Source organism: Collinsella sp. CLA-ER-H10 (genome assembly GCF_040092475.1).
Classification (GTDB): domain Bacteria; phylum Actinomycetota; class Coriobacteriia; order Coriobacteriales; family Coriobacteriaceae; genus Collinsella.
The window spans coordinates 1-57,671 of the sequence record NZ_JBBNLM010000010.1; the positions used below are offsets into that span (position 1 = coordinate 1).

A 57,671-nucleotide genomic window follows, 5' to 3' on the forward strand; every position below is an offset into this window, starting at 1 on the left:
ATGGCCTATTTCAGACTGTAATGGGCACTCTGCAACCTAAGTGAGTAGACTTTTAGCACTTTGGCGACCAGGAAGTTTTGTAACAAGCTATCTACCTGCGGTTTTGAAAAGCAGGATGACCGGCCTGCTCGGGATGTTCAAAAAAGTCTACTCACTTGCCGCGCAAAGCTCCTGCATGAGAAAAAAATGGGGTTTTCAACAGGGCTTCGCCCAGCTCTTGGCAAGCTTTTGGCCAGTTGGGGAGGGCTGTTGAAAACTTTGCAGTCCGTTCGGCGCCATTTTTGGTGCGTTCGCGCCAATGCGTGACTGACTGGGTTGAAATTCGTGTTTTCCTGTGCCTATGAAGGATCTACTTTGTGACATATCGGCTTTTAGGTACTGGCGTTTGCCTCCTCAAGTCCGCGCTTTGTGTCCGCCGCTTCCACGACCGGAAGAAGACCGGCAGCGATATGATCTCGCCCGCAACCCGACGGCTGCGGTCGCGCTCGGTTTTCCGTTGTATACATTGGTTCGGACGAGAAACAAACGGACTTGTCCAGCCAGCATTAGGCAGCGGCTGTTTCTTGGTGAGCTTCCCAGGGAATCCGTGCTGGAAACGGAGCATGGGTTTTTGATTACGTCTCCTCTACTGACGGCATTCATCATGTCGCGGCACCTGACGGATCTCCAGCTTCTTTTGGTATTGGCGGAGATGTATGGCTTGTTTGCGGTGTGCGCTCTGCCGGCGGCACTTGAGGCGGAGCTTTCGCGTGCAATTGATTCGGGCGCGATTTCGACAACGTTCGGTTGGGTGCGCTGCCCGTCCGAGGACGGCACCGCCTCAAATTTATGGCGTCGAGACGCTTTGGTTTTGGGCGGAGACCTTGACCGTTTTTGTTCAGATGTTTGCGGGGTGCGTTACGGCAATAGATTTATGGCGGTATCGCAACTCGTTCCATTGGGTGCCGCGTCGCCTTTTGAGGTCGAGGCGTATTTGCTACTTGCACTGCCGCGATCCCTGGGAGGCGAAGGTTTTTGCGACATAGAGCTTAATGTTGAAGTGATGCTAGGCACAAGTGCTCGAGCGATTGTGGGAAAGTCCCGTGTATATATCGACCTACTTCTTTCTTCACCGGACGGTAGGCGACAGGTGGCCATTGAATGTCAGGGAAAGGCCTCGCACGGACGCGCAGGGGATGGCTTGCGTGACGCTGACCGCATGACGGCCCTTCAGGCCATGGGCTACGATGTGCTTCTCCTGACACACAGACAGATATCGGATGAGGATAGATTCCGCGCGATCGTTAAGGCCATATGCAGGATGCTCGATGCTGAATATCGTGATAAAAGCTCGGATGAGCAAAGGGCTGAGATATTACTCCGGTCTGAACTATTCATTGACTGGACAAAATTGGGAGTAATCGACGGAAAGATGCCCGTTAGACACAAAATGGCTCGATCGTGGACGGCTGCGAATCTAAGTGAGTAGACTTTTGTCACTTTGGCGACTAGGTCGTTTTGAAACAAGGCATTTACCTGCGGCTTTATAAAGTGATATGGATGGTCTGCTCGGCAAGTTCCAAAAAGTCTACTCACTTAGTTTTTGACGAGAAACCTATGCCGAAGGCGGTCCTATTTCAGGTAGTTAACAAGTTTGTGAGGCACGAAAAAGGCCCGAACCAATACGGTCCGGGCCTCATTGAGCTAGAGGTTATGTCTCAGGCGTTTGGCTTAGCCAAAGTAGCGCTTGAGCAGGCCGGCGAAAGCCTTGCCGTGGCGGGCCTCGTCGCGAGCCATCTCGTGCACGGTGTCGTGGATGGCATCAAGGCCAGCGGCCTTGGCACGCTTGGCAAGATCGGTCTTGCCGGCGGTGGCACCGTTCTCGGCCTCAACGCGCATCTCGAGGTTCTTCTTGGTGGAGTCGGTCACGACCTCGCCCAGGAGCTCAGCGAACTTGGCAGCGTGCTCGGCCTCCTCGTGGGCAGCCTTCTCCCAGTACAGGCCGATCTCGGGATAGCCCTCGCGATGAGCGACGCGCGCCATGGCCAGGTACATACCGACCTCGGAGCACTCGCCCTCAAAGTTGGCGCGCAGGTCGGCAACGATGTCCTCGGAGACGCCCTCCATCTTGGCGACGCCCACGACGTGCTCGGCAGCCCACTCGAGCTGACCCTCCTCCTGCTTCAGGAAGCGAGAACCGGGAACGCCGCACTGGGGGCACTTGAAGTCCTCGGGCAGCTGGTCGCCGTCGAACTCTTCCACATAACCGCAAACGGGGCAAACAAACTTCATGATTCGATCCTTTCGATCGATGGCGATTGTGCGCTCGTCCGGTCCCGTAAGGGCCCTCTCCGGACGTGCGTCTTGACGAGTTCTATTATCCATAAATGCAACCAAATGTGAAGCCTATTAGGAATGATTTTTAATAAAACAATTTCGAGATATGAAGATGTTGATTGATTAACGATTGGGAGGCCGTCTGCGATCTTTGCTGAGTACAATCGGGCGAGCAAATGTTGACCTATCAACAAATGAAGGAGTTTCCTTTATGCATCTAGCCCGTCGTGCCTGGTGCCGAACATATCAGACGGTTTTTCGCATTGCATTGCCGATCCTGCCCTATACCGAGCCGCGCATTTTAGAGCATGCCGAGGATGTGCCCGCGGTGCTTCAAAAGCGCTCGATCCAGAAGGTCCTTATCGTGACGGATCCCGGCATTGCCCGTCTGGGGCTCACGGCACCGCTCGAGGCGGCGCTCGCATCCAGGGGGATTGGCGTTACGGTCTATGCCGAAACGCGTACAAACCCTACGGTTTCAAACGTGGAGGAAGCGGCGTCCCTGTATCGAGAGAGTGCCTGCCGGGCCATTATCGGCTTTGGCGGAGGATCAGCCATGGACTGCGCCAAGGGCGTAGGCGCACGCATTGCGCAGCCAAACAAGCCCATCAACAAGATGCGCGGCCTGCTGCGGATTCATCGTCGCCTGCCGCTGCTCATCGCCGTCCCCACCACGGCAGACACGGGAAGCGAGGTCACACTTGCGGCGGTAATTACCGATGACGAGACGCACTACAAGTACCCCATTAACGACTTTGTGCTTATTCCGCGCTTTGCGGTGCACGACCCCGAGTTTACGCGCGGTCTGCCCGCCTCCATTACGGGGCAGACGGGTATGGACGCCCTGACGCATGCCGTCGAGGCCTTTATCGGGCGAAGCACCACGCCCTATACGCGCAAGATGGCACGACAGGCGGTGCAGCTCATCCACGACAATTTGCTCGAGGCCTATGAGCATGGCGACGACATGCGTGCGCGTCGCAATATGCTTTCGGCGGCGTATAAGGCGGGAGTTGCCTTTACGCGCTCCTATGTTGGATACGTTCATGCCATCGCGCACAGTCTAGGCGGCCGATACGGAATTCCGCACGGTTTGGCCAACGCGATCATCCTGCCGCACATGCTTCGCGCTTATGGTGACGCCGCCGCCCCCAAGCTTGCCGATCTTGCTCGCATGGCGGGCATTGCGCCGGCTACCGCGCAGGACAGTCTTGCGGCCGAGGCCTTTATCGATTGGGTCGACCGCATGAACGAGGCCCTGGGAATCCCCAAATATGTCTCGGGTATTCGCCGCTCCGATATTCCGCAAATGGCGGCCCATGCCGATGCCGAGGCCAATCCCCTGTACCCCGTTCCACTTTTGATGGACCGCTCGGAGCTCGAGCATATGTACGAGGTCGTCGCGGGTGGTATGTTTGAGGACGAGAACTAGGAGGGTGCCATGAACACCGAGGAAATTGCGCGCATCGTCGGCGATCAGCGCGCCTACTTTAAGACGCACGCCACGTTTGATGTCGATGCTCGACGTCGCGCACTCGTGAGTTTACGCGATGCGGTGCGGGCCCACGAGGCCGATATCGCTCATGCGCTCAAGACCGATTTGGGAAAGTCGCATGACGAGGCCTATATGTGCGAGATTGGCACATCGCTTTCCGAGATTCGACATCAGATTGCGCATGTGGCCCGATGGAGTCGTCCGCGCCTGCGTCCGTGCGGCCTCGCTAACGCCGTGAGCGTGTGCAAAACGCAAACCGTGCCCTATGGCGTCACGCTCATCATGGCGCCCTGGAACTATCCGTTTTTGCTGACGCTCGAGCCGCTCGCTGGCGCCCTTGCCGCGGGCAATACCGTGGTCATCAAGCCGAGCGCCTATGCTCCGGCATCGAGCGCGGTGCTCAGGCAAATCTGTGAAGAGGCATTTGATCCGCGCCTGGTGACGGTTGTCGAGGGCGGGCGCGCCGAGAACGAAGCGCTGCTCGATGAGCACTGGGACAAGATCTTCTTTACCGGTAGCGTTCCGGTTGGCAAGCTCGTCATGGAGCGCGCAAGTAAAAACCTTACGCCCGTGACGCTTGAGCTGGGCGGAAAGAGTCCCTGCATCGTGGATGCGACGGCAAACTTGAAGGTCGCGGCACGGCGCATCGCCTTTGGTAAATGGCTCAACGTGGGGCAGACCTGCGTGGCGCCCGACTACCTGCTGGTCGATACGCGCGTGCACGACGAGCTGCTGGGCCTCATCAAGGAAGAGGTCCGCCGTATGTTTGGCGAGCATCCGCTCGATAACGAGGATTACGGGCATATCGTCAACGCCAAGCATTTTGCGCGCGTGCGCGGGCTGATCGATCCCGATAAGGTCGTGCTTGGAGGTGCCGCGCGCGAGGCTTCGCTCAAGATTGAGCCGACAATTTTGGACGGCGTGACCCCCGATGACGCCGTGATGCAGGAGGAGATCTTCGGTCCCATCTTGCCGGTGCTGACGTTTGAGAGCCTAGACGAGGCCGAAGCGTTTATTACGGATCGTCCGACGCCGCTGGCCCTGTATATCTTTAGTCAGGATCGCGCAGTTCAGCAGCGCTTCGTGCGTTACGTGCCCTTTGGCGGTGGCTGTGTCAACGACACCATCATGCACTTGGCTACGAGCCATATGGGCTTTGGCGGCATGGGCGCGAGCGGTATGGGGCAGTACCATGGCCGCGAGAGCTTCGATACGTTTAGCCACAAGAAGAGCATCGTGAACAAGGCAACTTGGCTGGACGTGCCGTTTCGGTATGCGCCCTACGCAAGCTGGAAGCACAAGTTCGTGCGCATGTTTGTGCATTAGAAAAGGGCGCAGGTAATACGAACAAGTGTTCCTATTACCTGCATTTTGCGTTAGACTACTGTTATGGAGCACGGATGGGCCAACTCCCTTTAGAAGGGATTTGGTATGAACGTAAGCGATGTTATTTCGTTATTGGCGTTGTTGATTGCGGCTATCGAACTCGGTCTGTTTATCGGCCGAATGAAATAGCCGCCCCCGCGTAAGCGAAGACGGCCACTTCTCACGATGAAAACGTGTATCGGAGTTGGCAAGACCCGCGGCAACGGGTACCATCCGTGTTCCTATCTTATCTGCAAGCGTTCTGTCGCGCAAGCGTTGAGGCAAACGATTGAAGGACGCAGGCAGGATGTATTTGTGTCCGCACGGGACCGTAGACTTCTCAATAAGGTTACACACCGGTTTATCCGGCCGTTAGAGGAGCTGCTATGTACGAGCCTTCGCGTGTTCTTCTGTCATTTCACATTGCAGGATTTCAGTATGCCGATGGCGCCTTGGTCTTGGGCGATCTTAAAGCGGGCGATAAGCTGGCGCTGTGTGCCGAGCGCGATAATCCCCATGACCCTGAGGCGGTTGCGATCTATTACGGCAACACCAAGCTTGGCTATGTTCCGGGAAACGAGGTCGGCCCACTGTCCTTGATGATGTATTACGGCCACGAGGACGTATTTGAGGCTCGCGTGCAACAGGTTGCTCCCGAGCGCAGCCCGTGGCACCAGGTACGCGTTGGCCTCTATGTGGTGGATGCTCGCTAGTCGGCAAGGGAGGCGGCCATGTTTGATGACGACGACCTATTCAATCTGACAGACGATTCGTTTGAGTGGGATCTGCTACTCGATGACGATGAGTTGGAGCAGGACCGTAGGAAACGGCAGGACAAGAAAACTCAGGGTGACGCTTCGAAAAAGCGAGACAAGCGCCGCCGCGGACTGTTCGGTGGGCTCTTTGGCTAACCGCCGCATCGCTGTGTCTGTATACTTAGCACCAGTTTGACGCGTTGCGAAATGAGGACATAGACGATGATGTGGTTTACCGCCGACCTGCACCTGGGCGATACGAATATCTTGCACGAAATGGATCGGCCGTTTGATTCGGTCGAGGAGATGAACCGCAAGGTCATCGATGCCGTCAATGAGTGCGTGGCGGCGGACGACCGTCTCTATATTCTGGGTGACTTTACTTATCGTTTGCCCCTGGCGGAGGCGGTGCGCCTGCGCGAACGCATCGAATGCCAGAACGTAACGCTCATCCGTGGTAACCATGACGGCGACTGGGAAGATCCCGACACCCCGCAGATTTGGGAAGACGTGCACGATTACCTGGAGATTGCTCCCGGCTATGCCAAGGGCCATCGTCTGGTGATGAGCCATTACCCCATGCTCAGCTGGAATGGTAAGGCGCGTGGCGCCATCATGCTACACGGGCATATCCACAGCAGAGGAGACCGCACCAACGCACGCAACCGCGATCGCGAGCGCCCCATTTACCGCTACGATGTGGGCCTCGACGCCAACGAGTACAAGCCCGTAAGCCGCGACCAGATTCTTAGCTTCTTTGGGCTATAGGGCGCCAGAACCACCACAATAGGGATAGGCGCCTTTGTGGTGGTTCTGGCGCCGTTGCCATTATGGCGGCGGCGCCTTTTTTGTCCGTGCGGCGCGGTAGAGTGTAGGCGGTTGAAATTTGCGTCCATCGAGGAGCTGCTATGAATGAGATCAAGTGCCCGCATTGTGGCGAAGTCTTTAAGGTCGATGCATCCGGCTATGCGGATATCGTCAAGCAGGTGCGCGATGCCGAGTTTTCGCGCGACTTGGATGAGCGTGTGAAGGCAGTCCAGCGCGAGGGCGAGCAGGCGCTGGAGCTTGAGCGCTCGCGTTCGACGGCTGCTTTGCAGGAGGCAGAGTCTCAGCGCAACGCTCAGCTCGTTGAGCAGAAGAACGCTGCGGCTCAGCAACTGGCACAAGAGGTTGCCAAGCGCGATGCTGAGCTTGCCGAGCTGCGCGCTAAGCTCGAGGGCGCTGCCGCAGAGCGCGAGAGTGCAAGCCAGCGCGCGGCGGTAGAGGCACGAGCCAATGCTCAAAAGGAAAATGCCGAACTCCAGCGTGAGATTGATAGCCTGCGTGCGCAGCTTGGGCGCAAAGATGACGAAGCAAAGCTTGCCGAGTCGGCGGCGCGCAACGCTGCTCAAAACGATTTAGCTGCGCGCGACGCTCAGATTGCTGAGCTGCAGGCCAGGCTCGCCGCGGCGGACAAAGCCCAGGAGATGGCGCTTGCCGCTGCCGCGGCAGAGTCGCAGCGTGAGCTCGATGCCGCTCGCAGCGAGGCCGAGCGCGCGCTTACTGACTATCGCGCGAAGGCGCAGGAGAAGTTTTCCGCCGCAAAGGCTCAGTCCGAGCAAGAGGCCGAGGGCCTGCGTGCCCAGCTGCGCGAGCAGGAACTGATGGCAAAAATGAACCTGTCAGAGGCGGTCGCCGCGGCGGAGCGAGAGCGCGATGAGGCACGTGCCAAACTGACGAGCGAGCTGGCAGTGCGCGATTCTCGCGAGGAACAGGCCAAGGCGGCACACGAGCTCGAGCTTGCGCAGGCCAAGCGTGCGAGCGATGACCTGATTCGCTACAAGGATGAAGAGATCGAGCGCCTTAAGGACATGAAGGTCCGCCTGTCCACCAAGATGGTGGGCGAGTCGCTCGAGCAGCACTGCGAGACCGAGTTTAACCGTCTGCGCATGACGGCGTTTCCTAACGCGTACTTCGAGAAGGATAACGATGCGTCCGAGGGCACCAAGGGCGACTTTATCTTCCGCGAGTGCGACGCAAGCGGTAACGAGGTCATTTCGATTATGTTCGAGATGAAAAACGAGAACGACGAGACCGCGACCAAACATAAAAACGAGGACTTCTTTAAGAAACTCGATCACGATCGTCGCCAGAAAGGCTGTGAGTACGCGGTGCTCTGCACGTTGCTCGAACCCGAGAGCGAGCTTTACAACGCCGGCATCGTGGACGTGAGCTATCGCTACGAGAAGATGTACGTGATTCGCCCACAGTTCTTTATTCCCATGATCACGCTTCTTCGCAACGCCGCCATGGGTTCGCTGCGCTATAAGCAGGAGCTGGCGGAGTACAAACAGCAGAATATCGACGTCACGAACTTCGAAGCCAAGATGGAAAAGTTCAAGAATGATTTCGGTCGCAACTACGAGATCGCGAGCCGAAAGTTCCAAACGGCGATTGATGAGATCGACAAGACGATTAGCCATCTGCAGAAAACCAAGGAGGCGTTGCTGTCCTCCGAGAACAATCTGCGCCTAGCCAACAAGAAGGCCGACGATCTTACCATTCGCAAGCTCACGTGGGGCAACAAGACCATGAAAGCAGCGTTTGACGAGGCACGCGGGGCTGCGACAGAGACAAACGATGAGCCAGCCGAGGCGGATTCGTATGAGGTCGAGGATGCCGAGTAAGGCATAGCGTATAGTGCAAAAGTGGGGCCGCTGGCGATATTGCCAGCGGCCCCGTTTCGTTCCGGTAAGTTCGGCTAGACTTCGAGCAGGTCCTCGATAAAGCCGACACGGTAGTTTTTGAAGATGACCTCGCCGCCGTCTTGCGTGGCGTCCAGGTCGACATCGCCCATGATGCCAAAGTCGTGGTCGCCATCCTCGTCGGCAAAGATCTGGTGCACGTGCCATACGTGCGCGGTCTTCTCGTCGGACTCGTCAATGGAAAACATCGCGGCGCTGCGGGCATCTCCGTCGGTGAGGATCTCCTCGTGCTGCTCATGGTAGGCATCGAGCGCCTTTTGCCAGCGGATTTCGCTCATGCCCCAGTCGTCGTCGAGCTCGCCCAGGTCGCGAACGTGCTCGCGAGCGGCAAGGGTCACGCGGCGGAAGAGCGCGTTGCGCACCAACAGCGTGCAGCCGCGGCGGTCCGCCACGACCTCGTCGATGCCCTGCGGCGGCGCGGCGTCGAGGGCTGCCGGGTTGCCGGCGTTCTCCCACTCGTCCACCAGGCTCGAGTCCACCGAGCGCACCACAAAGCCCAGCCACGAGATAATGTCGCGCAGGCGCTCGTCGCGCTTCTCGATGGGCACGGTGCGGTCGAGTGAACGGTAGGCCTCGGCTAGGTAGCGCAGCAGAATGCCCTCGGAGCGGGCGATGCCGAGCTTTTGAATGTAGCCCTTAAAATCGCTCGCGCCTTCCAGCATATCGCGCAGGACGCTCTTGGGAGAGAGCTGATAGTCGTTTGCCCAGGGCACTTCCTGGCAGTACTTGTCAAAGGCGCCGTCGAGCAAATCCTCGAGCGGCTTTTCGTACGTGACGTCTTGAATGCGCTCCAAGCGCTCCTCATACTCGACGCCGTCAGCCTTCATTTCGGCCATCGCGCGGTCGCGCGCGGCGCGCTCCTGTGCGCGCAGCACCTGCTTGGGGTCCTCGAGCGTTGCCTCGACCATCGAGATTAGATCCATGGTATAGGTCTCGCTCTCGGGATCGAGCAGCTCCAACGCGGCAAGCAAGAACGGCGAGAGTGGCTGATCGAGCGCGAAGTCCTCGGGCAGATCGACCGTCAGCGCATAGTCGATGTCCGGTGCGGCGTCAGCCGGGGCGTCGGGTGCGGGCGGCACCTCGGTGCGAACGACAACGCCGGAATCGATGAGCGTGGCGAAGATTTCGTCGGCGCGAACCTCGAGCTTGGCCTTTTCTTCGGGGGTCTGCAGGCTCGTCTCGATGAGGTCGTGTACGCGGGCGCGGGCATCGCCGCCCTGTTCGACCACGCTAATCACCATGGAGTGCGTGATGCGCAGGCGCGGCTTAAGCGTCTCGGGCTGCGTCTCAATCAGGCGCTCAAAGGTCTGCTTGTTCCAGGTGACAAAACCCTCGGGGGCTTTTTTCTTTTTAATCTTACGGAGTTTTTTGGGGTCGTCGCCCGCCTTGGCCATGAGCTTGGCGTTCTCGATCTCGTGCTCCGGGGCCTCGGCGATTACCATGCCCTCGGTATCGAAGCCCGAGCGGCCGGCGCGACCGGCAATCTGATGGAACTCACGGGCGCGCAGGCGACGCATCTTGTAGCCGTCGAACTTGGTGAGCGCGGTGAGCACCACGGTGTGGATGGGTACGTTGATGCCGACGCCGAGCGTATCGGTGCCGCAGATGACGGGCAGCAGGCCCTGCTGCGCCAAGCGTTCGACCAGGAGGCGATAGCGCGGCAACATGCCAGCATGGTGCACGCCGACGCCGCATCCAAGCAGGCGTTTGAGAATCTTACCAAAGGCCGTCGAGAAGCTCGTTCCCTTTGCTGCTTCTTTGATGGCCTCGCGTTGCTCCTTGCTGGCGATGCCAAAATTGGCGAGCGACTGTGCCGTCGCAAGGGCGGCATCCTGGCTAAAGTGCACGATATAGAGCGGGGCCTCGCCGCGGCGCATGGCGAGCTCGACGGTGCCCTCGAGGGAGGTCGTCACGTAGTCGTAGCTCAGCGGCACGGGGCGTGGGGCATCGACGACCAAGTCGCAGGTAGCGCCGGTGTGTTCCTCGAGCGAGGCGGCGATGGCAGTGACATCGCCGAGCGTGGCGCTCATGAGCATGAATTGCGTGTGAGGCAGGGTGAGCAGTGGCACCTGCCAGGCCCAGCCGCGGTCGGGGTCGGCAAAATAGTGGAACTCGTCCATGGCGACGCAGCCCACGTCGGCGCCCTCGCCCTCGCGCAGTGCATCGTTGGCAAGGATTTCTGCCGTGCAGCAGATGACGGGCGCCTTGGTGTTGATATGCGTGTCGCCGGTGATCATGCCGACGTTATCGCGGCCGAGCACCTGCACAAGGTCGAAAAACTTTTCGCTGACCAGAGCCTTGATGGGGGCCGTGTAATAACAGCGCTTGCCCTGCGCCATGCCCATAAAGAGCATGCCCAGCGCGACGAGCGATTTACCCGATCCGGTCGGTGTTCCCAAAATGACGTGGTCGCCGGCAGCCAGGTCCATGAGGGCCTCTTCTTGGTGGTCCCACAGCTCAATGCCACGGTCGCTCGTCCATTCAAAGAAGCGTTCGAAGGCCTGATCGGGCGTGAGCCATGGTTCGGGCTCGCTGCCGTCCTCGGGCTCCCACCAGGTGGGGGAGAGCGCGCCGAGTGAGCCGAACTCGGCTTCGGTTCCCGTGCCGCCCGAGAACGAGCTGGCGGCCCCGGCGCCGGAGACGGTGCTGGCAGCGGTATCTGTCGTGGTCTGTGCCATGTGGTTGCTTTCTCTCGCGATTGTCCGCCAACTATTATGGCGTAGCGGCGGCGCGGGGTGCCAGTGCGCGAGAAAATGCAGGAAATGGGCGTTCTGCCCAGCCGTTTGGTGCGGTTGCCAGCTAAGTGAGTAGGCTTTTTGCAATATCGCGAGCACATGGCTTTTGCGCAAGGGCTCTACCTGCGGTTTTATGTTTCGCTATGCGGGCTGTGCTTGGCTATTGCAAAAAAGTCTACTCACTTAGGCTTGAGGGCCGTTCGCTAGCGCCTATTTGCGTATGTTTGCCGACGCCGCGACCATCAGAAGCCCCTAGGACTCTTGCGGCAGGCGCTTCTTGCCCTTGCGGGCACGGTTTCTGAAGTTCTCGACGGCCTCTTCCATGCCGAGAGGCACGTAGGTGAGCTCATCGAGGTTTTCGGGCAGGTAGCAGGCAAGGCTTTGCTCCTGCGCGCGGCCCGCCGCGAGCTGCTCTTCGATGGGTTCCGCGCCGGGCGTAGCGCAAATGCCATAGACGGCGGCGCCCATCTCGCGCGTGCGGCATTCATATTCGGTCTCGGGATGCTCGGGATGGTCGCGGCGGACGTCGTCACTTACCCAAAGCGTATCGTAGCCGGCTGTGGCAAACTGTCCCAGGGCGTAATCGCGCAACGGTTTGCTGTCGGTTCGCAGCGTTACGGTGGCGCCGGCTGCAAAGAGCGGGCGATAGAGCATCAGATGGTCGACATGGACGAGGCGCTTTTTGGCGTACTTGGCCTTGGGCTGCGGCGTGGGAAAGTTGATGGTGATGACATCGAGCTCGCCTGCGGCAAACAGCTGCGGCAGCGATGCGGCGCCTCGGGGCAGGACGAGTGCGTTGGTCAGTTCCTGCTCGCAGATTTTCTGTGCGGCATAGGCGATGCAGATGGGCTCCTGGTCCATACCGATAAAGAGGGTGTTTGGCTCGTGGACCGCGCGCTCTACAAGGTACGTTCCCTTGCCACAGCCAAGATCCAGGTGAAGGTGTTCAAAGGGCTTGCTGCCTGCGGGCGCACAGGCCTTGCGCCAATCTCCGGCATAAGCCTCGGGGTTTGTCTCAATCGCATCGGCGTAGCGTTCCAGGCGCTCCTCGAGCACAAAGTTCTTAGGCGTGCGAACGTGGATGGCTCCCATGAGGCTCCTTGGTCATAAGTATGGAACGCATAGCTGCACGTTCCGTCAATGGATTGAAAAAGGGCGGGCATAGTTTGCCCGAAAGACGCGGTGCGGCTCGACGGCGAGTCGTCGGTGCCTACAGGCGCTTGAGAATCACATAGCGGTTGAGATCGCCGCTGCGACCGTCAGCATGGAAGCGCTCAAGCTCGCGCACGGGGACCTCGCCGCTCTTGTAGAACGTACGGACGCCGCGCACCAGGTCGGTGATCTGCTGATCGTCAAAGTGATGGCAATAACGGTAGGCGTGACGGTCGTTTTGCCAGCCAATGAGGTGGTCGCCGGCTTCAAACTGCGCGGAATCGTAACCCTCAAACGGCGGGGTGAGCTCGGCGCGGGCTTCGGCGCGAACGGCCTTGCGCGCCATGCGCTCGTCGTTCATAAACTCCCAAAAACTGATAGCGATGATGCCGCCCGGGCGCGTCTGGCGCACCAGGGCGTCGAGCACGCGTACACGATACTCGCATGACGGCACGTGGTGCATAAAGCCAAAGCAGACCGAGATGTCGGCGAGCGGTGCGTCGAAAAGGACATCGGGCGTCTCGGCGGGATTGAGCTTCATGAGGGCATCGAGCGCGTCGAGTTCCTGGAAGTGCAGGTTGGGAATGCGCAGGGCGTGGCCATGTGCATCGATAGCCAAATCTTGACACGAGTCGACACCATAGAACTCAAACGGGCAGCTGGCGTCTGCCGAGGGGTTTGCGCCGTCGACGCCCTTGGCGGCAAGTGCGCCGCCGGCGGCAAAGTTCTCGAATCGCATATTGCCGCAGGCAAGATCGAAGACGCGGACGGGATGCTCGATCGTGGCGACGTCGAGCTGTTCGAGCGCGATGTCCATGGTGCGCACCCAGCCGGGCCACGGGGCTTGGCGCGTATCGGAAAAGGAGGCGGAGTGCTCGCGATAGAACGTGTTATTGAGCTGGATGAGCGATGAGGCGAAATCGCGGTTCACGGCGCGGAACTCCCTCCGTTGGCGGTGCGGAATAAACAGTACGACCATACTACCGTTAACGCCGCAACGGGGACAACCAAGCTACGGGTCATTGCTTTGTTTGGACACATTTCCGCAGCTCATATGCACCCGCAACCGCCGGTTGTCAAAAATCTCACTAGAATAGGTGGCATGCTTTTGGCGGTGGCGGATAGATTTTTAACTGTGCAAGGCGCCTTAAGAACAAAAACGGTCCGGCGGCACGGCTGGCATCACATAGGAGGAACCATGAATGTAGAAACTGCGCAGCGGCTCGCCGACCTTCGCCGCAGCAAGGGCTTTAGCCAAGAAGGGCTGGCGCGAAAGCTGGGGCTGTCGCGCCAGGCGGTCAGTAAATGGGAGCGTGCGGAGAGCTCGCCCGATACCGAGAACCTGATCTCGCTCGCCAAGCTCTATGGTGTGAGTCTGGACGAGCTGCTCAATCCGAGCGATGAGATTGAGGACGATATCGAGTTTGAGAACGAGGACCGCGCTCGTCAGCGCGAGGCCGAGGCGGCAGAGCGCGCCCGCACCCATGAGGCGGCGGCGCGCGCCACCGAGGCGGCAACGCAGGCAAGTGACGCGGCAGCCAAGGCGGCGCAGGCGGCAAGCTGGAGTGCGCAGGCCGCCAATGCCGCTACGGCACAGGCGACGAGTGGCGGCGCAGTTGGCCCGACTCCGGTGAAGGGCCCGTTCCAGTCGTTCCCGTATTGGGCCGTGTGCTGGCTGCTGTTCTTTTTACTGATGTTCCTGTTTGGTGCCTGCCCCTTTGCTGCGCTGATCTTCTTCACGATTCCCATCTATCACTGGGTGGCGCGTGCACTCGATGGTGATTGGGCGCGTGGGGATATTCAGGTTGGTCCGGCACCGGTGGCGGTCAGGGCCCAGGGGAAGGATACTTCTGCGGAACCTGATGCTGACGTGGCTACCGCGGCCACCGCTGAGCCATGTGCCAAAGAAGGTGACGAATGATGAAGCTTTCGCATGAATCCAAGCTGCGCCTGGGCGTCGGCATCGGAGCGTTTGTACTGATTATCGGGCTTGTTTTTGGCGTTTCGCGGACTTTGATTCATTTTGATGGCCCGTGGGATCTCGACGATGTTATACCCGGCTTGTCCGGTATGGACGATGTGGTTGATGACGACGATTTTATGAACGATGGCGGTAACTATTCCGCTCGGCCTCAGCAGCTTTCGTGTACGACCTTTGATGCCGATGAGTTTCGCTACCTCGATTTCGATATCGATGCGGCTACGGTGGACGTCAAGGTTATTGATGGTAACAAGGCTCGCGTTATCGAGCGGGGACGCGTTGCCAATGGTATGGATGCCTCCAAGGCCGCGACGCAGAACATCGCATCCGTCGAGGACTCGACGCTCAAGGTTTCCCAGTTTGGAAGTGATGACGGTAAGGCAATCGATCGCTCAGTTACGGTCGAGCTGCCGCGCCGTGTTGCCGAACATCTGAAGGGAGTCAACGCGCACGTGGGCTCGGGTGATCTGCAGATTGCCGGTGTCACCTGTGATGGTTTCGACCTTTTCCTGGGTGCGGGAGATGTAGAGTTTGCGGGCAGCGTGAGTGATGCGCTCAGTGCTGAGGTCGGTTCGGGCGATGTGACGTTCGAGCTCTACCAGGCCCCCGCGAAGTCGATGGACGTGAGTGTGGGCTCGGGTGACGTGGAGATGACGGTTCCGAACTCGACGGGCTTTAAGGCGAGCCTCACCTTGGGAAGCGGCGACTTCGAGAGCGATTTCCTTCCGCTTGACTACGACGGCGAGACCATTTTGGATCTTGAATTCGATAACGGCGATAAGTCTGCCACGTATCGTTTTGAGGTCGGTTCGGGCGACATGTCGTTTGATTCGGAGTGACAGCGGTTTCGGAGATCGGTACATATAGGCATGCTCTTTGATGGAGGCGCCGGAGCCGTGACGGGCTCCGGCGCCTTTGCCTTTACAATGGGGTCATGGAACAGATTATCTTGAACATACTCGAGGCTCTGCGTTGCGGCGAGACCGTAGACGACAAGGTTCTCGTCAAACTGATACATGCCGAGGCGCGCCGTGAGGGTGCCGATAAGCGCGATCTGGCCAAGCGCCGTCTGCTGCCGTTCTACCAGCGGGTTAAACGTGAGGATCCGGCTCGTTGGGATGGATGGAATGTCGATGCCGAGCTGGAGCGTCAGCTGCTACAGGTGCTGCGCATGAAGCCACGCCGCACGGCTTCGGGCGTGGCGACCATTACCGTCATCACCAAGCCCTGGCCCTGTTCGGGCGATTGCCTGTTTTGCCCCAACGATCTGCGCATGCCCAAGAGTTATCTGCACGCCGAGCCGGCGTGCGCCCGTGCGGAGCAAAATTGCTTTGACCCGTATCTGCAGGTGAGCGCTCGTCTGACCGCGCTTTCGCAGATGGGGCATGCGACCGACAAGATCGAGCTTATCGTGCTCGGCGGTACTTGGAGCGACTACCCGGAAGGCTATCAGACCTGGTTTATGTCGGAGCTCTTCCGCGCGCTCAATGACGATGCCGTGGCCGGTGTGGCGGCTAACCCCATGCTGGCCCGTCCGGGCATCAGCCGTGTCGAGGCGGGGCGCCTGCTCGACGATGCTCCTGCCGATGCGCTGCCGCCGGCGGTGGCGGAGCGACGTGAGCGCTATCGGGCTGCCGGCATTGCGACCGACGAGTGTGAGCTTGCGGCAGGTATTGCTGGCGAACAGGAGCGTGTGGATGCTGCCGTGGGCGGCTATAACCGCGCGGTGCGTCGTCTGTACGGCCCCGGTACGCCGTGGGGCGAGGTTGCCAAGTGGCAGACGGCAACGATGGAGGAGCTCGAGCGTCAGCAGCGCATCAACGAGACGGCGAAGCATCGCGTGGTGGGGCTCGTTATCGAGACGCGCCCCGATGCCGTAACGCCGCAGGCCCTCACGCTCATCCGCCGCCTGGGTTGCACCAAGATTCAGATGGGTATCCAGAGCCTCGACCAGCACCTGCTCGATATCAACGAGCGTCGCATTTCGGTGGCTCAGATCGAGCGGGCGTTTTCGCTTGCGCGCCTGTTTGGCTTTAAGATCCACGCGCACTTTATGCTCAACTTGCTGGGCGCCACGCCCGAGGGGGACAAGCTCGACTACGAGCGCTTTATGACCGAGGGGGCCTTTATGCCCGACGAGGCCAAGGTCTATCCGTGTGCGCTCATCGAGGGCTCGCGTTTGGTGGGCTGCTACGAGCGTGGCGAGTGGCGTCCCTATACCGAGGAGGAGTTGCTCGACGTATTGGCCGACGACATCGTGGTGACGCCGGCGTTCTGTCGTATTAGCCGTATGATCCGTGACTTTAGCTCCGACGACATCATGGTGGGCAACAAGAAGCCCAACCTGCGCCAGCTCGTTGAGAACCGCCTGGCTGCTCGGGGTGACGGTGCGACAGTGCGTGAGATTCGCTATCGCGAGATCAGCACGGCGGGCGCCGACTTGGATGAGCTATCTCTTGATGAGGAAGTGGCGTACGAGACGCCGGTGACTTACGAGCGCTTTTTGCAGTGGGTGACGCCGCAGGGCAAGATTGCGGGCTTTTTGCGGTTGTCGCTGCCCGACCATTCGTTTGTTGCCGCGCATGCGGACGAGTTGCCGACGACGCCGGACGAGGCGATGATTCGCGAGGTACACGTGTATGGCATGGCGGCACGCGTGGGGGATCAAGGCCAGGCGGCGCAGCATCACGGGTTGGGGCGTTTGCTCGTAGAGCGTGCGTGCGAGATTGCCCGGGATGCGGGTTATGCGCGCATCAACGTGATCAGCGCGATTGGCACACGCGAGTACTATCGCCATCTTGGGTTTTATGACCATGGCCTTTATCTGCAAAAGGAGCTCTAGATGAACAAGCCGAGTGTTCCTGCCGGTGTCGTTGCCGGCGTTGCCCTGGGAGCCGCGGCGCTTGGTGCGGCCGCTGTCGCTGTTCGTGCTGCCTGTCTGCAGGTTGCGCGAACCCGCAATGGGTTGGCGCGTGTGAAGCGCGTGCACGACGAGGGCGGCGATGAGATTCGCGTGCTCGTGCAGGGCGGCGTCTACCAAAGCGCAAGCTACGTTGGCGAGCGTTGGGCGGAGCCCGTCTTTGCGTACTATCGTGCGTTTGACGACGTGTTTGAGTCCGAGGATGCGATGCGTGACGCTTGTGGTCACGGTATCGACCGCATGCTTATGCTGGGCGGTGGCGGGTTTGCTTATCCTAAGTTCGCCCTGATGTCGCACGAGGGCTTGCGCATGGACGTCATCGAGTATGACGGAGAGATTACGCGCCTGGCGCGCCGTTGGTTTTACCTGGATGAGCTGGAGCGCGCGGCGGGCGATCGCCTGCGGGTGATAATCGCTGAGGCTCGCTCGTATCTGGGTGTGACGAGCGTGGGCCATCGTCGCTACGACGTGGTCGTGAGCGATTGCTTTGGCGGTGCCGAGCCCGTGCGCGAGCTGGCGACGGTTGAGGCGTTGCGTTTGGTGCGAGGCAGCCTGAACCCCGGGGGTATCTACGCGGCCAATATCGTGAGCGCAAACGAGGGGAGCGACGTGACGTTCCTGCGCGACTGCGCTGCCACGGCGCTCGAGGTATTCGCCCACGCCTGGGTGGTCCCATGTGGCGATGCGGAGTTCGGCGGCGAGGAGAACTACCTGCTCATTGCCAGCGACGGTGACTACGCCTTTGCCGAAGCCGTGCCCTTCGACGCCGACTTCCTCGGCACCGTCCTTCACGACAAGTAAGTCTCCCCGTCCCAAAAAGACTGGTCTTAGGCGTGGTCGCGCCAGCCGAGAACGCGCTGCTTCATGCCTTCGATGTCGAGCACGCCTTCGGCAAAGCCTTTGCGCACGAGCTCTTCTGGAACGAATTCGTCGTACCGATCAAAGTAAGGCACCTCGCCGGGATAGACGAGGTCGATGGGGTCGAAGTCTTTCTCGGCTTCGGCGGCGAGCACTTCAAAGAACGTCTCCTCGTCGGCCTTCATCTTAAACTGCATAAAGTACGGGCGTGACGGGTCGAGTCCGCGAAGGCCCAACTCAGCGGCGCATTTGATTTTAAGCATGCGCTCGAGTGCTAGGAAGGCGTAGCTGCCTAACCAGGGGAAGAGCACCCAGGTGTCGCCACCCAGGTTGATGAGCGGCTTAGTTCCCGCGCCCGAAATCTCGGCGGTATGACGAGCTTGTGCCAAGCGAGCCCGTGCGTTACCCATGAGGTACGGATATGTCGCGTGCTCGTTGAGCGTCTTGCGCATGCGCTCGAGTACGTGTGTATTGATGTCACCGGGGCAGTCGCCAAAGTAGGCTGGCACACGACCCTTGACCTGCGTGGCGAAGACGGTGTGGCGCTTCCAGTCCACTTCCTCGACAATCCAGCAGTGTCCGGCGATGGCGATGCGCTCACCGGGCGGTGGCGGGTTGACGATCGTGCCCAATTCGGCCGACTCGCTACGAACGGTGAACTCCTCGTTTTCCTGGAACACGGCGTAGAACTTAAAGTTGTTGATGATGCGCTCGCCCGCGAGACCCACGATGAGCCCGCCGCCTTTGGTGACCTGGATGTGGTCGATCTTAATGAGGTGACGCAGCAGCACGCGATAGTCATCGGCCGAGATACGATGGAAATAGCTCAGTGTGAGCACGCGCTGGGCAAGTTCGGCCGGCGTGAGCTCTCCGGTGCTGGCGAGGGTCGACATGGTCTGGTGATAGAGCAGACTGTAGGGGAGTCGATCGAGCTCAGGCGGCTCGACCCACTTTTCCTCGCGATAGAGCTGTACGAGCGCGATGCCCTGCAGGAGCTTCCACGGAATGGTCTCGGGCATCATCGTGCGCGGCTCGGGCTCTTCCTCGCGCATGACGAACCACATCTCGGGTGGAAGATCGCGGCGTCCCGTGCGGCCCATACGCTGCAAAAAGGAGCTGACGGTAAACGGCGCATCGATCTGAAACGCACGTTCCAGACGGCCGATATCGATACCGAGCTCCAGCGTAGAGGTGGTGACGGTTGTCTGCGCCTGCTCCTCGTCGCGCATGAGCTCCTCGGCCGTCTCGCGCAGCGATGCCGAAAGGTTGCCGTGATGGATTAGAAAGCGGTCGGGCTCGTGTCGACTTTCGCAGTAGCTGCGCAGCATGGAACACACGGCCTCTGCCTCCTCACGCGAGTTGGCAAAGATCAGGCACTTGCGGCCGCGCGTATGCTCAAAGATATAGCCCATACCGGGGTCGGCGTTGTCGGGCGCCGTGTCGGTGGGGTTGAGAAGCGCCTGCTCGGTCGCTCGTGGGATGTCGACTTCGCCCTCGGGGGCCGAGGAAGTGCGACGGTCTTTGGGAGCGGCCTTGCCCCGTGCCCGCTCACGACGTTGACGGCGTTCCTCCTGTGTAAGCTGTCCACTGTGGCGCACGTCTTGGGCGCCAGCCGGCAGCGCCGCGGGCGCCGCCGGCTCAATACGCTCGCAAGCAAGCATCTCGGCTTCTTGTGGACCCGTGCTCTCGAATCCCCGCTGCTGTGCCTGGGGACCCGAGTTGTAGAAGTGCTCCATGGAGATGCGCCACACGCGGCGCGGTTCCTCAAAGCGGGGGATGATGCAATCGCGTCCTGTTCCCTGTGAGAGAAAGGCGCCCGTGCGCTCGGGGTCGCCGATGGTGGCAGAAAGGCCGATGCGGCGGGGCTGCACGCCCGCCATGCGCGAGAGGCGCTCGATAAGGCAGAGCGTCTGACCGCCGCGGTCGCCGCGCATGAGCGAATGAACCTCGTCGATAACCACATAGCGCAGGTCGCAGAACATACGAGGGATTGCCATGTGCTTATGGATCAGGAGCGCCTCGAGCGACTCGGGCGTAATCTGCAAGATACCGCTCGGTTTTTTGATGAGCTTAGCCTTGTGCGACTGCGAAACATCGCCATGCCAGTGCCAGACGGGGATATCGGCCTCTTCGCACAGGTCGTTGAGGCGGACGAACTGATCATTGATGAGTGCCTTGAGGGGGCCGATGTAGAGGGCGCCAACGCTCGCGGGCGGGTTCTCCCAAAACTCGGTCAGGATGGGAAAGAAGGCTGCCTCGGTTTTGCCGGAAGCCGTGGATGCCGTCAGGAGCACATTGTCCTGAGTGTTAAAGATGGCATCAGCTGCTGCAACCTGGATGGAGCGTAGACTCTCCCAATCGTGGGAGTAGATGAAGTCTTGGATAAACGGGGCGTAGCGGTCAAAGGCGTTCACGGGGCCTCCTTTCAAAAACGAATCTCTCAACGCGGTGGGCAGTGGCTTGCTGCATTACTGCCTCGACGTTTGCCCAGATAAAACCTGCCAAAATAAACCTGTCCCTTTTTGGCAGGTTAGATGGTGAATTCGGCGAAGTTGCGGTCGCCGCCTGCGGTGCCGGCGTCGCCTGTTGCGGCTGCCGGCGCCAGCGCGTCGCCGCCGACGCTTTGCAGCAACTCGGCCACATTTGCATCGGGGTTCTGACACAGGATATCGAGCAGCTCGATAAAGTCACGAATGACCTCACGGGGCGTCAGGTGCGTATCGGCTCCCACGCGGCCAAACTCAATCTTGAGAAAGTTCACCAAGTCGTTCTCGGTAAGCGTGGGCGTCCAGCCAAAGTAGCCGGCATGGATCTGCATGAGCTTTTCGATGAGCACCAGCAGCTCCTCGTAGGTGAGCGGCTGCAGGCGGATGATGGGCGCGAGCATGTCTTTGAGATCATCTCGCGCAAAGCGACCCTGAGCGAGTCGGCTGCGCAGAGCTTCGTAGGAGAACACGCCGCGGCGGCGGTCTTCGATGGAGGTTGGCGTGCCGCCCATGATCATGCCCAGGTACTGTGCCTTGCCCTGGAGTGTGTCGTTGTACATGGTCAGGATTTTCTCGTAGTTGTACTGGCGCGTGATAGCGTTGGGAATCTTATACAGATTCACGAGCTCGTCGATGAGCACCAGCATGCCCTTGTAGCCGCTGCAAACCAAAAAACGCGCGATGAGTTTGACGTAGTCGTACCAGTCGTCATCGCTGATGATGGTTGAGGACCCCAGTTCGGCGCGAGCCTCGCTCTTGGTGCGGTATTCGCCGCGGATCCATTTGGTCACGCGGCTCATAGCCTCTTCATCGCCCTCGGATACGGCCATGCGATAGCGGCGGAGCATGCGGGTGAAGTCGAAGCCGTGGACCATCTCCTCTAGTGGAGCGAGTTGGGCATTAACGGCAGGCTCGTCGGCGTCGGCACACGAGGCGACCCAGCGATCCAAAATAAGGTTGAGCGCACCGCCCTCGGGACGCGTCTTGGTCGATATATTGCGGATGAGCTCGCGGTAGGTGGCGAGGCCCTGTCCCTGACCGCCCTGCAGACGGCGCTCGGGCGACAGGTCGGCATCAGCGACGACGAATCCCTCGCCCATGGCATGCGTTCGGATGGTCTGAAGCAAGAAGCTCTTGCCGGCGCCGTAGCGACCGACTAAGAAGCGGAAGCTCGCGCCGCCATCGGCGATGAGACTCAAATCGGTGAGCAGGGCGCGAATCTCGACCTCGCGACCCACGGTGATATAGGGAAGGCCGATGCGCGGGACCACGCCGCCCTTGAGCGAGTTAAGGATAACGGCGGCGACGCGTTTGGGTACACGGGGCGCTGCGGATGCGGTATCACTCATGGTCTAGGTATCCTCTCACGTCTGCTTCGTAGTCCTCGATAATCTGCGGCCCTGCCGCGCTAAATTCAATTACGGTGTCGCCCACCAGGTCAAAGAGCGCCTCGTTGATGCTGTCGACGAGCATGTCCTCGCTCTGCCCCGATTGCACTACCGCCGATTCCGCCTGTACTGCGTTGTGCTCGAGCAGCGCGCGGAGATAGGCGTCTGCGGCAGGCGTGAGTTCGTTCGTGGCGTCAGCGGGCGCAACAGCTGCGAACGCGGGCGTCGGCGCGAGAAGCGGTGCCACGACACCAAACTGTTCGGTGGATATGGTTGGCTCGTCGGTCTTGTCCTGCCGAATGGGTGCCGCGACCGCCTCGACAATCGCGTCGACTACGGGCTCGGCTTCCGGTTGCCCTGAGTCCGCTGCCTCGACTTCCACAGGCGCGCTGTCCTCGCGCTCTTCATCGATCAAAAGCGCTTCACGCGTTTGCGCGGCGGCGCTTCGAATGTGCCCCAGCTGACTCAGATCGATATCGATCTTGACGGGCTGGTGTGCGGCGTCCCACGAAAGCCATGCCATGATCTCGTCATCGATAATCTTGGCCAGATATTTGGGGACCTTTTCTTCCTTAAGGGGATGGGCGGGGTCCAGCGCCAGGCGCAGGCGTTGGTCGCAGGCGCGCATCATTTCACCGAGCTTGCTGCTCTTTTGCCTACTGCCATGGATACGCATGCATTCCCAAAAGCCGTTTTGGCAACGGTAGATATGGATAGGATCCAGGCGGTATTCGCAGTCCTCGTGGCGCTCGGGCGCAAAGAATACGGCCGAGGCAAACATGGTGTAGGGCATGGCCGTCTCCTCCCCAAATAAACTCGCCACGATGCCGGTCTTTCGGTGCGTGTCATAGTAGCGCGCCATACGGACATACACGGCGCATGCCACGTGGCGCAGGTCGCGATGGTGGGAACGGTCGAGCCGTGAGTTATTCAGGTTGTACGTGGAGAGGGCGTTTATAGCGGTCATGAGTCGCTCCTCGCCTGCCTCGTCGGGCGGAAGGGGGAGCGTGGGCTCGGAGGTTTTGCGACGCTTGGGGACTTGGGCCGACGGCGTCGGTGTAGGTGCAAGGTCTCGAGCCGCGCGGCGCAGCTCGATGAGGGCGTTGTCGAACATGACGGTTTTAGAGTCGCGAAGCAGCTTGGGGTCGAGTCCGTGGAACACGGCGTAGTCCTGCAGCCACACGCGTGCAAACCGGTCGATGCCGGGCTCGAAGGCGCGGTAGGCATCCCAAAAGGCCTTGATTTTGTTAAAACCATCGAGTGGGTCATCTACGCCAATGCCACAGATCAGCTCATAGAGATACAGGAAGGCAAAGGACGTAGACGTTTCCTCGACGGTTCCGCGGCGCACTTGTGCACGCCAGGTAAAATAGCCACGCAACTGCCGATCGCTCATGGCGTTATAGGTGGGAAAGTACGACTTGAACGTACCGTTGTAGGGGCAGTCGTCCTCAAAGTCGGCCATCAGCAGGCCCTGGCGGTAAAAAAGCTCGGCTTCCGAAAGCCAGCGACCCGCGCCGCCTTTGGGGTCATCCTGCCAGCGCGATATCTCGCGCATCTTGCGGTATTGGTCGGGAAGGAAGTTCTGCATCTGACGACCGGTTTTGAGAATTGGCTCGTCAGCATAGACTTCGTTTGAGAAGCGAGCAGACTGATGGGTCCGGGCCTCGGCCATAATGCGCTCGATGAGCATCTTGATGTCCTGGTCGGCCACCGTCTCTCCTCTCCTAACGCAGCTTCGGTGACCTCATATCATAGCACAGCATCAAACAGGTGTTCGAGATACCGTTACGTAGATAGATTTAGAACAGGAGGGCATAGATGACGGCTATGACAACGGAGGGGAGCATATTGGCCGTGCGGAAGGTCTGAGGACGGATGAGGTTGACTCCGACGCAGAAGATGAGCATAGAGCCCACGAGCGATAGGCTGTCGAGGGCGGCGGCGGTCATGATGGGGGAGAGCGCGCCGGCAAACAGCGTAATCGTTCCCTGGAATACGGCAACGGGAAGGGCGGAGAAGATGCAGCCGCGGCCGAGTGAGGCCGTCATGGTGCAGACGATGATGCAGTCCAGCGCTCCCTTGAGGGCGAGCGTGGACCAGTCGCCGAGCAGGCCGTCTTGGATTGATCCCACGATAGCCATGGCACCGATACAGACGGTCAACGATGTCGAGACAAAAGCGTTGGTGAACTCGTTATCGCCCTCGCTGCCGGTTTTGCGCTTGAGCCATTCGCCAAGGTTCTCGATGGCGGCTTCCAAGTTGACGGCCTCGCCGATGAGCGAACCGAGCGCAAATGAGACGATGAGCATGGTGGTACCGGTGGTCGCCAGCGCCTTCCCATCGATAAGGAGCATCTTTTGCATGGTGCCGCCAAGGCCGATAAACAGGACGCACAGCCCCGATGCTTTCATGAGCGTGTCTTGGATGCGCGGTGTAATGAAGCGGCCGCCCGCTAATCCTAAAAGACCGCCCGCAACTAAAAGCACAACGTTGATGATTGTTCCCAAGCCCGGCATGAGCCCTCCTGTATTGATGCCAACGTGGCAATCGTAGCAGAGTGGAATGCGAGGTACATCGCGACTCATCTAATACGTTATATAAGTGGCATTAGCAACGACGCGCAGCATTTAAGCCTCAGGTGGTTGTCGGGACATAGGGATAGTATTCAAAGCGCAGTGTCATAAGCCGCTGTGGGGATTCAATAGCCGCGGCAATGATATTGGCATCGCGGGCACGATCAAACCCTTCGAGCTCGATCTGGTACGAGACGTCTTGCATAATGTCCAGACGTCGCCAGGCTAGGAGTGTGTCGCCATCGAATTCCAAGGTCTTGCCTCCGTCTGGAGCAACGGCGTATAGACGCAGCTTGGCGGTGGTTGCAGGGTCGACAACTGTGACCTTTTTAATTTCGTTTCGAGTATTCTTGGCGCCCAACAAGGTGAGTAGTGTTGGGGCCACGACCTCGCCCGATGGCAAAAAGACGACTTCGATGGATTCAGGAAATGCGATGATAGCCGACTTGCGGACGGGCTGATTGGCGGCGGCAACTTCGATGTTCGCAGCGTCGATGACCTCCGTGTGGTCGAGCGCGGCAAGCACGCAGCAGTTACCTTCATCGATCTCTTGAGGATCAGCAAGCCCCAGACTGTCCGCGAGCTCGGGATCGTTTGGATCGGCAGCGGGCTCATTCGGTGCTTCGAAAGAAGCTGGGATGCCGATTGTCGGCGACGGCGTGTCGCCCGCACCTGCTTCTTTGACCGCGCTCTCCTCTTGTATGGTTGCGTTGATGGGTTCGTCGTTTGGGGGGAGCGTCTTGGCGTCAAGCGCGGAGGGGAGAATTCCGATGGCTCCGGATCCGTTCCACTCCATTTCGAGAAGCGCCGGGTCGGCAAGAATGCATTGCCTGCTTTGCGCGTGGGCATCGATTTCAATAGGGCCTGCCTCTATCCCTCGTGTAAGGCTGAGTGATCCGGCTGGCTTCTCGAAATGAGCGTCTGTGTCTTTGGTGCTGACGGCGTAGAACAGCAGGGACGCTTCTCCCGCCGCGATGGCATCGGTACCGGCTTTGGTCAGCCGCAACGATGCCGTGAATGAGAGGGTGGGCTGCGCATCGTCTGCATTCGCGGCGGCGCAGCCCAGACATATACCGCCTCCTTTCTCGAAAAACGTACCGTCGAAGGCGACCTTCGCTCCGTTCGCCGAGTCATCGACCGAAGCGATGTCGATGCGCAGCTCTAAATTGCATGGATCGCCATCTGCATCGAGCACAACCGAGCGCCACGTGCAGATGGCGCATCCCGCCTGGGAGCCGTTCGTCTTGTTCGAACGATTGATATCCACGACTATCGAGCCGTCCGTATTACGACGAAGGCATCCCGAGGTTGAGATTGCGGCCTGTGCGATTGAAAAACGCTTGCACGCAATGGCGCTCGGCGGATTTGGTGCGGAACTTAGGGCTGCTGGTAAGGAGTCTGCCATGACGGGAGTCGCCCAAGCGGCGACAGGCGTTCCGGTTGCGAGCGCGCCGCAGAGTGCGACGACGGGCAAAAGGTTCTTCGATGCCATGGGGTCTCCTTAGCTAATTTAGTGTGGCCTGTCCGTGTTTTGTTTCTGGCTGCGTTTGATGTGCAGACCGAGGCCGGCGGTGCCCGCGCCTGCTGCTGTGGCGCCTGCTGCCAAGAGCCATCGTCTGTCGCCCGTCTGCGCCAACGGTTCCTCGCGGTCGCCGCGGTCGAGCTCCGAGAGGTCGACCGTCACTTGCGTGGCGGCCTGCGCCTGTTCTTGCTGGGCAAAGGCCATGGCTGGCCCAAACGCTAGGATGCTGACGGCGGCGGCCAGGGCGACAGCCTTATGCCGTGTGCGCACCGGGCTCGACCGTCCAGGTGATCGTTGCAACCTGATCGCCTTCGCCGGTTACGCGGAAGATGTCGCGCGTGACGCGGGCGACGTTTCCGCTTGTCTTGAGCTTAATTTTGTCCGTGCCGCCGGCAATGCCCTGGTAGCCCATGTCGAAGGCTGCGTTCTTGGAAAGATCGAGGCCCGTCTCCTGCATTGCGGCGCTGGCGTTCTGGAGTGCGCCGTCGGGGCCGACCTTAAAGTCGATGGAGTTCTGCGCGGTTCCGGCCTTGGCGTCGGCGGCAATGGTCCAGGTGTTCATGGCGTCGATCTTCATGTTGGTGACATGGATGCCGTAGGCCGAATGATTGTCGATGGTGGTCGCGTCTTCTGAGGGGCCCTGAAGCGTGCCGTCGGCCTTGGCGACGAAGGGAATAACCGTCGGAACTTTGAACTCAACGTTGTCGATCTCGGTCCTGACCATTACTTTCGTGGTTCCAACGCGCCCGGCTGCCATAGCTGGCGTCGGGGCGGCGCCCATTGCGAGCGCGAGCGCGAGCCCTGCGCCCACGACGAGCGCTCTGGCTCCGTTCATGTTCCTGGTGATGTCCATGGTCGTTCCTTTCTATTCGCCGCGGGCCGTCCCCGCGATGATTGGACGAATGCTGGTGAATTGCGTGCGGTGCCGCGTCGGCCGGAAAGCTAGTTCTCGGCTTGCTCAACCCGTACCTTGACACGTGTCGGATTGCCGTGGCTGTCGAGGGTCTTTGCATCGAGTGCCTGGATCTCGATGTACGCCTCGCCTTCTTTGATGTCGCCGGCGGGGCACGTCTCGATTGTCTTGCCGGTCTCGACCACACCGGATTCGTACATGGTCTCGTCGTTTTGGATGACGCGGAATCGCTGGGGAAATTTATTGTCTTGGACGTTTTGCACGTTGACGCGCAGCTTGCCGTCCTCCTGCAGCTGAGCGACCGGCGCGACCGAAATCGTCATCATGTTGTCGCGGACGATGGCGTCGAGCTCATCTTGGATTTCCTGACGCGTTTTGCCCTCGGCCGTCGTGACCGAAGCGCCCGCCTCGGGTACGGGCTGCGACTGCCAAGCGTATAGTCCTACGGCGACAAGGGCACAGACGATGGCCAAGCAGGCAACGATGAGCTTCTTGCGACGACCCAGGCCTGCAAAGTGGGGTGGCTTCTTCGCGCTCATGCGGCATCCTTGGCGGTATAGATGCGCGCAAAGGTGGACGGGTTCGCTCCAAAGAGCATGTGAAGCATCAGGCGGCGTGAGTAGACAAGCTCGTCGAAGTCGGGAGGGAGCTCGATGTTGTGGATATGCGCGATGCGGTGGGCGAGCGCCGAGAACGACTCGGGGTCGCAGATCACATCGGTGGTAACGTGGTAGACCGTCGTATCGGGGAATGCCTCTTCGTCGAAAGGCAGGAGATGGGGATCGTCGTCGACTTCGATGGCGATGCCGTACTGGGGCCAGTAATATGCCATGGGAACCTCCCTGCTTCTGGGGCCAAAACTTCTGTCGGTTTTGGCTGTCGATGCCGACGGTATCAGCCACTACTTGACCAATTGCTGACCAAATGCTTGACGGATTGGCGTCTCCGCAGGTAAATGGCGGCAAAAAATACTCCAACTTTTTTTAAGCGACAATCGCGCGGTCGGCGACGGCGGGGCTATATGTGTCAAAAGCATCGTCTGCCGAGGAAATCCAGCCGCTCGCCGAATTGCACGAACGTAAAAATCGCCAATTATGGAGACGGTTTCGAACACGTCGACGAAACGATGAGGTAACATCTCCCTGCAAATACTGTAGTTAGCTAAAGGGGGAGTTCGCGTGTCTGCAACCATCAAACCCTTCACCGACGAGTTCGAAGAGTATGGCCGCGATGAATCTCGCGCATCGGGCGAGGCCTCGAGCATCTCGTTTCCGACAACGGAGGACGAGGTCCGCGCCATTTTGAAAAAGCTCCATGCCGAGCGTGTTCCGGTAACGGTTCAGGGCGCCCGAACCGGCCTTGCCGCCGGTGCCGTGCCCCACGGCGGGCATATCCTCAATACTTCCCGTATGAATCGCTACTTGGGCCTTCGCCGCGATGAACAAGGCCAATTTCTGCTGCGCGTGGAGCCGGGCGTTGTGCTTTCGGAACTGCGCAAGCAGCTGGGCAAGAAGGTGCTGCCGACCGCTGGTTGGGACCAGGCATCGCTCGAGGCCTACGAGGAGTTCCAAGAGGCCCCCGAGCAGTTTTTTCCCACCGATCCCACCGAGGCATCTGCCTGTCTGGGCGGCATGGCGGCATGTAACGCCTCCGGTGCCCGCAGCTACGCCTACGGCCCCATGCGCCCACATATCACGGGACTCCACGTCGCGCTGGCTGATGGCGATTTGCTTGAGCTTCAGCGCGGCGAGGCTTTTACCCAGGGTCGCCATCTGTCGCTCGTGACGGCAGAGGGCCGCGCGCTCGAGCTCGACCTTCCCGACTACACCATGCCCAAGACCAAAAATGCTTCGGGCTATTTCGTTGCTGACGATATGGATGCCATCGATCTGTTTATCGGTGCGTGTGGCACAATCGGCGTCATCACCGAGCTCGAGATTGTCCTGCAGGCGGCGCCTGCGGTCGTTTGGGGCGTGAGCTGCTTCTTTGACAGCGAAGACAAGGCCGTGTCCTTCACCGATTCTGTGCGTCCCGTCCTGTCCCATGCGGCTGCCATCGAATATTTCGATGCGGGCGCCCTGGATATCCTGCGTCGTCAGCGTGAACAGTCGACCGCGTTCGCCTCGCTGCCTGCGCTCGACAAAGAGGCCAAGGTCTGTGTCTACGTGGAGCTCGACTGCGACGACGAAGTTCAGGCGACTGAGGAGCTGTATCACTTGGGGTGGGTACTGGAGCTTGCGGGCGGCAGTGACGATGCGACATGGGTCGCGCGCACCGAGGTCGATCGCGAGTGTCAGCGATTCTTCCGCCATGCGGTCCCCGAGAGCGTCAACATGCTCATCGACGAGCGCCGCCGCACGGATCCCACCATCACCAAATTGGGCTCGGACATGTCGGTGCCCAACGCACGCTTGGGCGATGTCATCGCCCTTTATCGCCGCACGTTGGCCGAAAGTGGGCTTGAATCTGCCGCCTGGGGGCACATCGGTAACAACCATCTGCATGTGAACATTCTGCCGCGCGATGCGCAGGATTATCGCCGCGGCGGAGAACTCTTTGCCCAGTGGGCTTCCGAGGTCACGGTCATGGGCGGCGCCGTCTCCGCAGAACACGGCGTCGGCAAGATCAAGGCGGGCTTCTTGGAGACGATGTACGGTCACGAGGCCATGGTCGAGTCGGCGCGGCTCAAGCTCCAGCTCGATCCTGACGGGCAGCTGGGTCGCGGTAACCTGTTTTCGGAGAAGCTCTTGGATGAGCTCGTCCAGAAAGGGGGCGCGTGAAGATGAGCGATTTCCATATGGTGGTGTGCGTCAAGGCCGTGCCGGGCAGCACCGAGGTCAAGATGGACCCCAAGACCAATACCATCGTGCGCGATGGCAAGCAGGCGGTCATTAATCCCTTTGACGCGAGCGCTTTGGAATGCGCGCTGGCGCTGAAGGACGACTTTATCGGCTTTGGCATGGATGTGCGCGTGACGGTGGTGTCGATGGGCATCCCCGCGACCGAGTCACTGCTGCGCGACTGCATCGCCCGCGGTGCCGACGACGCGCTGCTGCTGACCGATCGCGCCTTTGCAGGTGCCGATACCCTGGCAACCACCTACGCCCTCAAGTGCGGCATCGAAGCGCTCGACGAGGACTTCGACCTGCTCATCTGCGGCAAGATGGCGGTGGATGGCGATACGGCCCAGATCGGTCCCGAGCTTGCCGGTGCCTTTGAGATTCCCTGCGTGACCGACGTGCGCTGCGTGCAAAGCGCGGGCTTTACGACGTGTGGTGCGCTTTCGCTCGTTCACGGATGCGATGCCGGCGAGGAGACGGTGTATCTTGAGATGCCGTGCGCGATGACGACTGCCAAGGAGATTGGCCAGTTGCGTATGCCAAGTATTGCCGGTATTCGTGCGGCGGAGGAGGCGGACGTGCGCGTGGTCAGTGCCGCCGACGTGAACGCCGACCCCGCGCGTTGCGGCCTTGCCGGGTCGCCGACACAGGTCGTGCGCTCGTTTGTGCCCGACCGTGACCAAACGTGCGAGACCGTTGAGGGGACGGCGTCCGAGCAGGCGGCAAAGCTTGCCAAGATTATCGAGGGGATGGCATAGATGAGCGGACTGATTATCGATAGCGAAGCCTGTATCGGCTGCGGTCGCTGCGTTCGCGCCTGTGCCTCGGGCGGCATCGTAGTGGAAGGCGAGCGACCCAGCCGATGCGCCCGCGTAACCGACGGCTGCATCCTATGCGGTGGGTGCGTCGACGCCTGCCCCGTCAACGCTATCTCGATCGAGCGTGACGAGGCCGCTGGTACGGTGGACCTTGATGCATATCGAGACATTTGGGTCTTCGTGCAGACTGACGAGCACGATGCCGTGGCTCCCGTGGCCTACGAGCTCATGGGCAAGGGGCGCGAGCTTGCCGATGCTCGCGGCTGCCGTCTGGTGGCACTGGTCGGCATAAGCCCCGAGGGCTCGCTTGGGGACCTGGAGCATCTGGTTTGCGCGGGCGCCGACGAAGTCCTGGCCTGTCGCGACGAGCGCCTGCGCCAAAACGATGCGGAGGTCTACGCCCGCTTGATCTGCGATTTGGTAGCCGAACGCAAACCCGAGGCCATCCTATACGGTGCGACCGCTTTTGGTCGCGAACTGGCACCCGGCGTTGCCGTGCGTTTGCAGACGGGTCTTACGGCCGACTGCACCGTGCTTTCGATGGATGCGGAGTCGGGCCTACTGCAGCAGACGCGCCCGGCGTTTGGCGGCAACTTGATGGCCACCATCATTTGCCCCAACCACCGTCCGCAGATGGCAACGGTTCGTCCCGGCATCTTTAAGGCTCACGACTTCGACTACGGCCGCTCCGGCACGATCACCCAGATATCACTTGCGGATGATGCTAAGGCTCGTGTCGAGATCTCGATTCCCGCCGAGGAGTGGGGACAGCAGGCTTCGATCGCCGATGCCGAGCGCCTGGTCGTGGTGGGTCGCGGCATTGGTTCCAAGAAAAATTTGCCGCTGATGCGAAGGCTCGCCGAGGCTCTGGGAGCCGAGCTTGGTTGCACGCGACCTGTCGTGGAGGCCGGCTGGTTGGAGTATCGCCATCAGATTGGCCAGACCGGCGTATCGGTTTCGCCCAAGCTTCTCGTGAGTATCGGTGTTTCGGGCGCCATCCAGCATCTTGCCGGCATCGGTGGGGCGGAGTGCATTATCGCCATCAACGAGGACCCGGATGCCCCCATTTTTGGTGCTGCCCAGTACAAGGTTGTTGGGGACGCCGTCGAGGTCGTCGAGGAGCTGCTGGCCCAGCTTGAGCGCTAGGCGCGCGCCAGCCAGTCGCGCATCTCGTCCTTTAGGCGGCTCCAGGTTGCCTGCGTGGCGGGGTCGGTAAAGGGCCGCGTAATGCCAAAGGGCGCGTCGAGCAGGCGGTGGATATCGCCCTGTTCGCGCGCCAGCGCGCGGCTTGCTGGATAGACGAGCTCAAACATAAAGCAGATGAGTCCCACCAGGTAGTCTGCGGGCTCGTTGCGTTCATCGCGTGCGACGCAGCGGTGCTCGTCAAAGGCGGCAAGTGTCGGCGACGAGAAACGGCTGCCGAGAAACGTCTTCTCGTCCACCTTGAGGATGGTGTCGACGGTGCTGTCGGCGATGGTGCGCATAATGTCGATCTTGTCACCATCGCGCACGATATCGCAGAAGCTTCGCGTGCGCACGTCGAGCTGCGCGGGTAGACGGAAATCGCTGTGATAGGCAATGCTCGCTCGGATGAGCTCATCTTCTGCCGGGTCATCGATAAAGTCGCGGATGCTCGTTACGGCGGGTGCATCGGCGGGATTCTCGCCAAAGAGGACCTCGATGCCCAGCGCCGCATGGCTCATGCTCTCGGCGTCCTTAAAGGTGTCCCAGCGTCGCAGCTGCTCAAAGCGGCCCATATCGTGTAGCAGGCCGCAAAGCCATGCCAGGTCAATATCTTCTGACGACCAGCCCTGCTCGCGCGCTACGGCATCGCATGCCTCGGCCACGTGGTACGTATGCTCGATTTTGAGCGCGATGCGTGGGTTGGTGGCGTCGTAGGCATCGGTGTAGCTTTTGAAGGCCGCGCGCGCCCGGTCTCGATCGATAGCTGTCATAATGACTTCCTAAAAATTTGTGTCTTTCGATCCGGTGGCAATTGTAGGTGAACTCGGTTGCTGTCGGATGATGATTCTGCCGTATCGCTACATGCGGCTCGGAGACCTTGTCAGGATGAGAAGCGTATGGTGCTCAAAATCGTTAGAACCGTCTGGCCGGTGATGCTTACCTATGTTGCAATAGGCGCGCCGTGCGGAATGATCATGGGGCAGACGGGAATGGAGCCCTGGATGGTCTTTGCTCTGAGCAGCACGTTTGTGACGGGCAGCGGGCAGTTTATGATTTGCAATCTTTGGCTGGCGGGCGTACCGGCACCTTCGATTATCGCGAGCGTTGCTGCCATCTCCTCGCGTTTTGCGCTTTACTCGGCATCGATCGCGCCGCATCTGAAGAATGCCTCGAAGCGTCAGACGCTGGCTGTTGCCGCGACACTTACCGAGGAGGCATATGGCATCTCGCTTGCCAAGCTGATTGAGGGGGAGGATTGGGGCCCGCTCGAGTCCTTCGTGCTCAACGTGATCCTCATCGCAACATGGGGCGTTTCGTGTACGATGGGCGCCATCGTCGGCGCCGTTGTCGATGTTCCCACCGCCATTGCAGCCTTTGTCTGCACCTCGCTCTTTATCTGCCTGCTCTTTTCGCAGCGGCTGTCGCGCGGCAACGTTGTCGCGGCGGTTTCGGGCGCGGTGTCCGTCGCCGTATGCAAGTTCTTGGGCCTCGTGAATATTGCCGTGCCGGCAAGCGTCGTGGTCGGCATTACCATTGCGCTGGCGTGCGGTGCTGTATTTGACAGAAGAGGTGCCCGCGATGCCCGTTAACGAGTTCTTGGTTCTATGGCTGTCGTCGTGGGCTGCTATCGCGTTCTTTCGCATCGCGCCGGCGTTCGCCTTGCGCGGGCGGACCTTGTCGCCCCGCATTACCGAGGCCCTGGGCTATATCCCGCCCGCTGCCTTTGCCGCGCTGGTCGCCAACGACTTGGTGAGCCCCGGCGCGTTCGGCGCGGGACTCTGGCCTGCCTTGGTTCCCTGGATTGCGGCCGCCGGCGTCGTGGTCGTGGCGGTCAAGACAAAATCGATGCTGTGGTGCTGCGTCTCGGGCATCGTACTCTATATCGTCTTGAGCCTTATATAGGGGTGGCGTCGCGGGCGCCGAATCTCGTTCCATCCCAACTTGTCGAATTTTTCACCGAGCTGGTCTATTTCTTCTGGTACCATGGTCAAACTTTACTGTAGCAAAGCGTGACGTGGGCTTTTGTACCCCGTCAGCGGAAATGGGGGTTTCATGGGACAGGAAGCAACCGCCAACGAGCAAAAGAAATTCAGGGTCCCGCGCATCCCGGGCGACATCATGATTTACCCGATGATCGTCGGTCTTTTGCTCAACACGTTCTGCCCACAGGTTTTTGAGATCGGCGGCTTCTTTACGGCTGCCTGCCGCGGTGGCTCCAATACCATCGTCGCCGCGATTCTGCTGTTTGTGGGCGCCGGCATCAGCTTTAAGTCCACGCCGGGCGCCATCAAGACCGGCATCGTCGTGCTGATTCCCAAGCTGGTCGTCGCAGCGGCTCTCGGCCTGGGCGTGGCATATTTCTTTAACGATAACTTCCTGGGTCTGAGCTCCGTGTCTATCATCAGCGGCATTACGTTTTGCAACATGGCGCTCTACACGGGCATCATGGGCGAGTTCGGCGATGAGTCCGAGCGGGGCGCCGTCGGTATCCTGTTCTTTACGGCCGGCCCCGCCGTCACCATGATCATCCTCGGTGTCTCGGGTCTCGCCAACATTCCCATTGGCACCATTATCGGCTCCATCTTGCCGCTCGTTATCGGCATGGTTCTGGGCAACCTGTTCCCGTTTATCAAGAACCTGCTGGTTCCCGGTGCCAATCCCGCGATTGCCGTCATCGGATTTCAGCTCGGTGCGTCTATGAGCCTGTCGAGCTTTATCACCGGCGGTATTTCCGGCATCTTGCTGGGCCTTGTCACGCTGTTTGTCGTCGGTCCCATCACCTTTGCGTTCGAGCGCCTGTGCGGTGGTAACGGCAAGGCTGCCGTGGCTTGTTCCACCATCGCCGGCACGGCTATGACCACGCCGGTTGCCCTCGCCGAGGTCGCGCCGCGCTACGTCGAGCTTGCGCCCACAGCGTACGCCCAGATCGCCACCGCCGTTATCATCACGGCAATCATGGCCCCGATTCTGACCGGCTGGGTCGATAAGAAGTTCTGCCAGGGCAAGGAAGACCTGTCGCCTGCCGGTGTCAAGGCCATCGAGGAGGCCGTCGCGACCGACATCGATGACGAGTAGCAATTGGCGCCCATCAATGATGCTGGCGTGCAATTCGCGCCGCTAGAGCGCCCGGATGGTCACTGCTTGCAGTGGCCGTCCGGGCGCTCTGCTATTATTCCCCTTACCCCTGCGGAGTAGGGGGTGTTTGTTGCCCAGATTCGAATTGGGCGATTCTGACCATTCGGATATTGAAGGGATGGCGTCTAGTGGTCAAGGCACTCAAGATTGAGATATTCCTGCTATGCATGATTGTTCTTATCGGGCTTGCCGCGAGAAGTCGTCGCTCCTTGTTCTCGAGCACCCTGCAACTATTGTTTAGCATGCTTGGCTACACTTCTGCCGCGTACGTATTATTCGATATGATTTGGACGCTTTCGGATGGTGTGGACGGCACGTTGGGCATTGCAGCCAACTGGATTTCCAACGCGGTTTCGTTTTCGCTCTTTGCCATCGCGTGTCTCATTTGGTTTATCTATTCCGAGACGATGCAGGGCTCTCACCTTGTGACCTCGCGCTATAGGGTGGTGCTTGTAACGTTGCCTACGGCTCTGGTGGTCGTGCTGGCTTTTACCAGTTACTGGACGCACGCCCTGTTCTATATCGATTCGCAGGGCGTGTATCGTCGCGGCTTTGCCTATATGATCCAGCCCATTGTCAGCTACTGTTACGTTATACATACGTCCCTGCATGCGTTTGTGCAATCTCGCAGGGTCGAGAGCCTGCAGACGAAGGCTATCTATCGAACCTTGGCATTTTTCGCCATTCCGGCCCTGGTGGGCGGTACCTTTCAGATCGTATACTCGGTGCCTGGCCTTTGTGTCGGCATAATGATTAGCATGTTGCTGCTCTATATCATCTGCCAGGAGCAACTGATCTCGACTGACCCGTTGACTGGACTCAATAACCGCAACCGTTTTGAGACCTATATGCTGTCGCTCTTTTCAAATGTGGATCAGGCCGAAGATGTATATCTGCTTATGATGGACGCTGACGGCTTTAAGCAGATTAACGATCGCTATGGACATGTGGAGGGCGACCATGCTCTTCAGGTTGTTGCGACGGCGCTCAAGGATGTCTGCTCGGCGTCTGGTGGCTTTATCGCGCGTTATGGTGGCGATGAGTTCGTGGTGCTCCAAAAGGCAGCGGCGGAACAGGATATCATGCATCTGTGCGCGACAATCAACGACGAGCTCGCGCATGCCGAGGCGCCGTATGCATTGCGGATGTCCATCGGTTGCGCGCGGGTCGGCGATAGTGTTGATACCTGGCAAGACTTACTTCGCGCTGCCGATGCGGAGCTCTATCGCGTCAAGGCCGAGAAAAAGAAAGCCGGCGTACAAATACGCTAGAAAAGGGGCATACGACCGTGTTTGGTCGTGCGTCGCGTTTGCGTTTGTGGGGGGGCCACCGGCCATAATGCCCAGGCGCGGTGCGGCAAGACGGGCGTCTGCCGCCGCGACTCGGTACGAAATCAACGAGAACCAGTGTGCTCCATTAAGCTAAAGTATGCGAATGCCCTCCCTAAAAAGGTGAGCTCGCTAGGCTTTTTTGGGTTTGTTGACGATGATGATGCCGCCGCAGACCAACAACAGGGCAACGATGACGGTAACGGGGCTCGTGCCCGCGCCTTCGCCGAGCAGCAGCGCACTCAGCAGCACACCAAAGACGGGGTTCATAAACCCAAAGACCGAGACGCGGCTGACGGGGTTGACGGCAAGCAGGCGCGACCACAGCGAGTAGGCGACCGCGGAGATAAGCGCCATGTAGATGATGAGCGCGATGGCGGGGGCAATCGCCGTGGGGGAGAGCGCGCCACCCATCAAAAAGCCGATGGCGGTGAGGACAAGGCCGCCGACCAAGAACTGCCACCCGGCAAGCAAGACGCCGTCGTGCTCACGCGAGAAGATACCGATCAGGCAGGTCGAAAGGGCACCCGCGACGGTGGAGGCTAGGATAAAGCCCTCGCCATCGAGCCTGAAGCCAAAGGTGCCATCCGCGCCCGAAAGGTTGACGAGCGCGACGCCGGCAAAGCCCAGTGCACAGCCAAGCACCTTGGCCGTATTGAGCTTCTCGGTGCGAAACGCCAGGGCGGCAAAGAGGATTGCGAGGAAGTTGGCGCTGGCCTCGATGATGGAGCTCGACATGGCGCTGGCGCGCGAGAGGCCCAGATAGAAAAAGAAGTACTGCCCGATAGTCTGGAAGAGCGACAAGACAAAGATGGGCTTGATGTCGCGAGCCTGCGGAATGAGGGGGCGGCGTTGGGCCGCACTCATCCCAACGATAACCAGGGCGCCGGCAAGTGTGAAGCGCAAGCCCGCAAAGAGCAGCTGCGAGGCGCTATCGTGCGCTGGGATACCAAAGAGTGCGTAACCGATCTTGATACAGGGAAAGGCCGATCCCCAGAGTGCACAGCAGACGAGGCAGCCCAGGATGAGTCCGGGCAGGGTGGCGAGATACGGCTTGCGGCTTTCCATGATGTCCTTCCTACATGCGCGAAGCAAAAAAGAACCCGCCACCGGATGTGTCGGTGGCGGGTGTTGTTACCCGAAGGGATTGTACCCGATGGGAAAGGTTTAGGCGAAGTAGGCTACGCCGCTCTCAAAGATCGGCATGAATTTGTCGCCGGGGACATGCTCGGGCACGTTGCGGTACAGGTTGTCGCCGCGACGCTCGGCATGGCCCATCTTGCCCAGGACGCGGCCGTCGGGGCTCGTGATGCCCTCGATGGCGAGTGCGGAGCCGTTGGGGTTGACGGAAAGATCCATGCTGGGCTTGCCGTCCTCGCCCACGTACTGCGTGGCGACCTGGCCGTTGGCGATCAGCTGGGCGAGTACCTTGTCGTTGGCGACAAAGCGGCCCTCGCCGTGGCTGATGGCGACGGTGTAGGGGTCGTCCAGGCTGCACTGCGACAGCCACGGGGACAAGTTGGACGAGATGCGGGTGCGCACCAGGCGGCTCTGATGGCGACCGATGGTGTTGAACGTCAGCGTGGGCGCATCGGGCGTGGCGTCGACGATGTCACCGTAGGGCACCAGGCCGAGCTTGATCAGGGCCTGGAAGCCGTTGCAGATGCCCAGCATCAGGCCATCGCGGGCCTTGAGCAGGTCACGGACTGCCTCGGTGACCTCGGGAGCGCGGAAGAACGCCGTGATGAACTTGGCAGAGCCGTCGGGCTCGTCGCCGCCCGAGAAGCCGCCGGGGATCATGACGATCTGGCTTGCGCGGATGCGGCGGGCAAGCTCGTGGGTGCTCTCGGCGACGGCCTCGGGCGTGAGGTTGTTGATCACGAAGGTGTCGGCCTCGGCACCGGCGGCACGGAAGGCGCGGGCGCTGTCGTACTCGCAGTTGTTGCCGGGGAACACGGGGATGATCACGCGCGGACGGGCAATCTTGGCGCCGCCGTACACGTGGATATCCTTGGCGCGGAAGTCGATGGTCTCGACCTCGGGGGTCTCGCCGGCGCTGCGGTAGGCGAAGACGCCCTCGATGCCGCTCTCCCAGGCTTCCTGGAGCTTGGCGAGCTCGATGACCTCGGAGCCGGTGTCGATGACATAGCCCTCGACGGTGGTACCCAGGGGCTCGACGACAACGCCGTCGGCGACCTCGGGTAGCTCGGCGTCCTCGGCGAGCTCGACGATAAAGCTGCCGTAGAGCGGGGTGAAGAGGCTCTCCACGTCCACGTCCTCGGCAAGCTCGATACCGATCTGGTTGCCGACGCACATCTTAAAAAGGCTCTCGGCGCCGCAGCCGTAGCCGGGCGTGGAGACGGCCAGGGCGTCGCCGGTAGCAGTGAGCGCCTCGACGGCGTCAAACGCGGCGAGCAGCTGCTGAGCATCGGGGCGGTAGTCCTCGCCGTAGGTGGCGGGGGCGATGCGGACGACGCGGTGCGTCAGGCCCTTGAACTCAGGGGAGACGGCGCGCGCCGCGCGGCCCACGGCCACAGCGAAGCTGATCAGAGTCGGCGGAACGTTGAGCTCGCCGGCCTCGTCCTCAAACGAGCCGCTCATGGAATCCTTGCCACCGATGGCGCCGGCACCCAGGTCGACTTGGGCCATGAGGGCGCCCAGGACGGCTGCCGTGGGCTTGCCCCAGCGCTCGGCCTCGGTGCGCAGACGCTCGAAGTACTCCTGGAAGGAGAGATAGGCGCGCTTGTGCTCAAAGCCGGCGGCAACGAGCTTGGCAATGGACTCGACCACGGACAGGTAGGCGCCCGCAAACTGGTCGGCCTCCATCAGATAGGGGTTGAAGCCCCATGCCATGGCACTCGCCGTGGTGGTCTCGCCGTCCACGGGGAACTTGGCGACCATGGCCGAGCTGGGGGTGAGCTGCGTCTTGCCGCCAAAGGGCATGAGCACGGTCGCGGCGCCGATGGTGGAGTCGAAGCGCTCGGAAAGACCCTTGTTGGAAGCGACGTTGAGGTCGGTGACGAGCGAGGTCATGCGCTCGGCGAGCGTGGTGCCGGCCCAGCTGGGCTGCCACACGCTACGGGCGCACACGTGGGCGACCTGGTGCTTGGGTGCGCCGTTGGAGTTGAGGAACTCGCGGGACAGGTCGACGATGGCGACGCCGTTCCAGGCCATGCGCATGCGCGGCTCGGCGGTAACCTCGGCGATAACGGTTGCCTCCAGGTTCTCCTCGGCGGCGTAGCCCATGAACTCCTCGACGTCACCGTCGGCGACGGCGCAAGCCATGCGCTCCTGGGACTCGGAAATGGCGAGCTCGGTGCCATCCAGGCCGTCGTACTTCTTGGTCACGGTGTCAAGGTCGACATACAGGCCGTCGGCAAGTTCACCCACGGCGACCGAGACGCCGCCGGCGCCAAAGTCGTTGCAGCGCTTGATCAGACGGCAGGCGTCGCCGCGGCGGAACAGACGCTGCAGCTTGCGCTCGACCGGGGCGTTGCCCTTCTGGACCTCGGCGCCCGAGGTCTCGATGGACTCGGTGTTCTGGGTCTTTGAGGAGCCGGTAGCGCCACCGATGCCGTCACGGCCGGTGCGGCCGCCCAGCAGGATGATCTTGTCGGTGGGGGCGGGGCACTCGCGACGAACGTGGTTTGCCGGGGTGGCGCCCACGACGGCGCCAACTTCCATGCGCTTGGCCATGTAACCGGGGTGATAGAGTTCATTAACCTGACCGGTGGCAAGGCCGATCTGGTTGCCGTAGCTGGAGTAGCCGGCGGCAGCGGTGGTCACGAGCTTGCGCTGCGGCAGCTTGCCCTCGAGCGTCTCGGAAACCGGGACGGTGGGGTCGCCGGCGCCGGTGACGCGCATGGCCTGGTACACATAGCTGCGGCCCGAGAGCGGGTCGCGGATAGCGCCGCCCACGCAGGTGGCGGCACCGCCGAAGGGCTCGATCTCGGTCGGGTGGTTGTGGGTCTCGTTCTTAAACAGGAACAGCCAGTCCTGGTCCTCGCCGTCGACATCGACCTTCACCTTGACGGTGCAGGCGTTGATCTCCTCGGACTCGTCGACATCGGTCATGATGCCGGTCTTCTTAAGATACTTGGCGCCGATGGTGCCCATGTCCATGAGGCAGACGGGCTTGGCGTCGCGGCCGAGTTCGTGGCGCATCTCCATGTAGCGGTCGAAGGCTTGCTGCACCACGGCGTCGTCGATCGTCACGTCGTCCAGGACGGTGCCGAAGGTGGTGTGGCGGCAGTGATCGGACCAGTAGGTGTCGATCACGCGGATCTCGGTGATGGTGGGGTCGCGGTCCTCATCGCGGAAGTACTGCTGGCAGAAGGCGATGTCCGCCTCGTCCATGGCAAGGCCACGATCGGCGATAAAGGCGGCAAGGCCGGCCTCGTCGAGCTCGCGGAAGCCGTCGAGCACCTCGACGGGCTGGGGCTCGGGGGTCTCCATGTACAGCGTCTCGGGCAGGTCGAGCGAGGCGATGCGCGCCTCGACGGGGTTCACCACGTAGTGCTTGATGGCCTCGATGGCGGCTTCGTCCAGAGCGCCCGAGATGATATAGACCTTGGCGGAGCGCACGGCGGGGCGCTCGCCCTGGCTGATGAGCTGCACGCACTCGCTGGCGGAGTCGGCGCGCTGGTCAAACTGGCCAGGCAGGAATTCGACGGCAAAGACGGCGCCATCGCTTGCGGGGAGCTCGTCGTAGGTCACATCGACCTGGGGCTCGCTAAAGACGGTCGGCACGCAGGAGCGGAAAAGCTCCTCGTCGATGCCCTCGACGTCGTAGCGGTTGATGATCCTCAGGGCCTCGATGCCCTTGATGCCGAGAATTTCGGTCAGCTCGCCCTTGAGCTGCTGAGCCTCGACGTCGAACCCGGGTTTCTTCTCCACGTAGATACGAGAGACCATTGGTTCCTGCCTTCCTGATCGGTTGGGCGTACGGTACGGTATGCGGCAGCGGTCGGTTTGCGGGGTCTGCCTTGCGGTCGCCTTGAGCCACATGTTTGTAAACCTCACTATGATACGACAGCTCGCGGCGCGTTGAGGACGGCGAGGGTGCTACAGTGAAGCGCAAACAAGAGAAAGGCATCACATGGCATTCGTTTCGCTCGCCATCATCGCACTCGTGGCCTTTGCGAGTCCTTTTATCGCCTCGGCGATTCCCGGAAAACCCGTTCCCGAGACGGTCTTTTTGCTCGTGCTCGGCGCGGTGCTGGGACCCCATATGCTCGGCGTCATCCATGTAGATGCTGAGGTCTCGCTTGTGTCCGAGCTGGGCCTGGCCTTCTTGTTCCTGCTTGCCGGCTTTGAGATCGACCCCAAGAGCATCACGGGCGTCGAGGGGCGCTACGGCTTGGCGACGTGGGTCGTCACGTTTGGTATCGCCTGGCTTGCCGTGCGCTTTACCCCGTGGTTCTCAGTCAGTCATTTCGACGGTATCGCCGTGACGCTTGCCCTCACTTCGACGGCGCTCGGCACGCTCGTGCCCATCATGCGTGAGCGCTCGCTCACTGGCACGCGTGTGGGCGACTCGATTCTCGCGTATGGCACCTGGGGTGAGCTCGGCCCTGTGCTCGCCATGTCGGTGCTGCTGTCTGCCCGCACTGGCATCCAAACGCTCGTAATCCTTGGCTTGTTTGCGGTGGTTTGCGTGTTGCTGGCTGTGGTCCCAAGCCGCTCCAAGCGTGTCGGCAGCCGCTTCTTTGCGTTTGTCGAGGAACGCGCCGATACCACGTCGCAGACCTTCGTGCGCCTGACGGTGCTCATCCTGGTCACGCTCGTGGCGTTCTCGGCCATCTTTGACCTCGACATCGTGTTGGGTTCTTTTGCCGCCGGCTTTGTCCTGCGCTATATCATCCCCGAGGGCAACCATACGCTCGAGACCAAGCTCGACGGCCTGGCCTACGGCTTTTTGATTCCGGTGTTCTTTACCGTATCGGGCGCAAAGATCGACCTGACGGCCGTGGCGTCGCGCCCGGGCTTGCTCGCGGGTTTTATCGTGGCGTTGCTGATTATTCGTGCCGTGCCCATTCTCATCTCTATGGGCATTTGTCCCGCGACGCGCGATGTGTCGGCGTATGGCCGCATTACCGTGGCCCTGTACTGCACCACGGCCCTGCCGATCATCGTTGCCGTGACAAGCGTTGCCGTCAACGCGGGTGCGCTGTCGCAAGATATTGCGTCGGTCATGGTTGCCGCTGGTGCCATCACGGTGTTCTTGATGCCATTGCTCGCGCAGCTCTTCTACCGCGTGGTCGACGCCGCGCCGGTTGCCGCCGTGGCAGAAGTTGCCGAGCATCCATCCGATGCGCTCGACATCCTGCGTGCTCATCACGATTTGGCAAGCCTGCTCGCACGCGAGCACGAGTTGCTGACATCGCATGGCCATGGTCGCGTATTTGAGGGCCTGCCTACGCTCGATACGATTGCCGAGCGTCTTTCCGCTGAGGCGGCGAGCGGCCATATCGATGCCCGTATTGTGGACGCGGCACATCTTCTTGCCGATAAGACCTATGGAGACGAGGTCGACCCGTCCGAGCTGACTCCGCGCGAGCGTCGCCGCCTGGAGCGCGCTAAGCTCGCCGTGCGCGAATACCGCCGCCGCATGCTGGAGCTCTATGCGCGCGATGAAGCCCAGGACGACGACGGCAGGTAGCCGACACCGCCGCGGAAAATGAATCCCGGAATTGGCGTCCAGAGTGGGATGCACTTTCCGCGAGAGGCCCGTTGTGGAAAGTGCGTCCCAGAATCGGCGTCCAAAATGGGATGCAGTTTCCTCATGAGGGCTCTGGGGGGAAACGGCATCCCGTTCTGAGCTGAAATGCCGGGACGCAGTTTCCCTTACAAAACAGAAGAAGGCGCGCTGCCTGCGGTTGATGCAGGCAGCGCGCCTTTTGCGTTGAGCTTCGTTGAGGTTCGAAGTAGTGGACTAGTTCGCCATAACGCCTTCGGTCCAGGCCTCGACGTCCTCGATGCGCAGGACGTTGGCGACCTCGGCCACGCAGTCGACGCTGGCAAGCTCGGCGGCGGCAGCCTGGACGTCCTTCTCGAGCGCGCGGTGCGTCAGGAAGATGACCGAGCAGGCATCGCTGACGCCCGATTTGCCGTCCTCGACCTGGTTGATGAGCGAGATCGAGATGTTGTGCTTGGCAAAGATGTCGACCGTCTCGGACAGGGCGCCTACGCGGTCGGCGACCTTCAGGCGCACATAGTACTTGGTCTGGAGCTCGTCCATGGGCTTAAAGGCGAGGTTGTGACCATAGGGCTCAATCTCGGGCAGCGGAGCCACACCGCGGCTGATCTGCTCGGAGAGCGACAGGATATCGCCCACGACGGCGCTCGCGGTGGGGAAGGAGCCTGCGCCGGCACCGTAGAACATGGTCTCGCCCACGGCGTCGCCTACCACGTAGACAGCGTTCATGGCGCCGTTGACCTTGGCAAGCATGTGGTCGGCGGGGATCAGCGTGGGATGCACGCGGACGTCGACGCCGGCGTCGGTGTTGCGGGCGATGCCGAGCAGCTTAATGGTGTAGCCGAGTTCGCGTGCCTGGGCGATGTCCTCGGCGCCGATGGTACGGATGCCCTGCTGGTATACGTCGTCGGTGGTCACACGGGTGCCAAAGCCGATGGAGGCGAGGATCGCCGTTTTGCTGGCGGCGTCGAAGCCGTCGACGTCGGCGGACGGGTCGGCCTCGGCATAGCCCTTGGCCTGCGCGTCGGCGAGCACGTCGGCGTAATCGGCACCCTCGGCGTCCATGCGCGACAGGATGTAGTTGGTGGTACCGTTGAGAATACCGGCGATGGTCAGGATCTTGTTGCCCACCAGGTCGTGCTCAAGCGTGCTCACGATGGGGATGCCGCCGCCGCAGCTGGCCTCGCACTTAATCTGCACGCCGCACGCGCGTGCCTTCTCGGCAAGCGTCTCGACGTGACGGCCCAGTAGGGCCTTGTTGGCAGAGACGACGTGCTTGCCGTGCTCAAAGGCAGTGGTGAAGATCTCGGTTGCGGGGTGCTCGCCACCGATCAGCTCGACGACGATGTCGACGGCGGGGTCGGTGACGACGTCGCGCCAGTCACTCGTAAAGGCCTCGCGCTCAATGCCTGCCGCCTCGGCCTGCTCCCAAGCAAGCGCGCAGGCGCGGGTCAGCTTAAGGTCGATGCCGTAGGCTGCCAGGTACTCATCGTGGTGGCTCTTGATCAGACGGGCCACGCCGCCGCCGACGGTTCCCAGACCGATCAGACCGACGTTCACGGTGCGCAGGGGTTCGCTCATAGATAGCTCCTTCGTGCATCTTATGGATGGATTAACCGCTTAAAGGTTGAGTGCATTCTAGCGTGAACCGAGAGCGCGTGCTCGCTAGGCAACAGGAGTCGCACAAAACGGCACCCCCGAAACGCTGCGGAAACATTGGAAACATGCTCGCTACAAACGGAACTCCGTAACAAACTGTCAACGTTTGCGCCATAAGGTTTGCCCTGTACCGCAAGACGGCCGCACCGCGGCCAGCGAAAAGGGGGACACCATGTTTAGCATCAACAACGTACTTAACCGCAGGAGTTTCTTGGCTGGCGCCGCGGCGCTCGGTGGCACCGCGGCGCTCGCTGGTTGCTCGTCGGGTGGCTCGGACGGCGGCTCCGCCGATGACGGCAAGACCTTCAAGATCGGCGTCATCGGCCCTCTGACCGGCGCCGCGGCAACCTATGGCGTTTCGGCCGAGAAGGGTGCCAAGCTCGCCGCCAAGGATTTCTCGACCAAGGACCTCAAACTCTCGCTTAAGTCCGAGGATGACGTCGCTGACGGCGAGAAGGCTATCAACGCCTTCAATACCCTGTGTGACTGGGGCATGCAGGCGCTCGTCGGTCCGGTCACCACCGGTGCTGCCGTCGCCGTCTCGGGCGAGATCGCCGACGACATGCTCATGGTCACGCCCTCGGCCTCGTCTCTCGACGTCACCAAGGATAAGACCACGGTCTTTCAGGTTTGCTTCACCGATCCCACCATGGGCGCCAGCGCCGCGAAGTTCTTGGCCGAGAAGTACGCGGACGCCAAGATCGCCCTGTTCTACAACTCCGGCGATACGTACAGCTCGGGTGTTGCCGATGCCTTTGCCGAGCAGGCCAAGGAGTCCAAACTTGATATCGTCGATACCGAGACCTTTAAGGACGATTCCTCCACGAGCTTTACCAACCAGCTCACCAAGGCCAAGGAGGCCGGCGCCACGCTCATCTTTGCGCCGATCTACTACACGCCGGCGTCCGTTTTGCTCAAGAACGCCAAGGACATGGGCTACGACATGACCCTCATGGGTACCGACGGCATGGACGGCCTGCTCTCTGTGGAAGGCTTCGATACCTCTCTTGCCGAGGGCGTGCTGCTTATGACCCCGTTCTCTGCCGACAACGAGAAGAATGCCGACTTCGTCAAGGCATATAAGGACGTCTACGACGAGACGCCTAACCAGTTTGCCGCCGACGCCTACGATTGCGTCCACGCCATCGCCGAGGCCATCGACAAGGCAGACATCGACATTACGGCCGACGGCGCCGACATTGCCGGCGACCTTGCCAAGGCCATGCGCAAGATCAAGATCGACGGCCTGACCGGCGAGCTAACGTGGAATGACGAAGGTCAGGTCGAAAAGCCTGCTACGGCCTATGTGATTCAGGACGGTAAGTACATCGCCGCCTAAGTGCATATACATCGAGACCGGCGGGCCGTTTTATTCAGGGCAAGGACGCCTGTAACAGAACGGAAACATTACTTTCACACAATAAAGTGGCTAAACTGCATAAATCGACAGGAATACGCAGAATTATGGATAAATGAACAAATCCAAAGAAAAGTTGAAATAATCGCCACTTTCCTTAACTAAAGCGTCTAGTATTTTGCGAACGCCGAGCACGGCGAAGGATGGCCTGTCGGGTAACCGAAACCCGACGAGATTTGAGAGGAGAGCCGCATGTCGAGCCTCACCGGTAAGTCATTGAACCCTGTTATGAATCGCAGGAGCGTTATCGCGAGCGCAGCAGGTCTGGGGGCGATGTCCATTCTAGCTGGTTGCTCCTCCAACGGCGGCGACAGCGGTTCCGCTTCGAGCGACGCTTCGTTTAAGATCGGTACCATCGGCCCGCTGACCGGCGCCAACGCGTCCTACGGCAAGTCCGTTACCCAGGGTGTCGAGCTTGGCTGCAAGGATTTCTCGACCAAGGAGCTGCCGCTTGCCAGCAAGGCCGAGGATGACCAGGCCGACGGCGAGAAGGCCGTCAACGCCTTCAACACCCTGCTCGACTGGGGCATGCAGGCTCTCGTCGGCCCGACCACCACGGGTGCGTCGGTTGCCGTTGCCGCCGAGTGCGGTAACGACCCCAAGACGTTCATGATCACCCCGTCCGCGTCCTCCGAGGACGTCACCGACGGCAAAGATTGCGTCTTCCAGGTTTGCTTCACCGACCCCAACCAGGGTGTCAACGCTGCCAAGTTCCTGGCGCAGAAGTATGCGGACGAGAAGTTCGTGCTGTTCTATAACTCCGGCGACGCCTATTCTTCGGGCATCGCAGATTCCTTTAAGGCCCAGGCCGCTGAGTCCAAGCTCGAGATTGTTGACGAGGAGACCTTTAAGGACGACTCCGCCACGAGCTTTACCAACCAGCTGACCAAGGCCAAGCAGGCCGGCGCCACCATGATCTTTGCGCCGATCTACTACACGCCGGCGTCCGTCCTGCTCAAGAACGCCAAGGACATGGGCTACGACGTCAAGATGATGGGCTGCGACGGCATGGACGGCATCCTGGGCGTTGAGGGCTTCGATACCTCTCTTGCCGAGGGCCTGCTGCTCATGACCCCGTTCTCCGCCGACGACGAGAAGAACGCCGACTTCGTCAACGCTTACAAGGATAAGTACGGCGATACCCCCGACCAGTTTGCCGCCGACGCCTACGACGGCGTGCACGCGGTGGCCGAGGCCGTCAAGGAGGCCGGTCTTGGTGTCGACGCCGATCCGACCGAGGCCGCCGAGAAGCTGTCCAAGGCTATGCTCAAGATTACCGTTGACGGTCTGACCGGCAAGCTCACCTGGAACGATAAGGGCCAGGTCCAGAAGGAGCCCACGGCGTACGTCATCACCGACGGCAAGTACGTACAGGCCTAATTGGCCGCCTTACATAGAGCGGTTTTGATCCCAAGCAGGGGAGGTTTTGGCCTTCCCTGCTTGCTTGGTATCTAGGGACAGTGTAACGTCCCTGTTTCATACATTAACTGGAAACCTATTCGAAAGGGGGATGTGGAACATGACGGTCTTTATCCAATACCTGGTCAACGGCCTGTCCATGGGCAGCGTCTACGCCATCATCGCGTTGGGCTACACCATGGTCTACGGTATCGCCAAGATGCTCAACTTCGCTCACGGCGATGTCATCATGGTCGGTGCCTATGTCTCGTTCTGCGCCACGTCGTATCTCGGCCTCCCGGGCTGGGCATCTGTAGTTCTCTCTTGTGTGGTCTGCACGGTTCTCGGTGTTCTCATTGAGGGTCTGGCCTATAAGCCGCTGCGCCAAGCAGGCCCACTGGCCGTTCTGATCACGGCCATCGGCGTGTCTTACTTCCTGCAGAACGCCGCGCAGCTTCTGTGGGGCGCCACGCCCAAGAACTTCACTTCGCTCGTCACCTTCCCGGTGCCGGAGTTCTTGGCCAAGTTTAACGTAAGCGCCGTCTCGCTCGTCACTATCGTCGCCTGCCTGGTTATCATGGCCGGCCTGATGTTCTTTACAGGTAAGACCAAGATGGGCAAGGCCATGCGCGCTGTGTCCGAGGACAAGGCCGCCGCTCAGCTCATGGGCATCAACGTCAACCGCACCATCTCGATGACGTTCGCCATCGGCTCCGCCCTTGCCGCCATCGCCGGCGTGCTCCTGTGCTCCTACTCGCCGGTGTTGCAGCCCACCACGGGCGCCATGCCTGGCATCAAGGCCTTCGACGCTGCCGTTTTCGGCGGCATCGGCTCCATCCCCGGTGCCTTTGTCGGCGGTATTCTCATCGGCATCATCGAGGCGATGGCGCAGGCTTACATTTCCACGAGCCTTGCCAACTCCATCGTCTTTGGTGTTTTGATCATCGTCCTGCTCGTCAAGCCTGCCGGCCTCTTGGGCAAGTACGTCCCCGAGAAGGTGTAGGTGAGCGTTATGAAGTTTCTTAAAGACAAGCAGACGCGTCACGACTTTGTCACGTACGCCATGTGCGTTGTGGCGTTCGCCATCGTGTTCTTTATGCAGTCCAACCACATGATCCCGCGCATGATCGCCGGTCAGCTGGTTCCCATCACGGCCTATATCGTCATGGCCATCTCCCTTAACCTCGTCGTCGGCATCGCGGGCGACTTGTCGCTGGGCCACGCGGGCTTTATGAGCGTCGGTGCCTATACGGGCATCGTCACTGCCGTCGCGCTGGAGAGCACCGTTCCGTCCGATCCGATGCGTCTGATCATCAGCATTGTGGTCGGCGCTATCGCCGCTGGCATCTTGGGCTTCTTGATCGGCATCCCGGTCCTGCGCCTGAGCGGCGACTATCTGGCCATCGTGACCCTGGCTTTTGGCGAGATCATCAAAGAGGTCGTCACCTGCCTCATTGTGGGCGTCGATTCCCGCGGCCTGCATGTGATCTTTAACATCACGGGTAACTCCACGATCGACGACCTGCACCTGCTCGAGGACGGCACCGCCATCATCAAGGGCGCGCAGGGCGCATCGGGCGTGTCGACCTATTCGACCTTCCTTGCCGGCGCAATCCTGGTTATGGTCGCGCTCGTGATTGTGCTCAACCTGGTTCGCAGCCGTACCGGTCGTGCCATTATTGCCGTGCGCGACAACAAGATCGCTGCCGAGTCTGTGGGCATCTCCGTCACCCAGTACCGCATGATCGCCTTCGTGGTTTCCGCTGCCCTCGCCGGCGCTGCCGGAGCTCTCTTCGGCGGTAACTTCTCGCAGCTTTCCGCCACTAAGTTCGACTTCAATACGTCCATCCTCATTCTGGTGTTCGTGGTCCTCGGCGGCCTGGGCAATATGCGCGGCTCCGTTATCGCCGCGGCGCTGCTCACGGTGCTCCCCGAGCTGCTCCGTCAGTTCTCGGACTACCGCATGCTCATCTACGCCATCGTGTTGATTCTGGTCATGGTCTTTACTAACAACCCACAGCTCAAGGCGTTCTTCGCACGCATTAAGGACCGCTTTGCTTCCAAGAAGGAGGTGGCAGCCGATGCCCAGTAAGTTTGAGTTCAACAAGGGCAAGATGGTCCCGTATCCTTCTGGCGCCATCGTTCCCGACCGCGACCTGGGCCAGCGCCCGGCGCTCGAGTGCATTCACCTGGGCATTGAATTCGGCGGCCTTAAGGCGGTCGACGACTTTAGCCTAACCATCGGCAAGACCGAGATTGCCGGTCTCATCGGCCCCAACGGTGCCGGCAAGACCACGGTCTTCAACCTGCTCACCAAGGTGTACCAGCCTACGCACGGCACCATCCTGCTCGACGGTGAGGACACTTCGGGCAAGTCGGTCTACCAGGTCAACCGCATGGGTATTGCCCGTACGTTCCAGAACATCCGTCTGTTCAACACCATGACGGTGGAGGACAACGTTAAGGTCGGCCTGCACAACCAGGAGCGCTACTCCGGCTTTGAGGGCGTGCTGCGCCTGCCGACGTATTGGAAGCACGAGAAGGCCGCCCACGAGCGCGCCATGGAGCTGCTGTCCATTTTTGACATGGAGCACCTGGCAAATGAACAGGCCGGCTCGCTTCCTTACGGCGCTCAGCGCCGTCTGGAAATCGTCCGCGCGCTTGCCACTAACCCCAAGCTGCTGCTGCTCGACGAGCCTGCCGCCGGCATGAACCCGTCCGAGACCGCAGAGCTCATGGCGAACATCGTCAAGATTCGCGACACCTTCGGCATCGCCATCATGCTTATCGAGCATGATATGTCGCTCGTTATGAACATCTGCGAGGGCATCTGCGTGCTCAACTTTGGCAAGGTCATTGCCAAGGGTACGGCCGAGGAGATCCAGAACAACGACGCCGTTATCGAGGCATATCTGGGCAAGCAGGATAAGGGGGAGAACTAAATGGCAGAGCCGATGCTTTCCGTCTACAACATCAACGTCTGGTACGGCGCCATCCACGCCATCAAGGACATCTCCTTTAACGTCAACGAGGGCGAGATCGTGGCCTTGATTGGTGCCAACGGCGCCGGCAAGTCCACGACGCTTAAGACCGTCTCGGGCCTGCTGCGTTCCAAGACCGGCTCCATCAAGTTTATGGGCGAGGACATTACCCATACGCCTGCCGACAAGCTAGTGGGCAAGGGCCTGGCTCAGGTTCCCGAGGGCCGTCGCGCCTTTTTGCAGATGACGGTCGAGGAGAACCTGGAAATGGGTGCCTATACGCAGCCCAAGTCCACGGTGGCTCCGGGCCTCGAGCGCGTCTACGAGCAGTTCCCGCGCCTAAAGGAGCGCCGTCGCCAGGTCGCCGGCACCCTTTCGGGCGGCGAGCAGCAGATGCTCGTTATGGGCCGCGCCCTTATGAGCAACCCTAAGCTGCTCATGCTCGATGAGCCCTCCATGGGTCTGGCGCCGATTCTGATTGAGCAGATCTTCCAGATCGTCGAGGACCTGCACAAGGCCGGCACCACGGTGCTTCTGGTCGAGCAGAACGCGCAGATGGCACTTTCCATCGCTACACGCGGCTATGTACTCGAGACCGGCAAGATCACCATGACCGGCACCGGTCAAGAGCTGCTGCACGACGATAACGTCCGCAAGGCCTATCTGGGCGGTTAATCCATTCAACAAAGGGGGCGCTGACCAACCCGGTCAGCGCCCCCTTTTAAGTTGCGGTGAAATAGGGACTAAATGGGGGCGCTAGACGCCAAAACAGTCCCTATTCCACCGCAACTTCATGGGGATGTGTGACAATGCCCGTCGGAAAACATCTGCTGTCTTTGGGGGCCTATCTATGCTGTACGAGTTTTGTGCCGAGAACTTTGAGCGGGTGCCGGCGGCTATCGAGGCCGGTGCGGGGCGCATCGAGCTGTGCGATAACCTTGCCGTCGGTGGTACCACGCCCTCGGCCGGCGTTATCAGCGCTACGACCAACTATGCCCACGAACACGATGCACGGGTGATGTGCATGATCCGTCCGCGTGGCGGCGACTTTCACTACAACCAGGATGAGCTGCGCATGATGGAGATGGACCTGGGCCTTGCTGTGAGTGCCGGCGTTGACGGCCTGGTCTTTGGCTGCTGCAAGCCCTGTGCCGGCGGCTGGGCGCTCGACGAGCTCACCCTCGGCGCCTTCGTTATGGCTACGGGCTGCGCGACCGAGGAGTGCAAGCGCGAGCCCCTTGACATCACCTTCCACATGGCATTTGACCAGCTCTCGCCCGAGGCTCAGCTCGATGCGATTGATACACTTGCCGATTGCGGCGTTACGCGCATTCTGACGCACGGTGGTGCTGCCGGTACGTCGATCGAGGACAACTTCGAAAACCTGGCCCGCTTGATTGAGTACGCGGGCGATCGTTTGACCATCCTTCCAGGCGGCGGCATTACCACGGCAAATCGCGACGCGGTCGCGGCGGCGCTAGGCGTCTCCGAGCTCCATGGAACCAAGATCGTGCCGCTGGAGGCGTAGTCCGTGGCGCTGGTATTTGACGTTCAGCAGGCGAACGGCAAGCCCGACGATAACCGTCGCCCTGGCACCGCGTGCCCCTTTTGCGACACGGAGGGGCTCGCCAACATCATCCAGCGCGATGGTGACTGCATCTGGCTCGAGAATAAGTTCAAGACCTTGCGGGCCACCCGTCAGACCGTATTGATCGAGTCGGCCAATCACGACGCCGACCTGGTGACCTATGAACCGGATGAGCTGCATCATGTGATGCGGTTTGCCCTGGGCTGTTGGCAGCAGATGATCGATTCCCAACAGTACCGCAGTGTGCTCATGTACAAGAACAAAGGCCCGCTTTCGGGCGGCAGCCTCGTCCATCCACACATGCAGATTGTGGGCTTGGAACAGGAGGACGGCTATGCGGCGTTGACCTCAGCCAACTTTGAAGGCATCAATGTCTGGCAACAGGGGAGAATCTCGGTCGACATCTCAACCGAGCCAATCATGGGATTCTTCGAGGTCAACGTCTCGGCTCCGCAGGGAATCGCCGCCAGCGATGACACGAGAGACCAAGCCGAGACGGACCTCTTCGCCGATGCGATTCAGGTGGCCCTGCGCTATATCCTGAACGAGCACCATGGTGGTCGCGCAGAGTCGTACAACTTGTTTTTCTATCACTTGGGCGGTCGGACCATTGCCAAGGCGCTTCCACGTTGGGTGGTTTCGCCCTACTTTGTGGGCTATCGTTTGGCCCAGGTCAATGCCGAGACGACGCTCGATATCGATGCTGAGCGCCTGCGCGCACGCCTGGAGGCGCTTGCATAACCAAGGGCTCGGCCTCGCGCCTGTGGCTGGCTATTTCGCCATTACGCTGCGGCCGGCCTCGACGCGCTTGCGTTGGGCAGCGCGCTCCTCGCCAGTTAGGCGCTCAAAGAGATGCCCGATAATCGAGGCCAGCACCTGCTGAAACAGCGTTCCGCACATGACGGGAAACACGACCTCGCCGGGAAAATACTGCGTGGCGATGACGGCGCCCGAAGAGATATTGCGCATGCCGCAGGTAAAGCACACGGTAGTCGTCTCGCTATATGGCAGATGGAGCGCACGGGCGACCAGAAAACCGACGACAAAGCCGCTGATGGCGAAGGTCAAAATAAAGAGGGCGACTTCCAGGCGCACCGCGTTCATGTGCAGCACGTACTCGCTCATGGCGGTGGAGTTGGAGGCGATAACGCCCATCATCATGAATTTGCAGGCGGGCGAGAGCGCGGGGGAGAGCTTCTCGTGTCCCCATCCACGCGTGAGCTCGTTGATTACGATGCCGAGCACGGCGGGGATGGCGATCATAAAGGCCATGTCTTGCATCATGCTCGGCACATCGATCGAGACGGTGGCATCCAGCAGGAGCTTAAGCGTGAGCGGAATCGTCACAGGGGAGATAACCGAGGACGTCAGGATGATGGTGAGCGCGAGCGGGCCGTTGCCGCCGAACATGCTGATCCACATAAAAGCGGTGACGGCCACGGGCACGCTGTACTCGAGCACGATGCCGCAGACAAGGTTGGGGTTGGAGCCAAAGAAGAGTGACCCCATGGCATACGCCGCGATGGGAATAAGCACTGCCGAGACCAGCAACGCCAGAATCAGGTGCAGCGGACGGTGGAACACCTCGGCTACCTGGTGAAAGGTGTTGCTGAGCGCACCCTGAAACGTCATAAAGGCGAAGAGGGCGGGAACAATGGGCTTGAGCACGCCGATCTGCTGGGGAAAGAGCACGCCGAGCGCCACGCAAATCGGAACGATGATCTGCATATGCCCCGCGAGGAACTTTCCCAGTCCAGCCCATTGCTTCATATGTCCCGTGACTCCCTTTATCCGCGAACTCGTTTGTATGGATATACTAGACGCTCGTATGCGTCCGTGCGGCTGAAACGCTCGATTATTTCGAGGCCATTACCGCCATCGTTTGTCGAAACCGCGGCGCACCGCGGCGTTTTGCGTCCGCGCTGCACGGTATAATAAATCCGTTCAACAGATCTGCCTGCCGAAGCGGGTATACACAGAGGACTCATCGCTATGAACCGTGAGAGGTATCGCGGCGACCTGCCCCTATCAGGGGTGGGTGCCTATGTCATCGCTTAAGACGACGCATCGCTGGGCGGTCGCTCAGCAAAACCCCGAGCTCGAAAAGGAGCTTTCGGCTGGTCTGGGCATTCCCGGGCTGGTGGCGCGCATTATGGTCGCGCACGGCATTGGCTCCATCAAAGAGGGCCAATTGTTTTTGACGCCTTCGCTCGATCGCGACTGGGCCGACCCACTCATTATCCCGGGCATGTCAGTCGTTGCCGACCGCGTCGAGCGTGCTATTCGCAACCACGAGCACATTGCAGTCTTTGGCGATTTTGACGTTGACGGTATTACGTCGACTTGCCTGTTGACCGAGGCTCTGCGCACGTTTGGCGCCGATGTCACGCCGTTTATTCCGCATCGCTTTGACGAGGGCTACGGTCTTTCGCGCGCGGCGCTCGACCGCGTTAACGAGCTCGCTCGCCCCCAGCTGATCGTGACCGTCGATAACGGCATTGCCGCCAAGGAAGAGGTTTCCTATCTGGAGAGCCTGGGGATCGATTTGGTGGTCACGGACCATCACGAGCCCTCCGACCAGGTGCCGCAGGGTGTGCCCCTGACCGACCCCAAGCTCGAGGACGAGGGCCCCTCGCGCGAGCTTGCCGGTGTTGGTGTGGCGCTCAAACTGGTGCAAGTCCTGGGTGAGCGCCTGGGCAAGCCGTCGTATTGGCGTTCGCTAATCGAGGTCGCGGCGCTGGGCACCGTGTCCGACATGATGCCGCTCACGCCCGAGAACCGCGCACTGGTCGCCGAGGGCATCCAGCAGATGCGCGTGACGGCCCGTCCCGGCTACATCGCACTTGCCGCGCTCGCCAAGGCGGACCTTTCGAGCATTACGGCGGATGGCCTGTCATTCTCGCTCATTCCCCGCTTAAACGCTGCCGGTCGCATGGCCGATCCCAAGCTGGCGCTCGACCTGCTGCTTGCCCGCAATCCCATCGAAGCAAGCGCGCTGGCGGCTGAGCTCGAGGAAATCAACCACCAGCGCCGTGAGATCGAGGCGGAGCTCACGCGCGATGCCATGGCAAAGGTCGAGGAGACCTATGACGGCGGACGCGCGATTGTCGTGGGTGGCGAGGGCTGGCACGAGGGTGTCAAGGGCATCGTGGCAAGCCGTCTGACCAACCGCTATCACGTGCCGGCGCTGCTGTTCTCGATCGAGGACGGTATCGCGCGCGGCTCTGGTCGCTCGGTGGGCAAAGTTAACCTGTTTGACGCCGTCGAGCGCTGTTCCGACCTGCTGATTCGTCGCGGCGGACATGCCGGTGCGGTGGGTGTGACCATCGAGGCATCCAAGCTCGATGAATTCCGTCGTCGCCTTTCCGCCGTGCTATCGGAGATTCCCGCCGAGGACTTTGAAGACATCGACGAGGTTGCCGCCACGGTCGACCTTTCCGAGCTGAATATTGAGACTATAGAGCAGATTTCCCGTCTTGAGCCGTTTGGCCAGGGCAACAAGGTGCCGTTGCTGGCCGCCGAGGGCGTGACGATGTGCGATCGCGCCGTGGTGGGCAAAACCGGCGAGCACATGCGCTTTGTGGCGACCGATGGCGCCGCGAGCGTGCCGGCCATTATGTTCCGCGTGCCGCAAATCGATAAGCTCATCAACTGCGATAGCGCTGTCGACTTGGTGTTCGAGGCCGTTGCCGAGCATTGGCAGGGGCGTGTGAAGCCCAAGCTCATGATCAAGGATGTCTTGGTGCGCGATACCACGGCGTCCAATATCGACGATCCGGCATGTGAACTTCGCCGCGGCGTGCAACCGGCGGATTCTGGCCTGCGCCTGGAGTCGCGTAAACGCGAGACGCTCGCCCAGCTTTCTTATACCGAGCTGACGCGCTCGCTTATCCATAGCTTTATCGGCTCGAACCAGCCGCACCGCGCGCAGGTCGAGGCGCTCGATGCCCTGGCCGATCACCAGAGTGTTCTGGCCGTTATGGGAACGGGGCGCGGCAAGTCGCTCATCTTCCATGTGCATGCCGCGCGCGAGGCGGTCCTTCGCGGGCGTGCGAGCATCTTTGTCTATCCGCTGCGTGCGCTCGTTGCCGACCAGGCCTATCACCTCTCGTCGACGATGGCAGCGCTTGGCATTGGCGTTGGCGTGCTGACCGGCGAGACCGTGGAAGCCGCACGCGATGACGTGTTCGCCGGCCTAGCTTCGGGCCGCACCGGTATCGTGCTCACGACGCCCGAGTTCCTGTCTATCCACCGTGACCGTTTCGCGCGTTCGGGCCGCATCGGCTTTGTCGTTATCGATGAGGCGCACCACGCCGGCCTTGCCAAGGGCGGCGACCGTAGCGCCTATCTTGACATGCCCGATATCCTCAAAGCCCTGGGCGACCCGGTCGTTATGGCTGCGACGGCCACCGCGACGGCTCCGGTCGTGGCCGAGCTTGCCCGCATGTTGCCAATCACTCGCACGGTGGTCGACGAGACGGTGCGCGAGAACCTGCAGCTCGAGGACGACCGCGACCTTGCGAGCCGCGAGAACCGTTTGGTGTCGATCGTGGCGACGGGGGAGAAGACCGTCATTTACGTCAATTCGCGTGACCAGTCCGTGGCGCTCGCCAAGACACTACGCAAACGCGTTCCCGACTGTGCGACCCGTATCGCGTTCTATAACGCTGGCCTTACGCGCACCGACCGCCATCGCGTAGAGGAGGCGTTTCGAGACGGCAGCCTCAGCTGCATCGTCTCGACATCCGCCTTTGGCGAGGGCGTCAACCTTCCCGATATTCGCCATGTCGTGCTCTATCACATGCCGTTTGGCGGCATTGAGTTTAACCAGATGAGCGGCCGCGCCGGTCGCGATGGCCAACCCGCCGTGATCCATCTACTCTATTCGTCGCGTGACGCCCGTATTAACGAGCGCCTACTCGACTGCTATGCGCCCGAGCGCGACGAGCTCGTCACGCTCTATCGCGCGCTGCAGACCATGTGGCGCTCCAACCGCGGCAAGACCGGGGACGATTCCTTTAGCGCGAGCGATATCGACATCGCGCAGATGTGCCTTGCCATCGATGCTCGCACGCCGGTCGACGAGCGCTCGGTGGAAAGCGGCCTGGGAATCTTCGAAGAGCTTGGTTTCTGTCGCGTTTCGGGGTTTGACGACACTCGTCGCATTGCGATGGCCGAAAACCCCGGCCGCGTGCAATTGAGCAGGTCAATTCGCTATTTGGAGGGCTTGCGCTCGCGCATGGAGTTTTCGGCTTTCCGGAGCTGGGCGCTCGATTCGTGCGCTTCTGATATGCTAGCCAAAGTTAACCGCCCGATCGTACCGCGGGCCTAGGGGAAGGGGACCTCGATGGATGCCGCAGCCCGTACCGCCCATGATTCCACCCTCCAGCCGTTTTCGGAGATGGAGCACTATAAGCAT

General features: G+C 60.5%; 47 protein-coding genes (1 of these 47 running past the window's edge). 29 read left to right on the top strand and 18 right to left on the bottom strand.

Annotation, left to right across the window (positions count from 1 at the left end):
- Positions 1-586 precede the first annotated feature (586 nt).
- On the top strand, positions 587-1,468 hold the full coding sequence (locus AAAX36_RS05795) for a hypothetical protein (protein WP_250786980.1): 882 nt from the start codon (positions 587-589) through the stop codon (positions 1,466-1,468).
- Positions 1,469-1,710: 242 nt separating this feature from the next.
- Here the strand turns inward: AAAX36_RS05795 and AAAX36_RS05800 are convergent, their stop codons facing one another.
- Positions 1,711-2,274 carry a ferritin family protein gene (locus AAAX36_RS05800; RefSeq protein ID WP_070097113.1) on the bottom strand — a complete coding sequence of 188 codons (564 nt, stop codon included), beginning with the start codon at positions 2,272-2,274 and terminating at the stop codon, positions 1,711-1,713.
- Positions 2,275-2,527: 253 nt separating this feature from the next.
- Here AAAX36_RS05800 and AAAX36_RS05805 point away from each other — a divergent pair, with 253 nt between their 5' ends.
- The 6 genes from AAAX36_RS05805 (at position 2,528) to AAAX36_RS05830 (ending at position 8,597) form a co-directional block, all read left to right on the top strand.
- A complete protein-coding gene (locus AAAX36_RS05805; RefSeq protein ID WP_349074537.1) occupies positions 2,528-3,748 on the top strand; it encodes an iron-containing alcohol dehydrogenase in 1,221 nt (406 codons plus the stop codon).
- 9 nt (positions 3,749-3,757) lie between these two features.
- Positions 3,758-5,137 carry an aldehyde dehydrogenase gene (locus AAAX36_RS05810; RefSeq protein ID WP_349074538.1) on the top strand — a complete coding sequence of 460 codons (1,380 nt, stop codon included), beginning with the start codon at positions 3,758-3,760 and terminating at the stop codon, positions 5,135-5,137.
- A gap of 425 nt (positions 5,138-5,562) precedes the next feature.
- On the top strand, positions 5,563-5,889 hold the full coding sequence (locus tag AAAX36_RS05815; RefSeq protein WP_349074540.1) for an HIRAN domain-containing protein: 327 nt from the start codon (positions 5,563-5,565) through the stop codon (positions 5,887-5,889).
- 18 nt (positions 5,890-5,907) lie between these two features.
- Complete coding sequence (locus AAAX36_RS05820; protein ID WP_349074542.1) at positions 5,908-6,087, top strand: hypothetical protein; 180 nt, start codon at positions 5,908-5,910, stop codon at positions 6,085-6,087.
- Positions 6,088-6,153: 66 nt separating this feature from the next.
- Positions 6,154-6,699: a metallophosphoesterase gene (locus AAAX36_RS05825; protein ID WP_349074543.1), complete on the top strand. Its 546-nt coding sequence runs from the start codon at positions 6,154-6,156 to the stop codon at positions 6,697-6,699.
- Between the two features lie 140 nt (positions 6,700-6,839).
- Complete coding sequence (locus AAAX36_RS05830; protein ID WP_349074544.1) at positions 6,840-8,597, top strand: DUF2130 domain-containing protein; 1,758 nt, start codon at positions 6,840-6,842, stop codon at positions 8,595-8,597.
- Positions 8,598-8,671: 74 nt separating this feature from the next.
- Here the strand turns inward: AAAX36_RS05830 and AAAX36_RS05835 are convergent, their stop codons facing one another.
- From AAAX36_RS05835 to AAAX36_RS05845, 3 genes are all read right to left on the bottom strand, one after another.
- Positions 8,672-11,353: a DUF3516 domain-containing protein gene (locus AAAX36_RS05835; RefSeq protein WP_349074547.1), complete on the bottom strand. Its 2,682-nt coding sequence runs from the start codon at positions 11,351-11,353 to the stop codon at positions 8,672-8,674.
- Positions 11,354-11,662: 309 nt separating this feature from the next.
- Positions 11,663-12,502, bottom strand: coding sequence for a methyltransferase (locus AAAX36_RS05840; protein ID WP_349074548.1), 840 nt, complete (start codon positions 12,500-12,502; stop codon positions 11,663-11,665).
- Between the two features lie 118 nt (positions 12,503-12,620).
- Positions 12,621-13,493 carry a class I SAM-dependent methyltransferase gene (locus AAAX36_RS05845; protein WP_349074551.1) on the bottom strand — a complete coding sequence of 291 codons (873 nt, stop codon included), beginning with the start codon at positions 13,491-13,493 and terminating at the stop codon, positions 12,621-12,623.
- Between the two features lie 267 nt (positions 13,494-13,760).
- Between AAAX36_RS05845 and AAAX36_RS05850 the strand changes: the two genes are divergently transcribed.
- From AAAX36_RS05850 to AAAX36_RS05865, 4 genes are all read left to right on the top strand, one after another.
- Positions 13,761-14,483: a helix-turn-helix transcriptional regulator gene (locus AAAX36_RS05850; RefSeq protein ID WP_349074552.1), complete on the top strand. Its 723-nt coding sequence runs from the start codon at positions 13,761-13,763 to the stop codon at positions 14,481-14,483.
- Positions 14,483-15,382, top strand: a complete 900-nt coding sequence (locus AAAX36_RS05855) for a DUF4097 family beta strand repeat-containing protein (RefSeq protein WP_349074553.1) — start codon at positions 14,483-14,485, stop codon at positions 15,380-15,382. Before AAAX36_RS05850 ends, AAAX36_RS05855 begins: the two co-directional genes overlap by 1 nt.
- 95 nt (positions 15,383-15,477) lie before the next feature.
- Complete coding sequence (locus AAAX36_RS05860; RefSeq protein ID WP_349074555.1) at positions 15,478-17,385, top strand: tRNA uridine(34) 5-carboxymethylaminomethyl modification radical SAM/GNAT enzyme Elp3; 1,908 nt, start codon at positions 15,478-15,480, stop codon at positions 17,383-17,385.
- Positions 17,386-18,264: a fused MFS/spermidine synthase gene (locus tag AAAX36_RS05865; protein ID WP_349074556.1), complete on the top strand. Its 879-nt coding sequence runs from the start codon at positions 17,386-17,388 to the stop codon at positions 18,262-18,264.
- A 26-nt stretch (positions 18,265-18,290) separates the two neighbouring features.
- On the opposite strand, the gene AAAX36_RS05870 is transcribed toward AAAX36_RS05865, so the two are convergent.
- The 9 genes from AAAX36_RS05870 to AAAX36_RS05910 form a co-directional block, all read right to left on the bottom strand.
- Entirely contained in the window at positions 18,291-20,735 is a 2,445-nt protein-coding gene (locus AAAX36_RS05870) for a DEAD/DEAH box helicase (RefSeq protein WP_349074559.1), read from the bottom strand.
- Between the two features lie 116 nt (positions 20,736-20,851).
- Positions 20,852-22,156 carry an ATP-binding protein gene (locus tag AAAX36_RS05875; protein WP_349074561.1) on the bottom strand — a complete coding sequence of 435 codons (1,305 nt, stop codon included), beginning with the start codon at positions 22,154-22,156 and terminating at the stop codon, positions 20,852-20,854.
- Complete coding sequence (locus AAAX36_RS05880) at positions 22,149-23,909, bottom strand: TerB N-terminal domain-containing protein (protein WP_349074564.1); 1,761 nt, start codon at positions 23,907-23,909, stop codon at positions 22,149-22,151. The genes AAAX36_RS05875 and AAAX36_RS05880 overlap by 8 nt, the downstream gene beginning before the upstream one ends.
- 88 nt (positions 23,910-23,997) lie before the next feature.
- Positions 23,998-24,714: a DUF554 domain-containing protein gene (locus tag AAAX36_RS05885; protein WP_349074566.1), complete on the bottom strand. Its 717-nt coding sequence runs from the start codon at positions 24,712-24,714 to the stop codon at positions 23,998-24,000.
- Between the two features lie 118 nt (positions 24,715-24,832).
- On the bottom strand, positions 24,833-26,263 hold the full coding sequence (locus AAAX36_RS05890) for a hypothetical protein (RefSeq protein ID WP_349074568.1): 1,431 nt from the start codon (positions 26,261-26,263) through the stop codon (positions 24,833-24,835).
- 18 nt (positions 26,264-26,281) lie between these two features.
- A complete protein-coding gene (locus AAAX36_RS05895; protein ID WP_035137055.1) occupies positions 26,282-26,563 on the bottom strand; it encodes a hypothetical protein in 282 nt (93 codons plus the stop codon).
- The gene (locus tag AAAX36_RS05900) at positions 26,547-27,146 is read right to left on the bottom strand and encodes a hypothetical protein (protein ID WP_117763713.1); all 600 of its coding nucleotides are present in this window, start codon (positions 27,144-27,146) and stop codon (positions 26,547-26,549) included. Before AAAX36_RS05900 ends, AAAX36_RS05895 begins: the two co-directional genes overlap by 17 nt.
- An 89-nt stretch (positions 27,147-27,235) precedes the next feature.
- On the bottom strand, positions 27,236-27,745 hold the full coding sequence (locus AAAX36_RS05905) for a hypothetical protein (protein ID WP_117746254.1): 510 nt from the start codon (positions 27,743-27,745) through the stop codon (positions 27,236-27,238).
- Positions 27,742-28,038 (bottom strand): hypothetical protein, encoded by a 297-nt coding sequence (locus tag AAAX36_RS05910; protein WP_347478246.1) that lies wholly within the window; start codon positions 28,036-28,038, stop codon positions 27,742-27,744. The genes AAAX36_RS05905 and AAAX36_RS05910 overlap by 4 nt, the downstream gene beginning before the upstream one ends.
- Before the next feature lie 346 nt (positions 28,039-28,384).
- Here AAAX36_RS05910 and AAAX36_RS05915 point away from each other — a divergent pair, with 346 nt between their 5' ends.
- The 3 genes from AAAX36_RS05915 to AAAX36_RS05925 are packed head-to-tail and all read left to right on the top strand — an operon-like array spanning position 28,385 to position 32,010.
- Complete coding sequence (locus tag AAAX36_RS05915) at positions 28,385-29,986, top strand: FAD-binding oxidoreductase (RefSeq protein ID WP_347478247.1); 1,602 nt, start codon at positions 28,385-28,387, stop codon at positions 29,984-29,986.
- Positions 29,987-29,988: 2 nt separating this feature from the next.
- Positions 29,989-30,804 (top strand): electron transfer flavoprotein subunit beta/FixA family protein, encoded by an 816-nt coding sequence (locus AAAX36_RS05920; protein ID WP_349074572.1) that lies wholly within the window; start codon positions 29,989-29,991, stop codon positions 30,802-30,804.
- On the top strand, positions 30,805-32,010 hold the full coding sequence (locus tag AAAX36_RS05925) for an electron transfer flavoprotein subunit alpha (protein ID WP_349074573.1): 1,206 nt from the start codon (positions 30,805-30,807) through the stop codon (positions 32,008-32,010).
- On the opposite strand, the gene AAAX36_RS05930 is transcribed toward AAAX36_RS05925, so the two are convergent.
- Positions 32,007-32,819 (bottom strand): HD domain-containing protein, encoded by an 813-nt coding sequence (locus AAAX36_RS05930; protein ID WP_349074575.1) that lies wholly within the window; start codon positions 32,817-32,819, stop codon positions 32,007-32,009. The two genes, AAAX36_RS05925 and AAAX36_RS05930, sit on opposite strands and share 4 nt — an antisense overlap.
- Before the next feature lie 126 nt (positions 32,820-32,945).
- On the opposite strand from AAAX36_RS05930, the gene AAAX36_RS05935 reads away from it, so the two are divergent.
- The 4 genes from AAAX36_RS05935 (at position 32,946) to AAAX36_RS05950 (ending at position 36,455) form a co-directional block, all read left to right on the top strand.
- Positions 32,946-33,638, top strand: a complete 693-nt coding sequence (locus tag AAAX36_RS05935) for an AzlC family ABC transporter permease (RefSeq protein ID WP_349074576.1) — start codon at positions 32,946-32,948, stop codon at positions 33,636-33,638.
- Positions 33,628-33,951: an AzlD domain-containing protein gene (locus tag AAAX36_RS05940; RefSeq protein ID WP_349074578.1), complete on the top strand. Its 324-nt coding sequence runs from the start codon at positions 33,628-33,630 to the stop codon at positions 33,949-33,951. The genes AAAX36_RS05935 and AAAX36_RS05940 overlap by 11 nt, the downstream gene beginning before the upstream one ends.
- A 150-nt stretch (positions 33,952-34,101) precedes the next feature.
- Entirely contained in the window at positions 34,102-35,124 is a 1,023-nt protein-coding gene (locus tag AAAX36_RS05945) for a 2-keto-3-deoxygluconate permease (protein ID WP_349074580.1), read from the top strand.
- Positions 35,125-35,312: 188 nt separating this feature from the next.
- Positions 35,313-36,455, top strand: coding sequence for a diguanylate cyclase (locus tag AAAX36_RS05950; protein WP_349074583.1), 1,143 nt, complete (start codon positions 35,313-35,315; stop codon positions 36,453-36,455).
- 189 nt (positions 36,456-36,644) lie between these two features.
- Here the strand turns inward: AAAX36_RS05950 and AAAX36_RS05955 are convergent, their stop codons facing one another.
- Together AAAX36_RS05955 and AAAX36_RS05960 are read right to left on the bottom strand one after the other, a co-directional pair.
- A complete protein-coding gene (locus AAAX36_RS05955) occupies positions 36,645-37,580 on the bottom strand; it encodes a DMT family transporter (RefSeq protein WP_226790398.1) in 936 nt (311 codons plus the stop codon).
- 99 nt (positions 37,581-37,679) lie between these two features.
- Positions 37,680-41,426 (bottom strand): phosphoribosylformylglycinamidine synthase, encoded by a 3,747-nt coding sequence (locus tag AAAX36_RS05960; RefSeq protein WP_349074585.1) that lies wholly within the window; start codon positions 41,424-41,426, stop codon positions 37,680-37,682.
- A 184-nt stretch (positions 41,427-41,610) separates the two neighbouring features.
- Here AAAX36_RS05960 and AAAX36_RS05965 point away from each other — a divergent pair, with 184 nt between their 5' ends.
- A complete protein-coding gene (locus AAAX36_RS05965; protein ID WP_349074588.1) occupies positions 41,611-43,173 on the top strand; it encodes a cation:proton antiporter in 1,563 nt (520 codons plus the stop codon).
- A 273-nt stretch (positions 43,174-43,446) separates the two neighbouring features.
- Here AAAX36_RS05965 and AAAX36_RS05970 read toward each other — a convergent pair whose 3' ends face one another.
- Positions 43,447-44,790, bottom strand: a complete 1,344-nt coding sequence (locus AAAX36_RS05970; protein WP_349074590.1) for a homoserine dehydrogenase — start codon at positions 44,788-44,790, stop codon at positions 43,447-43,449.
- Positions 44,791-45,040: 250 nt separating this feature from the next.
- Between AAAX36_RS05970 and AAAX36_RS05975 the strand changes: the two genes are divergently transcribed.
- The 8 genes from AAAX36_RS05975 to AAAX36_RS06010 all read left to right on the top strand — a co-directional run bounded on the left by AAAX36_RS05975 (position 45,041) and on the right by AAAX36_RS06010 (position 52,993).
- Positions 45,041-46,207, top strand: a complete 1,167-nt coding sequence (locus AAAX36_RS05975) for an ABC transporter substrate-binding protein (protein WP_349074592.1) — start codon at positions 45,041-45,043, stop codon at positions 46,205-46,207.
- A 270-nt stretch (positions 46,208-46,477) separates the two neighbouring features.
- Complete coding sequence (locus tag AAAX36_RS05980; RefSeq protein ID WP_148332588.1) at positions 46,478-47,665, top strand: ABC transporter substrate-binding protein; 1,188 nt, start codon at positions 46,478-46,480, stop codon at positions 47,663-47,665.
- Between the two features lie 139 nt (positions 47,666-47,804).
- Positions 47,805-48,686, top strand: a complete 882-nt coding sequence (locus AAAX36_RS05985) for a branched-chain amino acid ABC transporter permease (RefSeq protein ID WP_040358647.1) — start codon at positions 47,805-47,807, stop codon at positions 48,684-48,686.
- Between the two features lie 9 nt (positions 48,687-48,695).
- Entirely contained in the window at positions 48,696-49,775 is a 1,080-nt protein-coding gene (locus AAAX36_RS05990; RefSeq protein ID WP_349074593.1) for a branched-chain amino acid ABC transporter permease, read from the top strand.
- Positions 49,765-50,625: an ABC transporter ATP-binding protein gene (locus AAAX36_RS05995; protein WP_006234439.1), complete on the top strand. Its 861-nt coding sequence runs from the start codon at positions 49,765-49,767 to the stop codon at positions 50,623-50,625. Before AAAX36_RS05990 ends, AAAX36_RS05995 begins: the two co-directional genes overlap by 11 nt.
- Positions 50,626-50,637: 12 nt before the next feature.
- Positions 50,638-51,339, top strand: a complete 702-nt coding sequence (locus tag AAAX36_RS06000; protein WP_035137222.1) for an ABC transporter ATP-binding protein — start codon at positions 50,638-50,640, stop codon at positions 51,337-51,339.
- Positions 51,340-51,514: 175 nt separating this feature from the next.
- Positions 51,515-52,192 (top strand): copper homeostasis protein CutC, encoded by a 678-nt coding sequence (locus AAAX36_RS06005; protein WP_349074597.1) that lies wholly within the window; start codon positions 51,515-51,517, stop codon positions 52,190-52,192.
- Between the two features lie 3 nt (positions 52,193-52,195).
- Positions 52,196-52,993 (top strand): DUF4931 domain-containing protein, encoded by a 798-nt coding sequence (locus AAAX36_RS06010; RefSeq protein ID WP_349074599.1) that lies wholly within the window; start codon positions 52,196-52,198, stop codon positions 52,991-52,993.
- A 30-nt stretch (positions 52,994-53,023) separates the two neighbouring features.
- Here AAAX36_RS06010 and AAAX36_RS06015 read toward each other — a convergent pair whose 3' ends face one another.
- The gene (locus AAAX36_RS06015) at positions 53,024-54,022 is read right to left on the bottom strand and encodes a bile acid:sodium symporter family protein (RefSeq protein WP_349074601.1); all 999 of its coding nucleotides are present in this window, start codon (positions 54,020-54,022) and stop codon (positions 53,024-53,026) included.
- 274 nt (positions 54,023-54,296) lie between these two features.
- Here AAAX36_RS06015 and recJ point away from each other — a divergent pair, with 274 nt between their 5' ends.
- Both recJ and AAAX36_RS06025 read left to right on the top strand, forming a co-directional pair.
- Positions 54,297-57,584, top strand: coding sequence for a single-stranded-DNA-specific exonuclease RecJ (gene recJ, locus AAAX36_RS06020; protein ID WP_349074602.1), 3,288 nt, complete (start codon positions 54,297-54,299; stop codon positions 57,582-57,584).
- A gap of 15 nt (positions 57,585-57,599) precedes the next feature.
- Positions 57,600-57,671 carry the start of a bifunctional (p)ppGpp synthetase/guanosine-3',5'-bis(diphosphate) 3'-pyrophosphohydrolase gene (locus tag AAAX36_RS06025; protein WP_349074604.1) on the top strand. Its footprint extends 2,289 nt past the window's final position, so 72 of the gene's 2,361 nt are visible here — the first part of the coding sequence; the start codon lies at positions 57,600-57,602; its stop codon lies off the right edge, out of view.

Excerpts from the sequence above, each read along its gene's own strand:
- AAAX36_RS05805 (WP_349074537.1), top strand. The coding sequence starts at position 2,528 with ATGCATCTAGCCCGTCGTGCCTGGTGCCGAACATATCAGACGGTTTTT.
- AAAX36_RS05855 (WP_349074553.1), top strand. The coding sequence starts at position 14,483 with ATGAAGCTTTCGCATGAATCCAAGCTGCGCCTGGGCGTCGGCATCGGA.
- AAAX36_RS05965 (WP_349074588.1), top strand. The coding sequence starts at position 41,611 with ATGGCATTCGTTTCGCTCGCCATCATCGCACTCGTGGCCTTTGCGAGT.
- AAAX36_RS05830 (WP_349074544.1), top strand. The coding sequence starts at position 6,840 with ATGAATGAGATCAAGTGCCCGCATTGTGGCGAAGTCTTTAAGGTCGAT.
- AAAX36_RS05995 (WP_006234439.1), top strand. The coding sequence starts at position 49,765 with ATGCCCAGTAAGTTTGAGTTCAACAAGGGCAAGATGGTCCCGTATCCT.
- AAAX36_RS06005 (WP_349074597.1), top strand. The coding sequence starts at position 51,515 with ATGCTGTACGAGTTTTGTGCCGAGAACTTTGAGCGGGTGCCGGCGGCT.
- AAAX36_RS05860 (WP_349074555.1), top strand. The coding sequence starts at position 15,478 with ATGGAACAGATTATCTTGAACATACTCGAGGCTCTGCGTTGCGGCGAG.
- AAAX36_RS06015 (WP_349074601.1), bottom strand. The coding sequence starts at position 54,022 with ATGAAGCAATGGGCTGGACTGGGAAAGTTCCTCGCGGGGCATATGCAG.
- AAAX36_RS05990 (WP_349074593.1), top strand. The coding sequence starts at position 48,696 with ATGAAGTTTCTTAAAGACAAGCAGACGCGTCACGACTTTGTCACGTAC.
- AAAX36_RS05820 (WP_349074542.1), top strand. The coding sequence starts at position 5,908 with ATGTTTGATGACGACGACCTATTCAATCTGACAGACGATTCGTTTGAG.
- AAAX36_RS05920 (WP_349074572.1), top strand. The coding sequence starts at position 29,989 with ATGAGCGATTTCCATATGGTGGTGTGCGTCAAGGCCGTGCCGGGCAGC.
- AAAX36_RS05890 (WP_349074568.1), bottom strand. The coding sequence starts at position 26,263 with ATGGCATCGAAGAACCTTTTGCCCGTCGTCGCACTCTGCGGCGCGCTC.
- AAAX36_RS05940 (WP_349074578.1), top strand. The coding sequence starts at position 33,628 with ATGCCCGTTAACGAGTTCTTGGTTCTATGGCTGTCGTCGTGGGCTGCT.
- AAAX36_RS05875 (WP_349074561.1), bottom strand. The coding sequence starts at position 22,156 with ATGAGTGATACCGCATCCGCAGCGCCCCGTGTACCCAAACGCGTCGCC.
- AAAX36_RS05810 (WP_349074538.1), top strand. The coding sequence starts at position 3,758 with ATGAACACCGAGGAAATTGCGCGCATCGTCGGCGATCAGCGCGCCTAC.
- AAAX36_RS05975 (WP_349074592.1), top strand. The coding sequence starts at position 45,041 with ATGTTTAGCATCAACAACGTACTTAACCGCAGGAGTTTCTTGGCTGGC.
- AAAX36_RS05930 (WP_349074575.1), bottom strand. The coding sequence starts at position 32,819 with ATGACAGCTATCGATCGAGACCGGGCGCGCGCGGCCTTCAAAAGCTAC.
- AAAX36_RS05960 (WP_349074585.1), bottom strand. The coding sequence starts at position 41,426 with ATGGTCTCTCGTATCTACGTGGAGAAGAAACCCGGGTTCGACGTCGAG.
- AAAX36_RS05900 (WP_117763713.1), bottom strand. The coding sequence starts at position 27,146 with ATGGACATCACCAGGAACATGAACGGAGCCAGAGCGCTCGTCGTGGGC.
- AAAX36_RS05885 (WP_349074566.1), bottom strand. The coding sequence starts at position 24,714 with ATGCCGGGCTTGGGAACAATCATCAACGTTGTGCTTTTAGTTGCGGGC.
- AAAX36_RS05840 (WP_349074548.1), bottom strand. The coding sequence starts at position 12,502 with ATGGGAGCCATCCACGTTCGCACGCCTAAGAACTTTGTGCTCGAGGAG.
- AAAX36_RS05865 (WP_349074556.1), top strand. The coding sequence starts at position 17,386 with ATGAACAAGCCGAGTGTTCCTGCCGGTGTCGTTGCCGGCGTTGCCCTG.
- AAAX36_RS05980 (WP_148332588.1), top strand. The coding sequence starts at position 46,478 with ATGTCGAGCCTCACCGGTAAGTCATTGAACCCTGTTATGAATCGCAGG.
- AAAX36_RS05815 (WP_349074540.1), top strand. The coding sequence starts at position 5,563 with ATGTACGAGCCTTCGCGTGTTCTTCTGTCATTTCACATTGCAGGATTT.
- AAAX36_RS05985 (WP_040358647.1), top strand. The coding sequence starts at position 47,805 with ATGACGGTCTTTATCCAATACCTGGTCAACGGCCTGTCCATGGGCAGC.
- AAAX36_RS05910 (WP_347478246.1), bottom strand. The coding sequence starts at position 28,038 with ATGGCATATTACTGGCCCCAGTACGGCATCGCCATCGAAGTCGACGAC.
- AAAX36_RS05925 (WP_349074573.1), top strand. The coding sequence starts at position 30,805 with ATGAGCGGACTGATTATCGATAGCGAAGCCTGTATCGGCTGCGGTCGC.
- AAAX36_RS05935 (WP_349074576.1), top strand. The coding sequence starts at position 32,946 with ATGGTGCTCAAAATCGTTAGAACCGTCTGGCCGGTGATGCTTACCTAT.
- AAAX36_RS05825 (WP_349074543.1), top strand. The coding sequence starts at position 6,154 with ATGATGTGGTTTACCGCCGACCTGCACCTGGGCGATACGAATATCTTG.
- AAAX36_RS06000 (WP_035137222.1), top strand. The coding sequence starts at position 50,638 with ATGCTTTCCGTCTACAACATCAACGTCTGGTACGGCGCCATCCACGCC.
- AAAX36_RS05850 (WP_349074552.1), top strand. The coding sequence starts at position 13,761 with ATGAATGTAGAAACTGCGCAGCGGCTCGCCGACCTTCGCCGCAGCAAG.
- recJ (WP_349074602.1), top strand. The coding sequence starts at position 54,297 with ATGTCATCGCTTAAGACGACGCATCGCTGGGCGGTCGCTCAGCAAAAC.
- AAAX36_RS05905 (WP_117746254.1), bottom strand. The coding sequence starts at position 27,745 with ATGAGCGCGAAGAAGCCACCCCACTTTGCAGGCCTGGGTCGTCGCAAG.
- AAAX36_RS05970 (WP_349074590.1), bottom strand. The coding sequence starts at position 44,790 with ATGAGCGAACCCCTGCGCACCGTGAACGTCGGTCTGATCGGTCTGGGA.
- AAAX36_RS05955 (WP_226790398.1), bottom strand. The coding sequence starts at position 37,580 with ATGGAAAGCCGCAAGCCGTATCTCGCCACCCTGCCCGGACTCATCCTG.
- AAAX36_RS05945 (WP_349074580.1), top strand. The coding sequence starts at position 34,102 with ATGGGACAGGAAGCAACCGCCAACGAGCAAAAGAAATTCAGGGTCCCG.
- AAAX36_RS05835 (WP_349074547.1), bottom strand. The coding sequence starts at position 11,353 with ATGGCACAGACCACGACAGATACCGCTGCCAGCACCGTCTCCGGCGCC.